Source organism: Sphingomonas sp. BL-S-28 (genome assembly GCF_055521515.1).
The window spans coordinates 1,703,771-1,761,441 of record NZ_CM145483.1 but is presented as its reverse complement, the minus strand read 5'-3'; the positions used below and the strand labels follow the sequence as shown (position 1 = coordinate 1,761,441).

Sequence of the window (57,671 nt, the reverse complement as noted above, 5' to 3'; positions counted from 1 at the left end):
ATAGGAGCCACGCGGAGGAAAGCTGAGGCGTGCTCCCGCGCAAAGCATAAAGATACCTACTTGGCGCGCATCCTTGGCTCCGGCCCGATGAATACAACTTTTTCTCCTATTCCAACCCGCCGATTCTGCCGGCGCGGCCTTTGGGCTCACCTCACTCACTGCCCGCCTGAGCATGCAGAAATCCCGATCCTGCCGCCTGGGTGCATCAGAAAGCCAGCATGGTGCACTCGAACGTATATTTCCCAAGTGCTTTTCCGGTGACAGCTTAATGGTCCAAAACTGTTTCGCGGAATAAGGGTCTTAAACTATGACCAAGCCAAATGGCGTGCATCTGACAAATTCCGAGGCCGCCGAATATTTGCGCCTTTCACCGCGTACGCTCGAAAAGCTGCGGGTTGTCGGCGGTGGCCCACCCTTTCGGAAATTCGGGCGACGTGTCGTCTATGCATTTTCCGACCTTGAAGCATGGGCGAATGATCGATCATTTGACAATACGAGCCAAGTCCACTGAAACTTCAATTCGCCGAGCGAAATCGGGCCGCGCTTCGGCCTCAGCTACACCCCGCCGTGGGGCACGATCGTAAATCGCGAGTTGCGATCAACTTTTACATCACTTCTGCTGAGCCTGCACCTGCAATGCTTGGCACTCATGGGCAGCGCTTCAACACACCTTCAGCCAAGCGAGCGTATCGCGAACAGCCTCACCAAGCGGAGTATGTGGCTCTGCTCCGAGGAAACTCGTCAAGCGGCTATTGTCCAGACGGATCGGTTGCTGCCAGAGATAGCGCATCTCGACGATTTCGCGCGGCGTCTCCTGAAACCAACCAGCCGCTCGAAGAAGTAACCAGGGAAACCGCCTGACCGCGATGTTTGGACGCCCCAGAGCAGAGATAATCGCCCTTACCATCTGGGCGCCATCGAAATCCCAGTGCCCTTCGAAATGAAAGCGCTCGAAACGATCAAGCGCATCGGTCCGATCGAGCAGCCGCGCGACGGCCTCACCAGCGTCAGGCAAATAAGCCCAGGCGTGACCGATTCCCTCGCGCCCCGGATAGGTTATGGTCCTGAGCCGCGTACCCGGCTTGACCAGTCCTTGCGAGAACCAGTTGTTTCCACTCCCTGGGCCGAAGAAATCACCAAACCGAAGGATCAGCACCGGCACCCCATTCTCAGCTGCCTTCGCGAGCCGTCGTTCAAGCTCGACACGGATAGCGCCTTTGCTCGTGAGGGGATTTTGGGGAGCGCGCTCATCGAGATCGGGAAAGGCGTCGGGACCGTAATTGTAGATCGTGCCGGGCAGGACAAGGCGTGCGCCCGCGGCCCTCGCCGCCGCAATGCTATTGTCGATCATCGGCAGGACCAGGTGCCCCCAATTGCGATAGCCCGGAGGGTTCACACCGTGGAAAACGACCTGAGCGCCTTGCGCCGCACGGAGCACGTCTGCCGCATTCATCGCATCGCCTTCGATCCAGCGGATGCCTGCGGACTGATCGCCCCCGCTTGGGCTAGCCCCGCGGCGCATCGCCTTCACCGACCAGCCATGTGCCAGCATCGCCCTCGCCACTGCCCCGCCGATGCCGCCCGTTGCGCCCAGAATCAGAACCGTCCTTGTCTTGCTCATCATGCTTCTCCTCGTGACAGGAGAGATCTGGACCGCCAGCAAATGAAAGATAATTACATAATTACTTCGATCTGCTAGTGCATAAACTATGAGCCAATCGTTAAACTGGGAAGATCAGCGCGCGTTTCTCGCGGTGCTTGAAGAGGGCAGTCTTTCCGCGGCAGCACGCCGGCTGAAGGTTACGCAGCCAACCGTCCGCGCACGGCTCGAAGCGCTCGAACGTGCGCTCGGCATCCGATTGTTCACTCGCTCTGTGCGCGGTCTCGTGCCCACTGCTCAAGCAAGAGTGTTAGGCGAGGCAGCCCGCGCCATGGCCCGCGCGTCGCAGGCCTTTGAGCGAGGCGCCAGTGCACTTCCCGGCGCAATCGCTGGCGTGGTGCGCCTGAGTGTATCCGATTTCGTGGGTGTCGCGGTCTTGCCCCCGATGCTCGCCAGGTTACGCCGACGCCATCCTGCGCTGATCCTCGAGGTCGAAACGAGCAACCTTTCCGCCAACCTGCTGGAACAGGAGGTCGATGTAGCAGTGCGTATGACGCCGCCCCGGCAGACCTCACTGGTCGCGCGCAAAGTGCCATCGATCGCACTCGGCTTCTACGCCCATGTCGATTACCTGACCGCGCGCGGGCTACCGGTTACACTCGCGGATCTGAACCAGCACGATCTGGTGGGTCCGGACAGATCCCCGCAGGATCTAGATGCGATTACGCGCTTGCTTCCGGATCTTGATCAAAGTCGGTTCATTTTGAGGATGGACAGCCATCCGGGGCAGCTTGCGGCGGTACGAGCCGGTATCGGAATCGGCGTCATACAGCGTGCCGTCGGCGATAGCGACCCAACGTTGAGCGCTGTTCTTTCGGATGTTGCTATCCGTGCGCTCGACACATGGGTGGTTATCCATGAGGATTTGCGCGATACTCCCCGCGTTCGGACGGTATTTGATCATTTGGTTGCCGAATTCGACAACTACGGGAAAGCGTAACTCCGCCGATTAAGCAGTCATTCGCGGGGCCAAGTCTGAGCTTTCAAACGCGCCCTACGTTCACCCATCAATGGGATGGACCTCAACGATCCGGGGTATGCAAACCTGCAAGTCGCGGAACTACCGTCGACGGGCACTCAAGGCGCGAACAGGCGAACTACCACTTTGGGCACAAATCTCCTATGTGGAGCAAGTTCAGCCTCGAGGCGGCTAGCAGCAAGACCTCCCCACTCCTTGAGTCTCCTGGATTGTCTCCACCCCAAAGAGCGTCCACATCACGCCGAAGTCGTTCTTAAATGGCCACCAAGGGAAATGTTGGAACGTCCGCATTTCCCTTGACGAAATCGTGAGTGCTCAGGAATCCAGCAAGACCGTCACTGTCTTGCTCTCCGTGTAGTGAAGAACGCCCTCTTCACCGACCTCTCGCCCCCAGCCAGACTCCTTCACGCCGCCAAACGGAGCGGAAGGGTCATTCATTCCGTGAGTGTTTACCCAAACGACGCCTGCCTGAAGTTGACGCGCCGTCAGGTGAGCACGTGAAATGTCCCGCGTCCAGATATTTGCCGCTAGCCCGTAACGAGTATCGTTTGCGGCCCGCACCACGTCGTCCACGTCATCGAAAGGCGTCGCGACCAGCACCGGACCGAAGATTTCCTCACGCACAATGCTGGCGTCGGGATCAGGATTGGCAAAGATCGTGGGCTCGACAAAGTAGCCGTCGCGTCCGCCTGTGGTGCCACCGCTGACCAGCTCCGCGCCAGCCTGCTTGCCCTGTTCGATGTAGCCCAGCACGCGGCTCTGCTGGGCACGAGACACGAGCGGTCCGAGCATGGCATCGGGATCCCGGCCATGGCCGAGCTTGAAACCCGCAGCCACCTTCGCCACGCCTTCGACCACCCGGTCAAATACCGACCGCTCGACATAGAGGCGAGACGCGGCGAGACAGACTTGGCCGGAATTGAAGAAGATCGCCAGCGCAGCACCCATCGCCGCGGCATCAAGATCGGCATCGGCAAAGACCAGTGAAGGAGACTTGCCGCCCAGTTCGAGAGTCACGCGCTTCAGGTCTTGCGCGGCGGTCCGGACGATTTGCTTGCCCACTCGCGTCGACCCGGTGAAGGCGATCTTGTCGATACCGGGATGCTCGACCAGCGCCTGCCCCGCTTCATGGCCATAGCCGGTGACAACATTGAGCACCCCTTCCGGCAGACCAGCTTCCAACGCCAGTTCAGCAAGCCGCAACGCAGTGAGCGGGGTCACTTCAGATGGCTTCAGAACGATGGTGCAGCCGGCAGCGAGTGCCGGGGCGATCTTCCAGGCCGCCATCGCCAGCGGATAGTTCCACGGCACGATCTGGCCGACGACCCCTATCGGTTCGCGCACGGTGTAAGAATGGTACTGCCGCCCGTCACCGGAGAACGGGTTGACCTGCCCGCCGATCTTCGAGGCCCAGCCGGCCATGTAGCGGAAGATATCTACGGCAGAGGGCACATCCACGGCCAGAGCGTGGTGGACGGTCTTTCCGTTGTCGTAGCTCTCGAGCAGGGCCAGCTCATCAGCATGGTCCTCGATCTTGCGCGCGATCGCCTCGATGATGCGCCCCCGATCGAGCGGGCGCATGCGGGACCATTCCGCACTCTCAAACGCCTTGCGCGCCCGCGTGACCGCGCGGTCGACATCCGCCGCGCCGCCGGCGGGCACGCTAGCGAAAATCTTGCCGGTAGCCGGATCTTCTACATCGATCCGCGCGCCGCCTTCCGCTTCATAGCGTTCGCCGCCGACCAACATCCGCGTGTCCGGCAGGTTAACCTCGTGACCGGGCTCGCCGTGGCGGTTCGAAGCGAAGGTCGAGGGTGCATTCATCTCTGTTTCTCCGGTAAAAACGGGAAAAAGGGACCGCGCCGCCCAATATTCCGGCGCGGTCCATGGGGAGGAGCTTCAGAAGTTGGCCGATAGGGTCAGGCCGTACGTGCGGGGTCGCCCCGCAAAGCGCACGGTCGTGTCGGTAATGCGGGTCGCGTTGGACCAGTAATATTTGTTGGTCAGGTTGCGCACGAAGGCGGTCAACTTGTACCGCTTGTCGTCAAGACTGAGACCCGCACGCAAGTCGATCAGGGTGTAATCGGCAATCGTCAAACCGCCCATACGGGTCAGTTCTTCAGACGGCGTATCGCGGGCATCGCCCAGCACCGCCTTGGTATCGCTCTGGAAGCTGAGATTGCCGCCAACGAATGCGCCGACGGTTTGGCTGAGAGTCCAATCGTACTGGCCGTCGATGACGATCTGGTATTTGGGCGTGTAAGGGAACGACGATCCACCGAAGTCGACCTGATTGCCGTAGGAATCGTAGTTGACGAAACTACCCTTGATCTTCGTATCAAGGTAGGTCGCGCCAATCGAAACGCGCAGCCCATCGGTTGGTGCAAGATCGAGCTGGATCTCTGCACCCTGCACGCGAGACTTGGGCACGTTCACCAGCGCCTCCAGCGGCCCGAAGATATCGGGATCGGCAACAACGCGCCCCTTGAACTGCTTGTTGCTGTAATCGTAGTAGAATACCGCACCGTTGACCTGCGCTGTTCTATCCAGCAACGTCAACTTGGCGCCGATTTCGTATGCCAGGACGGACTCCTGCTTGACCGGGGCGAACTGGTTGGCATCGCTGGCCGAAAGCAGCGGGAAACTGCCCGATTTGTAGCCCTTACTGACCGACGCATAGAGCAACGCGTCCCTGGAAGGCTTGAAGTCGATGCCCGCGCGCCACGACACATTGTTTTCGTCCAGACTGTCCTGCACCTCACCCGCCGTCAAAGCGGCGGCGTCAATCGTCACGCATGCATCGGGCGCAATAGAGATCGGATCGAGCCCTGCCCCGCCGCGGATTGCGTTGAGCAGGTTCTGAATGCCCTGTCCGAGCGCAAAACCGCGATCGGCCGTGCAACCGGCGAAGTCGATCTTGGTATCCGTGTAGCGAATGCCGCCATGCAAGGTGATCTTGTCACCGATGTCGTAATCGAGGTTGGCGAAGACCGCCTTGTTGACGAACTTCTGCCGGGCATACTGGCTGTAGACGAAAAACGGAACGCCCAATCCCGCATCGACAAAGTTGTAGGCCGACGTCGACTGGTCGTATGGCCCCGCATCATCCTGCTGATAGGTCTTCTCTCGCGCGTAATTGGCGCCGATGATCCAGCTCAGACCACCGGACTTGCCCTGCAACCGAAGTTCTTCGGAGAGCGCGGTAATCTTGCCTGTGGTGTTGTAGAAATAGTCTCGCAGCGCCACGCCATCCGGATCGATATCAGCATCGTTGTGGTACTTTGACCAGGCCGTGATCGAGGTCAGCGTGATATCATCGGTAAGATCAACATCGCCGCGCAGCGAAGCTTGGTAGAACCAGTCGTCGCGCTTGGGTGCCTGCTCCGGGGTCCAGTCGGCAGCCCGATTGTTGGCGGGCGCCAGCGGATATGTGGCAAGGTCGCCCAAACGCGCGGGATTGCCAAGCGGCACCACACCGATCAGTTGTGCCGCCTGCCCATCGCTCTTGTCGATGAAGCCATTGAGATTCAGCTCGAAACGGACGGTGTCTGCCGGCTGGAAGTCGATCAGCACGCGGCCGCTTGTGAAGTTGCGATCGCCAAGCTTGTCGTCACGCGTATAGCTACGTTGCCACGCACCGCCCTGCTCAGTCCGTACCGCGACACGCGCCTTTAAAGTGTCCGTGATCGGGCCGCTGACATACCCGCCGGCCGAGATTTCGCCGAAATTCTGGATTCCCGCATCGAGCCCTGCATGGAAGGTTGAAGTGGGCTTGGCGGCGATGTAGTTGATGGCGCCACCGGTCGCGTTCGATCCGAAAAGGGTGCCTTGCGGGCCTTTGAGCACTTCGACCCGCTCCAGATCGAGGGTCGCGCCGCGCGTCATAATCGAAAATGGCAGCGGCACCTGGTCCTGGTAGACGCTCACCGTCGGCTTTGCGGCAAGGCTGGTGTCGTAGAAGCCCACTCCGCGCAGCGTGTAGACGGGCGTCGCATAGGCACTTTCGGTATAGTTGAAGCCCGGCACGATCTTCACGAGATCGCCGACATCGGTGATGCCCTGATCCCGCAATTTGTCGCCCGATGCCGCCGTAATGGACAGAGGCACGTCGTTGATCGCCTCGGACCGCTTCTGTGCGGTGACGACAATTTCCTGGATGCCCGTCGCAGGTGTCGCCTCCTGAGCAAGGACCTGTGTCGACATGGCGAGCGACGATGCTCCCGCCATCAGCAAGATATTGCGGTTCATGGTATTGGCCTCTCCCTTAATGTCCGCGCTTTTGCGCCAGACTGTTCTTGCTTCGGCCCGGTCGCATGCCGGGCCCTTACTCCTCAATTTTTGGTGAAGCGGATCGGCAGCGACTTGTAGCCGCCCACGAAATTGGTCTCGACCATGCGCGGCTCGCCCGCGAGTTCGATCGATTTCAGATGCGGCAGCAGCTCCTGGAACAGCACACGCATCTCCAGCTTGGCGAGATGTTGGCCGAGGCACATGTGCGGCCCGAACCCGAAGGCGACATGCTGGTTCGGCGAGCGGGTAATGTCGAAGCGGTCGGGATCTACGAAGACATCAGTATCGCGATTGCCCGAGGGGTAACACATCATCAGGCGGTCCATCGCCTTGATCGACTGCCCGCGCAGCACGGTATCTTCCGCCGCATTGCGCATGAAGTGCTTGACCGGGCTGGTCCAGCGGATCGCCTCGTCCACCAGTCCGGGGATCAGGCCGGGATCTTCCTTCACTTTGGCGAAGTTCTCCGGGTTCACGATCATGCCGTGCAGCCCCCCCGCCGTCGAGGACGAGGTGGTGTCATGTCCGGCGGTCGCGATGGCGACGTAATATCCATTGGCCTCCGCGCGCGGGATCGGCAGACCATTGATGCGGGAATTGGCAATCAGCGAGAGCAGATCGTCAGTCGGCTCTTCTCGGCGCTTTGCACTGAGATCGTCGAAGTATTCGTAGAAATCCTCCAGCGCGGCCGCCCACATTTTCGCCCCTGCCACGGGATCGGCGACCATCTCCGGACGCTGCTCCTCCGGGTCATGGACGCCGAAGAACTCCTGCGTCAGCTTGAGCATGCGCGGCTCGTCCTCGGGGGGAACGCCGAACAGCGTCATAATGACCCGCAGCGGATAGTGCAGCGCGAAGTCGCGCACGAAATCGCATTCGCCGTCGAAACTGAGCAGGTTCTCGACCGACTGCCGCGCAAGGCGCCGCACCTGCTCCCCCAGCTGACTGACCCGGCCGGGCAGGAACCAGTTCGATGTGAGGTTGCGGTAGGAAGCGTGCTCCTTGCCGTCCATGTAGGTCAGCGACGAGATGATCTTGGTCGAGCCGCCGTTGATCGATCGGGTGAACTCATCCGAAGCCTGGTCATTCAGCACAGGGTTGAAATCGGCGTTGCGGAACAGTCTGGAATTACGCTCGGCTTCGCGAATATCTGCATGCTTGGTGACGATCCAGATCGGATCGAAGCCCGGCACATGGGCCTTGGCCAGCGGCATGTTCTCACGCAGCCAGCGGAAGGTGCCGTAGATCAACTCATCGTCGGTATAGGATTTCGGCGAAATCACGGTGCGTGCGATGTCGTCGGGAATGACGGGGCAGCTCTCGGTATCGAGCGAAACGGTCATGGTCTCTCCCTCGGGCGGTTGGATCCGCCGCAAATTGCGTGTTAGCCACACGTAACTATAGACAGCCCGATACGTCAATCGTAGTCATAGGTCCGACCATTCGAGCGATCAGATCAATGAAACGGCAGATTTCCGCCATTCCCGACCTGAATGGAACGCGTGACCGTCCCGCAAATCGAATGGCGAGGCAAAGATCGAATAGGAGAGATGCGTTATGGAAATTCGTGCTGCTGTGGTTCGCCAGCCAGGACAGGAATTTGTCGTCGAGACCCTCACGCTCTCGAAACTGCAACCCGACGAGGTACGAGTAAAGATCGTAGCGACCGGCCTGTGCCACACCGATCTCGTCGTGCGCGACCAGATCCTGCCGGTTCCTTTACCCGCTGTTCTCGGCCACGAAGGCGCCGGAATCGTAGAAGAAGTCGGATCGCAAGTGACCTCGCTCCAACCTGGCGACAGCGTGATCCTGGGCTTCGCTGCATGCCGGCAATGCCCGCAGTGCGACGCTGGCGAACCTGCCTATTGCCGCGACTTCGCCGCGCTGAACTTCGGTGGCCATCGGATGGACGGCAGCACATGCCTGCATGACGGCGAGCACGCCGTCAGCAGCCACTTCTTCGGGCAATCCTCGTTCGCAACGCACGCGATCGCCGCCGCCCGCAATCTGGTGAAAGTGCCGAAGGAAGCGCCGCTTGCCCTCCTCGGCCCGCTAGGCTGCGGGATCATGACCGGCGCCGGTGCAGTGCTCAACGCCCTTGAGGTCAAAGCAGGGGAGAGCCTGCTGGTGACGGGCGCAGGACCGGTGGGCCTAAGCGGAGTCATGGCCGCCGCATCAGTCGGGGCGAGCGCGATCATTGTCTCCGACCCGCTTGCTTCGCGCCGTGAGATGGCGCTCGACCTCGGTGCGACCCATGCTCTCGATCCCGCCGATGGCCCGCTGGGGGAACGAGTGCGCACCATAGTTCCGGGCGGGATCGCCGCCATGCTCGATACATCGGGCGTACCGGCGGTGATCGAGGATGGCCTGGGTGCCGTGGCAGTACTCGGACGCCTCGCCATGGTCGGCGTGCCGCGCAGCGCCGATGCCGCGATCTCGCTCAACCTGCTGCACATGCTCTCGCTCGGCCTGAAGGTCTGCGGCGTGACCGAAGGCAACGCGGATCCGCAGGATTTCCTGCCTAGGCTGATCGAACTCCATGCCGCCGGACATTTCCCGTTTGACCGCATGATCCGCACGTATCCGCTCGACCGGATCAACGAAGCGGTCGCGGACCAGCACGCGGGTCGCTGCGTCAAGGCCGTGCTGACGATGTAACATTCTGGCCGGGCAGCCTAACGACTGTCCGGCCTCACCCCTCGGATCGACTCCTGATCGCGTCGAAGTGGCGAAAGAATGCGCGCTGGCGCAGGACGCCGAAGAAATCGAGCATAAGCGGCAAGGCTTGCTCGACGAGATCGGCCGCCTCGCCCACTTCCACACGCCCGGTCACGCGTTCGAGGAAAGTCGTGGCCTCCCACTTGCCAACGAAGTCCGCCGCCTCGACGTAGAAGCCCAGCACTTCGGGCGTGTAGTCCAGATGCGCGTCGAAACCGGCCTTGCGCATGTCCCCCCAGATGCGGACCATCTGCGCGTCCGAAATGGACAGCGCATCGCCGTCCGGCGTCTCGATAATCGTGAGAACGCCAATCCCCGCCAGGATCCGCGCGTCCTCTGCGGCGGAGGGATAGGTTTCTAGCAGCGACGCGATCATGACCGGCCCCTGATCCTGTCCGGACCGGTGCGCCACCAATTGTTCAAGCTGATCCAGAGCGCTGGTATCGACGCGTGGCTGCGCCCCGCCGCCCTCCATCAACGCCTTGATCTGCGGCAGGGTCAGGCGGCTTTCGTGCTGGAGCTTGCGAACCGTGGCGATCGCCTGAACGTGATCCTCACGGTAGATCGCAACCGTGCGCTTGGGCCGATCGGGCTCCGGAATGACGCCGCTGCGCAGATAGAGGCGGATAACCTCCCGGTGCACCCCGGTGCGCTGTTCAAGCTCACGCATCTTCATCGGGACGTCTAGAGCATGAGACGGGCCCCTTCGCAATCCGGCGCGCCCGGCTTCCGAAAAGGCACAGCGCGGAGATCTGGCAGCCTATCAGGATCCCGATGGCCGTCATCGCTCCTTCGCGTCCGAAGCTGGGGCCCGCCGCTGCCAGCGCGCCGACGGCCATCTGGATCGCCCCATAGAGCCCCGAAGCCGACCCGAACGCCGCAGGATCGACGGAAGTGGCCAGCGCCAGCGCTGCCGGTCCCGCAAGGCCCACGCCGCATGTGAAAAGGAACATCAGGCCCGTCACCAGAAGCGGGCTGGCGAGGCCCGAAAGGAATGCTGCCAGCAGTCCGAGGGCCGCGCCCAGCGACAACCGGCATCCCAACGCCAGCATCCGAGGTGCTGCCCAGCGGTGGCTTCGCCGCGATGCGGTGAAGCTGCCGACCCACGCTCCTGCTACCACCACACCCAGATGCACGCCGCTGGCGTCAGGGGGCAGTCCGAAGCGCTGCTGATAGATGAGTGGAGCGACGCTGAGAAAGGCGTACCAACCCGTGGTGACGCAGCCGCCGCCGATCGCATAGGCCGCGAAGTGCCCTGACGTAACCAACCGCGCATAATTGCCCAGCACACCGCGCGTCGTGGAGGCGCGCGGTGTGCCGGTTTCCGGCAGGTGCGAGACGATCGCGAAAGTGTTGAGCGCCCCCATCAGCCCGAGCAGGATCAGGATGGCCTGCCAACCGGCATGGGCCACGAGAAAGCCGCCGATCATCGGTCCCAGTCCCGGTCCCACCAGGATCATCAGGTTGAGCCTGGCCAGGCTGCCGGTCGATCCTTCCTCCGTGGACACATCGCGCACGATAGTCCGGGCGATGACCATGCCCGCGCTGCCGCCCAATGCCTGCGCGAAACGGCACAAGTTGAAGAAACTCGCCGAAAAGGCCGTCGCGGCGACAAGACTCGCCAGCGTGAAGACGGCACTGCCGCCGATCAGGATCGGACGCCGCCCGAAGCGGTCCGCCAACGGTCCATGCATCAGTTGCCCAAAGGCAAGACCCCATATGTAGAGGCTGATCCCGATTTGCAGTTCGGCTGTGCCGGCACCTAAGGCGTGCGCCGCAACGACCAGCGCGGGCGCGAAAATATGAATGCCGAGCGTCCCGCTCAGCGTCATCGAGCCGAGAAGCCAGACCGGCACCCTTGCGCGGGTGCCGATCCGTGCCTCGCCAACGCTGGCCGGCATTACTCGGCAGCGACGAGTTCGCCCTGCTCCGCCTCGAACATGTTGCTGAGGACGCGTCGCGCCTGGTTGACCGCGCCATCGCTAGCAATGCCCACGAAGGGACGGCCGGGATTGTCATCGATGCGAAGCTGCTGGGCTTGCAGCGTTTCCTCGTCCTCGGTGATGGTGTCGAAGAACTGGTCGAACAGCACGTCCGGCACGCCGCTCTCCTTCGATGCGGTGGTGCAGATCGTCCAGAGGTAGTGGCTGGTCTTGTCGGTTTCCGGCGTGATGAAGTGGTTGTTGGCCAGCATGAAACCGTTGTCACGCTTGCCTTCGTAAGCGCCGGTTCCGGCATCGCAGCCGCCGGCGTTCACGCGGCAGGTCATGCCCAGGCGGGGTTCGAAACGCACCTCCTGCCAGCGATCGACCCGGCCCTTGAAGCCACCTGCATCGACGTAGGAGCGCGGCGGAACCGAGTTGGGCATCTTGCGCAGCAGGGTGACCTTGTTCCCGTCGAACTCCACCTTGGTGTCGGCCCCATAATGTTGTTCCGGGTTGCCGCCGATCGTGCGCGCATGGATGTACGGCACGTGCGTCAGGTCCATGATGTTGTCGATGATAAGCTGCCAGTCGGCCTTCACATGGAAGTTGTACGGGCGCCAGGTCCAGGCAGGATCGTTATGCTCGGGGCTGTCGATCACGGTCGACGGATCGGCCAGCGCCGCATCGCCCATCCAGATCCAGATCAGGTGATCCTTCTCGACCACCGGGTAGTGGCGCACATTTGCCGACGGCGGAATGCGGGTCTGGTTGGGAATGCGCGTGCAGGCGCCCAGCCGGTTGAACTCCACACCGTGATAGCAGCAGCGGATGATGTCGCCTTCGACATGCCCTGCGCTGAGCGGCATGGCGCGGTGGCTGCAGCGATCCTCCAGTGCGGCGATCTGGCCGTCTTCGGTGCGGAACAACACGACCGCCTCATTCAGAAACCGCCGGGCCAGCGTTTTGCCGGACTCGACCTCAGCAGCGAAGGCCGCGACATACCAGGTGTTGTGGACGAACATGCAACTCTCCTTGTCCATTCCGGTCTTGTCGCCGGTCAGAATGCTTTGTGGGCATACGCTATCCGCGCGGAAATCCCGCCTCCAATCGCATTTGAATAAAGCCATTGGAAAAGCGGGATGACCACCGAGCCACGCGTGTCAGCGCAAGTAGAGCCCGCCGTTCATATCAAGCGTGGCGCCCACGAAGAACCCGCCTCTATCCGACGCGACGAGCGCAACAGCGGCGGCGATCTCACCCACTTCCATGAACCGGCCGACCGGCACTTCCGCCTCCACGCGTGCGATCTGCTCTTCCGAAAGGCGGCCCTTGGCGGTGTCGATCGGGCCGGGTGCGATGGCATTCACGGTCACACCGGTTCCAGCGAGATAACGCGCGAAATACTTGGAAAGCATGATCGCCCCCGCTTTCGAAGCGGCGTAGTGCGGTGAGGCGACCGTGCCGCCGTTCTGGCCCGCCAGCGAGGTGACGTTGACGATGCGGCCATAACCGTTCGCCTTCATATGCTCGGAGAATATCTGGCAGCTCAGGAATACGCTGCGCATGTTGATGGCGACGATCTCGTCGAATTCATCGGGGCTGATATCCTGGGTGGGCGTCCGCCGCGCCAGGCCCGCGTTATTGACCACGATATCCACCCGCCCCCATTCACTGGCGATCCGGTCACGCGCGGCAAGGAAATCGTCCTTGCTGCGAACGTCGAGCGCGATGGCCATGGCAGTCGTGCCCGACGGGTCGAGCGAGCACGCCACCGCTTCGGCGGCGGTGAGATCCAGATCGCTGACGGCTACTTTGCCCCCGCCAGCGTGAATCTCCCGCGCGACGGCCTCACCCACCCCGCGTCCACCGCCGGTAACGAGGGCCGTGCGCCCCGCGAAGGAAAAGCTGCCGTTCTGGGGAAGCTGGGTAGGCGTGGTCATCGCGAGTTCCTTGGTTCCTGAATTTCTGTCAAAAAGGTGGGGAACGGCACGCCCGCTCCCCACCAGGCCGTCAGCGGCGCAGGGAGATCGTCACGCCATAAGTGCGCGGCGTATTGGTGAAGATCTTCCAATAGGTGGTGCCATTGCCGGGCACCGCAAGGAACGCGGTGATGTCGTCGGCATTGACGATCTGATAGTTGTTGGTGAGGTTCTTGCCCCAGATACCGACCGTCCAGCGGCCGTCCGAGGATTCGTAGTTCAAGCGTGCGTTCAGCGTGCGGCCGCGCGTGTCGTTGTAGAGGTTCTCGTAAAGCCGCAGCGTATTGGCATCGTCCGTCGAGATGCGGGACGAATAGCTGAAGTCCATCTGCGGCGTCAGCGTCGCACCGTTACCCAGCTGCGCATCATAGCTGGCGCCAATGGTAAAGGCATCGCGCGGCGCGAACTTCGCGGGATTGCCCGAGTAGTCGAGGCCGACCAGTGGATCTTCGAGCGAAGTGTACTTGCCGATCAGGTGCGTATAGTTGCCCGTCAGGCGCAGGCCGTCCATCGGACGCAGGACGGATTCGATTTCCCAGCCCTTCATCTTCAGCGTGCCGTTGTAGGTGTGGGCAATGCCGCCCGCGCCTGAGAAGTTCTGGAGATCCTTGGTCTTCTGGTGGAACAGGGCGACGTTGAAATCGAGCATGTTGTCGAACAACCGTGTCTTTGCGCCGACTTCGTAGTTTTCGGCATGTTCCGGCGCCAGCGGGATGGTGGGATTGAGGTAGGCGTTGTCTACGAAGCCGCCCGATTTGAAGCCCTTGGCGTAGGTCGCATAGAGGTTGATCTTGTCGGTGGGCTGGTACTTCAGCGTGAAACGCGGCGTGAAGGCGCCCCAGGTCTTGCCGCCCGACGCGATCACTTCGCCGGGGAACCCGAAGCCCGGGATCGCGCCGGCGTCGGTGGTCGAATAGGCGTGGTAATCGATCGTCTTGCGATCAGAGGTATAGCGACCACCCGCCACGACCGACAGCTGATCGGTCAGTTTCAACGTCGCTTCCCCGAATACGGCGATGCTGCGAACGTTGCCGTCCTGAACGCGCGTGATATTGGTGATATCCGGGTTGCGGCGGATGCTCGCGGGAACGGCAGAGCCCGGCAGCGGGCTGTAATTGAAGATGTTCTCCGTCGAAACGTCGGCCGAGAGGTAGTAGGCGCCGACGACGTAGGAAAATACGCCCGGTGCCGAGGCAAAGCGCACTTCCTGCGTAAAGCTGCGGTTGCGCACCACCTGGCGGCGGTCGAACACCGGAACCTCGGTTCCCACCGGCACGTCGTCATTGGTCGCGCGGCTGTCGTTCATGCGATAGCCGGTGATCGCGGTAAGCGTGCCGCCAAGGAGATCCAGGTCCCCGCGCAGGTAGCCACCACGCAGGCGCTGACGATAGGGCGATGCGGCGAAGTCGTTGTTCACCCATTTGCCATTGGTGAAGTCTCCGAACGTGTCCGGCACTACCTGATTGCCGCCGATCCCTAGGCCGATCGCGCCGCCATTGCCCTTGGTGTAGCTGTAGTCGCCCGAAAGCACGATCTTCAGCGTGTCGGTAGGCTGGAACAGCAGCTTGCCGCGTGCGGCGTAACCATCGGTCTTGCCGTAGCTGCCAGACTGGTTGGGCGTATCGATCTGGCCGTCCGACGTTTCGGTGCTGAACGCGAAGCGCGCGGCGATCTTGTCCTCCACCAGCGAGGTGTTCAGCATGCCTTCGCTGCGGAAGTAGCCGGCGTTCCCGCCGGTCGCCTGGAAGAAGTAGTCGTCCTTGAATTCGGGGTTCTTGCTGATGACGGCGATGGCGCCGCCCACCACGTTGCGGCCGAACAGCGTGCCCTGCGGGCCGCGCAACACTTCCACACGGTCGATATCGTAGAAGTTCGCGTTCAGGTCGTTGTTGAAGACGTAGTAGATGTCATCCATGAAATAGGCGACCGGCGTATCCAGCGTTGCCGTGCGGAACGTGGACACGTTGCCGCGAATCGCCACGATCGACAGGGACTTGTCCGCTGTATTGATCGTGATGCCCGGCATCTGCTGCGTCAGCGCCGTGGGGCTGAAGACCTGTTCCGTGCGCAATGCTTCGCCGCCGAAGGCCGCAATCGAGAAAGGCACCTCGCGCACGGTGGACGCGCGGCGCTGGGCAGTAACAATGATGTCCTGCACGCCGCTACCGCCGCCCGAGCGCGCTTCGGACGGAGAATCGGTAGGCGGTGAAGCCTCGGCTGCGCCGGCAGCATCCGGCCCGGCCGTTCCGGAGGGGTCCGCGGCCGCGGAAGTCTGTGCATGCGCGGGCATAAACGCCACGACGGAAAGCGCGCAGGCTGCAACGGAAGTCATATACTTGAATGTCATGGAAGGCTCTCCCCAAGGGTTTTGTCGCGGCTTAGCTGCCACCTTGAGACCAGGGAGAAGCCGCAAACGATATCGCTGGCAATAGTTTCATCCCGGTTTTCGAATGGTAAGACCATATTCCGATTGGGGTTGGCGGAAATCTGCGGGTAGCTCGAAAGGGCAAACGAGAACCGCCACCCCCGCACCTGAAGGACAGGCTTCAAGAGGAGGGTCGAGGCGATCGAAGACGACCAAGGAAGAGCCTGAACCATGCAGCCACAAGACAGCACCGACCTCACCCGCGTTGGCCCCGGAACGGTCATGGGATCGTTCATGCGCCAGTACTGGATGCCTGCCTGCCTCTCCTCCGAAGTGAAGGCAGATGGCGATCCCGTGCGCCTGATGATCCTGTGCGAAAAGCTGATCGCCTTCCGCGACAGCTCCGGCCGCGTCGGCATCATGGACCACCGCTGCCCGCACCGCTGCGCCTCGCTCTTCGTGGGCCGCAACGAGCAGAACGGCATCCGCTGCGTCTATCATGGCTGGAAGTTCGACGTGGACGGCAAGTGCGTGGACATGCCCTCGGTGCCCGCCCGGATGGACTTCAAGGAAAAGGTCCACGCCAAGGCCTACAAGACCCACGAGGCCAATGGCCTGATCTGGGTCTACATGGGTGAGAACCAGGCCAGCCCGCCGCCGCTTCCCGATATCGAGGCGACCATGCACCCCGATGCGGAGATCTGGTGCCTCCAGCGCGACTGCAACTGGCTTCAGGCGCTGGAAGGCGACATCGATACCAGCCACGTCGGCTTCCTCCACGTCGGCTCGATCGAGGCGGACGATCTCGACGAAGATCACCCGATGCGCCCGACCGTGCTGAACCGCGCGCCGGAGTACGAAGTGCTCCAGTCGGACTGGGGTGTCATGTACGGCGGGTATCGCCCCAACGACGATGGCCAGATGTCATGGCGTGTGGCGCACTACATGTTCCCGTTCTGGACGCAGACGCCCAATAACCGCTTCACTACGCGCGCCATCGCCCGCGCCTGGGTGCCGATGGACGACGAGCATTCGATGCTGTTCGACATCACCTGCGGCGTCGACGCCGGCAACCCGGCCTATACCTCCACGCTCAAGGACGGCACCCCGCTGTTCGGCCCGCTGGAATATGCCCCCCAGACCACCGACTGGTTCGGCCGCTGGCGCTCACCCGACAGCGAGGCCAACGACTGGGCGATCGACCGCGAATCCCAACGCAACGGCACCCAGTTCACCGGCATCGCCAATATCACGATGCAGGACCAGGCCGTGACCGAGAGCATGGGCCCGATCACCGATCACAGCTTCGAGAACCTGGCCCCGACCGACCAGATGATCGCCCGCGTCCGCCGCCGCGCCCTGATCGCCGCGCGCGCCTTCGTCAACAAGGGCGTGGTGCCGCCGGGTGTGGAAGATCCTTCGATCTTCTACCGCGCGCGCGCCGGATCGTTCCTCCACGATCCGCAGGACAGCCTGCAGAACGCGTATGAGTCCGCGCTTGCAAGGGCCGTTCGCTGGCCCGAAACCGTTGAAGCGGCAGAGTAATGGAAACCGGCGGGATAGTGCGATTTATGCACCGTCCCGCCAGAAAGAAAAGGACAGAGGGTGACGAGACGCATGAGGGTCTCCCACGGGCGCCGATCCATCGCGCATCGGGGCGACCACCGGACGCATCGTGCCTCAAGGAGAGTGTGATGCAGGCATTCATTCGGACCATCCGCTGGGAAGCGGAAGGCATCAATTCCTACGTGCTCGAACCCGTCGGCGGCGGCCTGCTGCCTGCTTTCGAACCGGGCGCGCATATCGACGTTCAACTGAAGCCGGGCCTTGCCCGCAGCTACTCGCTGGTCAACGATCCCGCCATTCGCGGCTACTACGAGATCGCCGTCCATCACGCGATCGACAGCCGCGGCGGCTCGAAGCACATCCACCAGGAATGGCGCGTGGGCGACCGCGTGGAGATCTCGGAACCAAAGAACAACTTCCCGATGGTCGAGGATGCATCGCATACCGTGCTGATCGCGGGCGGCATCGGCATCACCCCGATGCTGCCAATGATCGCCCGCCTCGAAAAGCTGGGCCGGACCTGGGAACTGCACTACGTCGCCGCCACGCCCGAACGCGCTGCCTACGTCGAGCGGATCGAGGACTACGACCGCGTCAACGTCGTCTATGACGGACTGCCCGGGGCGCAGCGGCTCGACCTTGCCGCGATCTGCGCTGCCGCACCGGCCGACGCGCATCTCTATTGCTGCGGCCCGAACGGCATGCTCGACGCTTTCGTCGCCACCAATGCCGCGCGGCCCAAGGGCCATGCCCATATCGAATACTTCTCGGCCGAGACCGAACTGGCGACCGAGGGCGGCTACACGCTGGAACTCGCGCGCAGCGGCAAGACGCTGACGGTGTGCGAAGGCGAAACCATGCTGGATGCCCTGCTCGGCGCCGGGGTCGACGTTGGCTTCGCCTGCTCGGAAGGCGTCTGCGGCACTTGCGAGGTCAAGGTTCTGGGCGGCATTCCCGACCACCGCGACCACTTTCTGAGCGAAGACGAAAAGGCCGCCAATCGCTCGATCATGGTCTGCTGCTCGGGCGCGAAGACGGCCAACCTCGTCCTCGACATCTGAACCCTCGGCCATCGACAGCGGGATTGGCCATCCCGGCGATAACAAAAGGGGCAAAGACCCCATGAAGAGGAGAAGCTGTGGCGATCATCGCGACAGACCGGGACGCGAAGGGCTTGCTGGACGACGCACCGATGTCGTCCTTCCAGGTATGGACGGTGCTGATGATAGCGGCGACCGTCGTACTGGACGGTCTCGACAACCAGATGCTGGGCCTTGCCGCCCCATCACTGCTCAAGGAGTGGGCGATCGGGCGTGACGCGCTTGGCGTGGTCTTCGCGATGGGCTTCGTGGGCATGGCGATCGGGACGTTGGCAGCGGGCTACATCGGCGACCGCTTCGGCCGCCGCGGCGCCCTGCTGGCAGGCGTCGCCCTGTTCGGTGTAGCAACGCTGCTGACCGGTACGAGTACCAGCCTCTGGCACATCGCTCTCCTCAAGACGTTGGCCGGCGTCGGCCTCGGCGGCGTGCCCGGGACGGCCAGCGCGATGATCGCCGAATTCACGCCGACCCGCTGGCGCAGCGTGGCGGTGACCTTCGGCGTCGTCTGCGTATCGATCGGCGGCATCCTCGGCGGGATTGCCGCGGCGGCGGTGCTGCCGGTGCTGGGCTGGCGCTGGCTGTTCTATCTCGCCGGCATTGCGACCATCGCCTTTACCGTGCTGCTCCACTTCATCCTGCCGGAATCGCCGCGCTTCCTCGAAAGCCGCCCCGAGCGGCGCGCCCAGTACGAGCGGCTGATGCGCCGGATCGGCCATGCGCCATTGCGGAGCGGCTCCGCCACCGTGGAAGCGGCCGAGGACGTACCGTTCGCCGCGCTTCTGCAAGGGCGGCTGCTGCGCGACAGCCTCGCCCTTTCGCTGGCGATGTTCTCCGGCATGTTCATGATCTACCTCATGTTCAACTGGTCACCGACGTTGCTGTTCTCCTCCGGCTTCAGCCTGGCCTCGGCCAGTCTGGGCCTCACCAGCTTCAACCTCGGCGGCACGCTGGGTGCGATCGGCGCTTCGGTGGCGATCATGCGCTTCGGCTCACGCCCGACCCTGATCCTGATGGCGCTGGTCGGTGTGGCGGCATGCCTCTTCCTCGCCTTCCTGAAGACCAGCGGGGGCAGCAACGAGACCGCCATGCTGGCGGGCCTCGGCGCGCTGGGCCTGTTCGCCAGTGCCGCACAGTCGGCGATGTTCGCGGTGGGCGCCCATGCTTTCCCGACAGCGGTGCGCGCGCGCGGCCTGGGCCTGATGGGCGCCGCCGGCCGCGCCGGGGCCATCGTCAGTTCGGTGGCCGGCGCCAGTCTGATCGGCGGCGGCAATTTCCTGTTCTTCGGCATTCTGGCCGCACTCATGCTGGTCAATGCCTTGGGTTTCATCGCCGTGCGCGGGCATGTCCCGCCGCTCGGCCGCCTCTCACCCGGCCGCAAGGAATTGACCGCGTGAACGACAGCTTCGACTATATCGTGATCGGCTCCGGATCGGCCGGAAGCCTGATGGCCAATCGCCTTTCCGCCGAACCCGGCAATCGCGTCGCCCTGATCGAGGCGGGACCGTCCGATCGGAAATGGCCGGTAAACCTCAAGACCGTCATGCCGGTCGGCAACATCTTCCTGCTGCCAAGCGACCAGACCAACTGGAAGCAATCCCTGAAGGGCAATGCGGCCGTCGGCAATCGGACGATCAACTTCCCGCGCGGCAAGCTGCTGGGCGGATGCAGCGCGATCAACGGCGGCGTCTACATCCGCGGCCAGAAGGAAGACTATGACGCCTGGGAGGCCGCTGGCAACGCAGGCTGGTCCTACGAGGACGTGCTGCCTGCCTTCAAAGCGGTCGAGAACTATGCCGGGCCGGACAAGCCGTGGCACGGCAAGGGCGGCGAACTCGATGTACAGAAGCCGCGTTCGTACAATCCGGTCACCGGCGCAATACTCGACGCCGCCGAACAGGCCGGACACTATCGCAACGACGACTTCGCCGGAGAGCGCAAGGACGGCTTCGGCCGCTACGACCTCAACCAGCGCAAGGGCACCCGCCTTTCCAGCGCACGCGCTTTCCTGCACCCTGCGCTGGGGCGCCCCAATCTGACCGTGCTCGACGAGACCCTCGTGCGCCGCATCGTGTTCGACCGGGGCCGCGCAACCGGGATCGAGATCGAGCGCGAAGGTATTCGCAGCGTGCTCCATGCCCGGCGTGAGATTGTGCTCTGCGCGGGCGCGACCAATTCGCCGCAATTGCTGATGCTCTCCGGCATCGGCCCGGCGGACCATCTGCGCGAAGTGGGCATCGAACCGCTCCACGACCTTCCCGGCGTCGGCGCGCATCTTCAGGACCATCCCACGGTCCATGTCGCGATGGAGAACCCAAGCGGGGAATCCTACGCTGTCTCGGCGAAGTCGCTGCCCCGCATCCTCGCCAGTCCGTTGCAATATCTCGTCAGCCGCACCGGCATGCTTGCCTCGAACGTGGCGGAATGCGGGGGCTTTCTCTGTACCGATGGCAGCGGCCGGCCGGACATCCAGATCACTTTCCTGGTCGGCCTGAAGCTCGACGCCCGCGCCATTCCGCGCCGCCATGGCTACATGGGGCTCGTCCAATTGCTGCGCCCGCGCAGTGCCGGATCTGTCCGCCTTGCCAGCAACCGGGCCGAGGACAAGCCGGTGATCGATCCCAACTTCTTCGCCGATCCCTACGACATGAAGACGTTGATCGCGGGCTTCCGCGAGGCACGGCGCATCTTCGCCCAACCCGCGCTTGCGCCGCTCACCGGCGCGGAGATCGAGCCCGGCGCGCAGCATCAGAGCGATGCCGAGATCGATGCGGTGCTGCGCAAGATCGTCAACACGGCCTATCATCCCACCGGCACCTGCGAGATGGGCCCGGACTCCGATCCGATGGCGGTAGTCGACGGCCGTCTGCGCGTGCGCGGAGTCTCCGGCCTGCGCGTGGTGGATGCCTCGGTCATGCCAGAGATCATCAGCGGCAACACCAGCGCCCCAACCATGATGATCGCCGAGCGCGCCGCACGCTTCATCCTTGAGGACGCCGCCGCCTCGAACATCGCCGCCTGACCGGCGCCCCCCATTTCCAAGGAGTTCGACATGGAACTGACCTCTATAGCCCGCCCTGCCCTGCTCGAAACGATGGAGCAGGACATGCTGATCGGTGGCCAGCGCGTAGCCGCCGCCTCGGGCAAACGCTTCGAAACCCGCAATCCCGCGACCGGCGACCTGCTCGCCATGGTCGCGCAAGGCGATGCCGAGGATGTCGACCGCGCCGTCAAGGCGGCGCGCGCGGCGCTGGAAGGGCCATGGCGGCGCATGAAGCCCACCGAACGCCAGCGGATCATGCTGCGCCTCGCCGATCTCGTGGAAGAGCATTACGAAGAACTGGCGATGCTCGACACGCTCGACTTGGGCGCGCCGCTGTCCCGCACCGTGCTGGGCAAGACCCGCGCCGCCGCGCTGCTGCGCTACTATGCGGGCCAGGCGACACTGATCGCGGGCGATACGCTGAACAACTCCGCGCCGGGCGATGTGCTGTCGCACACGCTGAAGGAGCCGGTCGGGGTGGTCGCCGCGATCAATCCTTGGAACGGCCCTGTCGGCATGGCCGTGTGGAAGACCGGCCCGGTCCTGGCGAGCGGCTGCACTTTGGTGATGAAACCCGCCGAGCAGACGCCGCTTTCGGCGCTGCGCTTTGCCGAACTGTGCCTGGAAGCGGGTCTGCCTAAGGGCGTCATCAACGTCGTGACCGGCCTCGGTGATGCAGGCGCGGCGCTCTCCGCACATCCGGGCGTAGACAAGATCGCTTTCACCGGATCGACCGGGGTAGGCGAGAAGATCATCAAGGCCGCGGCGCCGACAATGAAGCGCGTAACCGTCGAACTCGGGGGCAAGTCGCCCAACATCGTCTTCGCCGATGCCGATCTGGACAAGGCGATCCCGGCTGCCGCCATGGCGGTCTTCGCGAACTCCGGCCAGATCTGCAGCGCGGGCACGCGGCTTTTCGTTCAGTCCTCGATCCGCGAGGAGTTCATGGAGCGCCTTGCCGCCTTCACCCGCACGATCCGGGTCGGCGATCCGCTTGATCCGCAGACGCAGATCGGCCCGGTCGTCTCGGCGCCGCAGATGGACAAGATCCTCGGCTATATCGAGGGCGCTCGGAGCGAGGGCGCACAGGCACTTGTCGGCGGCGCACGTCTTGCGGGTCCCGGCTATGATGATGGCTTCTTCGTGGCGCCGACGATCTTCACCGACGTTCAGGACGGCATGACCATCGCGCAGGAGGAAGTGTTCGGCCCGGTGCTCTCGGCCTTCTCCTTCGACACCATCGACGAAGTGCTGGAGCGCGCCAACGCCACGCCCTTCGGCCTCGGCAGCGGCGTCTGGACGCGCGATCTCTCGACGGCGCATCGCATGGCTCGGGGCATCCGCGCCGGTTCGGTCTGGGTGAACTGCTACCAGATGCTCGACCCCGGCGTGCCGTTCGGCGGCTTCGGCGTCAGCGGATTCGGACGCGAATCCGGCCCGCATCACATCGAGGAATATCTCGAAACCAAAGCCGTCTGGATCAGCCTCGACTGATCGGGGCTATACCCAGCCCGACGCGCGCAGATCGGGCTGGGTGAAGTCCGAGCGGATTTGCCCGGCGCTTTCCTTGAGCAGATCGAGGAAGCGCCGCTGGATCGCGGTAGGTCGCCAACTGCGCCGCGTGGTGATGCCGACGACACGGCGACTGTGTTCGAGCGGCGCACCGATCTGGGTGAGAAGCCCACTGCGGATCTGCAGCGCGACCTGGTCGGGCGACAGCAGGGTCAGGAAATCGCCGTCGGTCAGCAGGCGGCCGATGATCATGACCGAACCGCATTCGATGGGAGTAGGCGGCAGCGCACGCCCTTCGAACAATTCCTGCCACTGTTCGCGCAAGGGCGAATTGGCCGGTGCAACGATCCAGGGAAAGGCCGAAAGCTGCTCCATCGTCGGTCGCTCCACGCCCGCGAGCGGATGCTGGCTTCCTGCCGCGATCACCAGACGGTCCTCCACCAGCGGCATCTGGTAAAGGTCGGCGATCTCATAAGGCCGCAGTGCCCCCACGACCATATCGATCACCCCGTCGCGCAGCGGCTCCACCAGTTCGCGCCAACTGCCTTCCAGCACCTTGAATGCCGCGCGCGGTTCTTCACGGGCGAGCCCGGCCATGGCGGCTGGGGCGAGATAGGGCCGCGCCAGCGGCAGCGCGCCGAATGCGATCAATTCGCTGCCGCTGCGGCTGTCCAGGCCCAGATCGGCAATGGCGGCGGCAATTTCGGCACTGGCAAGGCGGGCTCCGCGCGCCAGCTTCTTTCCCGCCGGATTGAGCCAGACCACCCGCCCCCTGCGTTCAAGCAGCTTGCCGCCGATCATATGTTCCAGATCGCCGACCGCGCGATGCACGGCCGTCTGCGACAGGCCGGTGGTCTGTGCGGCCGCAGAAAAACTCCCCGCTTCGGCAAGGGCCATGAAAGCGCGCAACTGCGTCATCGTCATCAGCCGTTCGGGATGCGCGAAAACCGCAGAAAGCCCCTTGGCCGCCGTGGAAAGGTGATCGAGCGCCAGAGTGGCACGCTCGATAACGATCTCGCCCATCGGCGTGACGACCATGCCACCCGAGCGGCGCTCGAACAGCGTGTACCCGAACTGCTGCTCCAACTTGGCAAGGCCCTGAGTCAACGCCGGTTGCGAAAGGCTGACAACATCGGCCGCAGCAGTGATGCTGCCGTGTTCGCGGATCGCGAGAAGGGCTCGCAGATGCCGCAGGTTCAGGTCGAACGGATCGGTCGTCATGGACTTCCTTGCTCTACGCCATGGGGGCTCCGGCACCAAGCCCGGAAAAATCGCATGGACGGCCTATATATTGAATGGTACGACCATTAGGTCAATGACTCGTGACGGGTATTGCCCGTTCATGCCAAGAGGAGAGGCTTTCCGTGGATTTCGAACTTCCCGAAGACGTCCGGAATATCTGTGACGTCACCCGCGACATCGTTCGCGACCTGTTGCCGCTGGAACAGCAGTTCGTGGAGACCGGCGAAGTTCCGCCGATCGTGCGCCAGACGCTGGTCGATAACGGCTATTTCGGCATGGCCCTGCCGGAAGAATACGGCGGCCTCGGCCTTGGCGCTCTGGCGCAGGCGGCAGTGCAGATCGAGCTGGCGCACCTGCCTCCCCAGTTCTGGACCGAACTGCGCCCGCTGATGGGCCCGGGCGCCAAGAACATCATCTATCACGCCAGTGAAGCGCAGCGCGAACACCTCCTGCCCGGCATGGCCACCGGCGAAATCGGCATCGCCTTTGCGCTGACCGAGCCGAACTCCGGCTCCGACCCGGGCTCCATGCGAACGACCGCCGTCCGCAATGCCGACGGTTGGGTGATCAACGGCAGCAAGACTTTCATCTCGAACGGAAAGAAGGCCAAGTACGTTATCGTCTATGCCTATACCGACAAGTCCGCAGGTTCGCGCGGCGGTATCTCGGCCTTCCTCATGCCCGCCGATACGCCCGGCTTCTCGGTAACCGGCACGATCGAACTGATGGGCACGGCCACGCCCGGCGTGTTCGAACTGAGCTTCGACAATTGCCAGGTCCCCGCCGATGCCTTGCTCGGCGAAGAGGGCCAGGGCTTCCGCTATGCACTGGAAGGTCTCAACGAAGGCCGCATGAACGTCGGCGCGACGGCGGTGGGCATGGGCGAATTCGCGCTCCAACTCGCCATCGAGGAATCGAAGCAGCGCCCTGCCTTTGGCGGCGTGATCTCGGACTTCCAGGCGATCCGCCACTACATCGCGACCATGGCGACCGACATGCGCGCCGCGCGGCTGATCCTGCTCGATGCCGCTTGGCGCTATGACCAGGGCGACAAGCGCCGTGAACTCGCCTCGATGGCCAAGCTGTTCGCGACCGAGGCGGGCAGCCGCACGGTCGATACGGCCGTCCAGATCTTCGGCGGCACCGGCTACTGCCGCGGCTTCGCGGTGGAGCGCCTCTACCGCGACATTCGCATTACGCGGATCTACGAGGGGTCTTCGGAAATTCAGCGCAATACCATCGCGAAGGAACTGCTTCGCTGACAAGTCAAAGGGCAGGGAACCGGTCCCTGCCCTTCCTCCATCTCGTCCTAAATGATCTGGCCGTTGGCCCGCAAAGCGGCAATCGCCTGTTGGTCCAACCCAAGCTCCCCACATAGCACCGCTTCGCCGTGCTCCCCCAATCCGGAAACCAGTGAACGCGCCTGCGCCCGGCTTGCACTCATAGTGAAGGGCGGATTGGGAACGAGGTAGCTACCGGCCGCATCTTCAACCCTCGACATGGCACCGCGCGCAGCAAGTTGAGGATCGGCAAGAACTTCGTCCATCTCGCGATATCGCCCGCAAGGCACTCCGTGGCGCGAGAGAACGTCCTCCGCCTCCGCCGACGAGCGCCCGGTGGTCCATTCCTCCACGAGCGAAAGCATGGTTGTCCAGTTCGCATTGCGATCGGCATTGGTCAGGAAGCGCGGATCTTCGCGCCATTCCGGGTGGCCCACCGCCTCGGTCAATTGCTCGAAGTTCTTGGGGCTGGTCGGCGCCACCATAACGAAGCCATCTTGCGTTCTGAGCGGCGTGTAGAGCGGTCGTCGGGGACCGCCCGGAAATTGCGCTTCCTGCGTCTCGAATACGAGCATGCCCACCATTGCTTCCAGCATGGAAAGGTCGATGTACTGGCCCACACCGGTGCGTTCGCGTTGATAGAGCGCTGTCTGTATCGCGCCGAACGCATGCGTTCCGCCCAAAACGTCAGCCACGAAAATGCCCGATGTGGCGGGCCGGTTGGCATCGTCCTGATAGTGCAGATTGACCATGTCGAAGCCGCTGGCGGCATGGATCACCGGCGCATAGGCGGGAAAGTGCGCCTTGGGGCCCTGCTGGCCATACCCGGAGATCGAGCAATAGATCAGGCGCGGATTGATCTGCGCAAGCGTCTCGTAATCGAGCCCGAACCGCTTCATCACGCCGGGCCGGAAATTCTCGACCACCACGTCGTAATCTGCCGCCAGACGGTGGATGAGATCGCGGATTTCCGGCGATTTGAGATTACACGCCAGACTGCGCTTGCCGGCATTGAGATGCCCGAAATAGGCGGAGCGACCGTCGCGCAGCGGTGGCCGGGCGCGGACCTGATCCCCTTCCAGCGACTCGATCTTGAGCACATCCGCGCCCAGATCAGCCAGCATCCGCGTGGCGAACGGCCCTGCCATAACCGATGTGAAATCCAGTACACGCACGCCCGCAAGCGCGTCGCCACCCTCCTGCTTCGGGTTTCGATCCATCCTCGCCACTCCAATAGGACATAATATTTAATGGTCCTACCTTTTGCACTGGAGTCGAGACGGGGTCAATCATTCGCTGGATGACGCGCCTTTGGCTCGCTTTCGCGGAGCGCTCCCCTGCGCCTTGATGTTCTTGCGGACGTGTCGATAGACGCGCTCCAGATGCTTGCGCATTTCCTCCGCCGCAGCTTCGGCATCGCGAGCCCGCAGGAAGCGGATCAGCTTGAAGCGGGATTCGATCAGGGTTTCCTGCAAGGTTTCGTAACCGGGCCCGCGCACGAATTCGTGTAGGATGCCGGAAAGGGAATCGACGAAGATCCCGAACATGCGATTGCCCGTCGCGCGGGCAAGCACGTCGTAATAGGCAGCAGCACATTCGTAGCGCGCCTCCACCGAGGTTTCCTCTCGCGTACGCTCCGCGATCGCTTCCAGTTCGGCAAAATGCTCCTCGGTTCCCCGCTCGCAGGCAAGGCGCACGACGATATCCTGGATGGCGATGCGCGCCTCGGTCAACTCATCGAGTGAGATATCGCCCAAGTGGACGTAATCCTGCATGGCCTGGACAATTCGGTCAGGTTCGGCCGACTGAATAACTGCCCCGCCCTTCACGCCTTTGAGGTTGCGAATAATCCCTGCAACTTCCAAACTGCGAAGAGCCTCACGCAGGGCACCTCGGCTGACCTGGAATTGGGCTGCCAATTCACGCTCGGAGGGGAGCTTGTCTCCCGCCTTAAGCGTTCCGGCCGCAAGCTGGGCACGGATCTGCTCGCAGATCACTTCGAACGCGCGCTGCGTCTTGATCGGCGCGAACGCAGGCTTTTCGGTACTTGCTGTGGCCACTGCTCTTCTCTCTTCGGCGATGAATAAGCGTACTCCGATCATCGCCAATTGCGCAATGCCCGGACCACTTGGTTGACAGACAGATACAAAACATTAATGGTCCAACCATTATACAAGGAGCGGAGAGATGAAGATCCTCGTGCCCGTAAAGCGGGTGATCGACTATAACGTAAAGCCGCGCGTGAAGGCGGATGGCACGGGTGTTGACCTGGCCAACGTCAAGATGAGCATGAACCCGTTCGACGAGATCGCGGTCGAAGAAGCCATCCGCATCAAGGAAGCGGGCAAGGCTGAAGAGATCGTCGCCGTCTCGGTCGGCCCGGCCAAGGCGCAGGACACGCTGCGCACGGCGCTCGCGATGGGCGCCGATCGTGCGATCCTGATCGAGACCGACGCAGAGGTTGAGCCGCTGGCCGTCGCCAAGATCCTCAGGGCGATCGTCGCCGCAGAGAATCCCGGCCTCGTGATCTTGGGCAAGCAGGCGATCGACGACGATTCGAACCAGACCGGCCAGATGCTCGCTGCCCTCACCGGCCGGCCGCAGGGCACCTTCGCCAGCAAGGTCGAGTTGGGTGGTGATTTGGGGGGCGACCACGTCGCCGTGACCCGCGAAGTCGATGGCGGTCTGGAGACCGTGAAGCTGTCGCTGCCCGCGATCGTCACCACCGACCTGCGCCTCAACGAGCCGCGCTACGCTTCGCTGCCGAACATCATGAAGGCGAAGAAGAAGCCGCTCGATGTGAAGACCGCCGCCGATTACGGCGTCGACATCGCCCCGCGCCTCAAGACCCTCAAGGTCTCTGAACCGCCGGTCCGTGTCGCAGGCGTCAAGGTTGCCGACGTCGATGCGCTCGTCGTCAAGCTCAAGGAACTGGGTGTAGCCTGAGGGCACAGCCCGGGAAGGATTAGAACGATGAAGACGCTCGTTTGGGTCGAACACGACAACGCGTCGGTCAAGGACGCGACGCTCCACACCGTCACCGCTGCCGCCAAGCTGGGTGAAGTTCACCTGCTGGTCGCAGGGGCAGGCTGCCGCGCCGCTGCCGAAGCCGCCGCGAAGATCGCCGGTGTCGCCAAGGTCCATGTGGCCCACAACGCCGCCTACGAACACGCGCTGGCCGAAAACGTCGCCCCGCTGATCGTGGAGCTGATGGGCCACCACGACGCGTTCCTGGCGCCCGCCACCACCACCGGCAAGAACGTCGCCCCGCGCGTCGCCGCGCTGCTCGACGTGATGCAGCTGTCGGACATCCTTTCGGTTGAGGGCGAGAAGACCTTCACCCGTCCGATCTACGCCGGCAACGCCATCGCCACCGTCGAATCGAGCGATGCCAAGCTGGTGATCACCGTGCGCGGCACGGCCTTCGAAAAGGCCGCTACCGAGGGTGGTTCGGCTGCCATTGAAGACGTCGCCGGGGCCGGTGACGCGGGCCTCTCCAGCTTCGTGGGCGCCGAACTCGCCAAGTCGGAACGTCCGGAACTGACCAGCGCCAAGGTGATCGTCTCGGGCGGCCGCGCGCTGAAGGACTCGGAAACCTTCGAACAGGTCATCATGCCGCTTGCCGACAAGCTCGGCGCCGCCGTCGGTGCCTCGCGCGCGGCGGTCGACGCGGGCTACGTGCCAAACGACTACCAGATCGGCCAGACCGGCAAGATCGTGGCTCCCGAAGTCTACATCGCGGTCGGCATCTCGGGCGCGATCCAGCACCTTGCGGGCATGAAGGACTCCAAAACCATCATCGCCATCAACAAGGACGAGGACGCGCCGATTTTCCAGGTCGCCGATGTCGGCCTCGTGGCGGATCTGTTCAGCGCCGTGCCGGAACTGACCGGCAAGCTCTGAGCTATATTGCTCCGATCCCTTTTCGAGACACAGCAGCATGATTGAACGTGAAGAGATGCCTTACGACGTGGTGATCGTCGGCGGTGGGCCTGCCGGCCTGTCCACGGCGATCCGGCTCAAGCAGGTCGATCCCGAACTGGCTGTCTGCGTGCTGGAAAAGGGCTCGGAGATTGGCGCGCACATCCTTTCGGGTGCGACCATCGATCCCAAGGCGCTCGATGAGCTGCTGCCTTCCTGGCGCGAAGACGGCTGCCCGCTGGCCGAAACGCCGGTGACGGACAACCTGCACTGGCATCTGACGAAGAAGAAGAAGTTCGCGCTGCCGCACTTCATCCAGCCGCCTTTCATGTCGAACGACGGCAATTACACCGGATCGCTGGGCAATCTCTGCCGCTGGTTGGCCGAACAGGCCGAGGCGCTGGAGATCGAAATCTTCCCCGGCTTCCCGGCGGCCGAAATCCTTTACGACGACAACGGCGCCGTGATCGGGGTGCAGACCGGCGACATGGGCGTCGACCGTGAAGGCAATCCGAAGGGTGACTTCCAGCCGGGCATGAACCTGCTGGGCAAGTACACCGTGTTCTGCGAAGGCGCACGCGGCCACCTGACCAAGCGGCTCAAGGAAAAGTACGACCTGGAGGCGAATTGCCAGCCGCAGATCTACGGCCTGGGCATCAAGGAACTGTGGGACATCGATCCCGCCAAGCACGTTCCCGGCCGCGTGATCCACACGCAGGGCTGGCCGCTCAGCGAGAACAACGCCTGGGGTGGCGGTTTCCTCTACCATCAGGCGAACAATCAGGTCGCGCTCGGCTTCGTCACCGCGCTCGATTACAAGAATCCCTACATCTATCCGTTCGAGGAATTCCAGCGCTGGAAGCAGCACCCGGAAATCCGCGCGATCCTCGAAGGCGGCAAGCGCGTCGCTTACGGTGCGCGCGCGATCAACGAGGGTGGCTGGCAGTCGGTGCCGCAACTGGCCTTCCCCGGCGGCGTGCTGGCGGGCTGCTCGGCCGGTTTCGTCAACGTGCCGCGCATCAAGGGCACGCATACCGCGATGAAGAGCGGTATGCTGGCAGCAGAGGCGATTGCCGCCGCGATCAAGGCCGGCCGTGAGCAGGACGCGCTGACCGAATACGATACGGCCGTGCGCGAAAGCTGGATCGCCAAGGAACTGAAGCTCGTCCAGAATGCCGAGCCGATGGTGGCCAAGTGGGGCGGCGAGCTGGGCACGATCCTGGCCGGCACGGACATGTGGCTGCGCACCCTGTTCGGTTTCGGCCTTACCAAGCCGATGAAGCATCATACCGATGCCTCGTGCACGCAGCGCGCCGATCTCTACCAGCCGATCGCCTATCCCAAGCCGGACGGCGTGATCAGCTTCGATCGTCTGACCAGCGTGTCCTACTCGTTCACCAATCACGAGGAAGACCAGCCTTGCCATCTGCGGCTCAAGGATCCGACGGTCCCCACGCGGGTCAACCTGCCAGTCTATGCCGGGCCTGAGGCGCGATATTGCCCGGCAGGCGTTTACGAATTCGTCGATCCGGACGGTTCGGGTGCCAAGCTCCAGATCAACGCGCAGAACTGCGTCCACTGCAAGACTTGCGACATCAAGGACCCGACCCAGAATATCGAATGGGTCACGCCTGAAGGCGGCGGAGGTCCGAACTATCCCAATATGTAGCCATCTTCACTACGCACCGCCGATAACAGTTCCGAACTCGCATACCCCCCTCTGTTGCACAATTCTGGCTGTGGATCACAGGCCTCGATCGCCGGCATTGAAGCCATTCAGGACTAGCCAGCCATTTCGCCATTTGCGACCTTTCGTTAGGCTGCTTCGTTCCAAGCTGATTGTCTGGATTCGGGATCGGCAATTCGGCCTTTGGGCGTCCGGAATGCAGCGCGTCGCTGCCGCCGCCTGCCCTGCGTTCCCGATCCAAAATCGCCGACAAACCAGACGTTCGCAGTTGATGAGACGCCTCTCGAAACCTGCCATCCGTTCACCAAAGCCTTTTGGCGGTGAGCCGCCCAGCATCCAGGGAGTCCGGCGCTATACGCGAGCAGCTATTCTTCGATCGATCAGGCGGGAAGAACCTGCACCGCGCCGCTGTCCATCATCGCCTGCGCTTCGGCGACAATGTCCTTGCGCTCGGCCATCGCAGCGATCTCCCCGAAAGCAATTAAGCCCATGATGCCTGCGAACTGAATGACCTCCAACAATGACTCATCTTCAAATGCTGGCTCGATGAAATCGCCGACGAGCCGGCGGCTTACCTGGTGGATGCCGCCGTGTGTATAGCCGTTCATCGGGGTCCACGCCTTTTCCTTGACGTTCGACAGGAGCTTGTCTTCGAACGGCGGATGTTGCTCTAGCGCCTCGATAAGCTGCCACATCTTAGGTTTGATCTCGTCCTTCCCGACGAATTGCTCGATCTCGTCGTCGGTCGCGCGGTGATGAATCCACGCCCCTCGAACGAAGCATTCAAATTCGCAACGCACCAACGCAAAAGCACTGGCGTATCGACACACGGCAATGAGGTGGAGAATGCTCGCCGCATGCTCGAGCGCTAGATCGTAAAGCTGAGCCGGAATGCGATGGCGGTGATCGCCCTTGATTTCCACGTCTAGGAGCTTGCTGTCGATCCACTCGAGGACGCCGCGAATTTTCGCCAGCCCGGCTTTCACGTCATCCGACACCGTTTGCGTTGGCATAATCTTGCAAATCTCCGACCACGTTCACCGCGCACCATGCGCACGGCTTATCCCCGATGAATGGCGCGATTGTTCAACGCCGTGCGATAACCTTACCGGCCGCTCAGCGCTCTGATAAGGAGGCTCTGTGAAGGTCGAGGATATCTGGGCCTGCACATGTCGTTCGGCGAAGCGTTGGTCTATTTCTGTATGCTCGTCCCGACCCGCCAAATGATCCGGCTTAAGCCCAAATCCGAGCTTTATCAGAACATCAAAGCCCTAGGCGATCGAATTCGCGTGCGCATGCCTTAAGGAATAGTCCTTTGTCGCGCGCCTGGATGCCCAGGTTAACGCGGTCAGCTATCCAGCAGATCTAGCGTCGGCTAGGCCTGATTGCTTCGTTGTCGGCGGCTCACGGGGCGATTGGGAGCACTATGGTGGCATAACCGTCCGGGACGACGGAGCATGGAATCACATATAGAAGCTGTAGCTGACCTGGGGCTTCTCGCTGACGCTCACATACTTCATGATGTCACCGATCTTCTTGGCGCATTCGAGCGTGATCGGCAGCCGTCCATCCAGCTGGGTGTTGTTCCAGTTCATCTTGGTGAGTCCCAAAATCTCGTCGCAGATGCTCTCAAGCGATGAATCCTGCTCGTACACCGTGATCTTCAAGGGGCTCGGAACATACTGCCCGGGATAGGTCTTGTAGAAATCGACCGTACCGCGCGTGTAAAGGACGCCCTCCGTTTCCGAAATAGTGAGGAGCGTTCCGCGCTTCGGAGGATATTTCTTGTCGCTGAAGAGACGAACATCGGTGTCCGTGATCGCGACGAAATCCTTGGACCGAATGCCCTTCTCTTCGAGCGCGCGAAGGAAGCCCTTGCGTTCACCATCGCGGAAGCGGCTCGACTTGTGGATCACAATCCTCGCAGGCATGTGCTCAAGTGCGCGGTCGTATTCGTCCAGTGCATCGCGCAGTAGTTCGTAGGCCTGATCCTCGCTGAGGTAGGGGTGGCGGTTCTTCTTGTCGATCGACACGGGCGTGCCGCGCAGGATGATCCCGTGCCCGAATTCATCGAAAACCTGCGCCAAGCTAGACGACACGGTCTCGCCGTCCCGGCTTTTGTAGAAGCCGATGCCGATGTAGCACGACCGCAGCTTGGCCGTGTCCTCCACAAGCCGCCATGGGATGGTGCGGTTGCCCTTGTAGTAGAGGGCGGTACAGAAGTTCCATGCCTTAGTTGCGGGATCCTGCTGATCCCCCGAGACCTTGGTGATCAGGATCGTCTTCTCGCGCACCAGCTGCAGAGGCGTGCCGAGATGCATGCACTTCGCCTTCAGAAGCCGCCGGAAGTTGTGTTCGAGTTCGCCTTCATCCTTCTCGTCGTCATTGGCGGCCGTGGTTATGGAATCAAACATCTCGTTCGGCATTACGCAGACGATGACGTCCACCGACCTGTTCTCCGCCAAGAACCTGATCTGTTCGTAGTAGAGTTCCACAGCCCTCTCCACTCGGCCAGCGCGGGATGCGAGCTTCACGATCCCAGTGATGTCCGACTTCTTCAACGTCCGGGTATATTGGGGCGAATTGATCAGCCGCGTTAGAAAGCCATAGCTCTGATTTACCCCTCCAAAGCCGCGAAACAGATTGAGGAGCTGCGACTCCTTCTTGCGCTCCACGCCATCGCGGCATCTCTCAAGCCAGTCATCGAGCAAGTCGATGCCCTCACCCCGGCCCACGATCCCGATCCGGAGTTCCGTCCGGCGCAATTCATCGCGCTTGTCGTACACCCCCATGTGCTCGATGCCGGTACGGGGGCATATGTGTGTGCCGGTGCCGAATTCGAGCAGAGGCTCTGCGAGAGTTGTCAGTTTCATGCCGCCTCCTCCTCGTCGGTCGCATCGTGGTCGTAGTCAGCGAGAGAAACGTCGCCCTCGTCGAGGGTTTCATCGACTTCCTCATCAACGTCGAACTCAAGCAGCGTCCCGAATTCGAGTGACGTCTCGTTGGCCTCTTCGCCGCTGGTGTTCGCGAGGAAGTAGGCGACGAAGCGGACCGCGTTCCTGACGCTGAGATTCAGCTCGAGGCGCTTTTGCTTCGAAAGATACTTCTCATGCCAGTTGGATCGCTTGAAGCCATCATAGGAGTAGTACCAGCTCGGTACGATCTGCGCGAACCACTCCCCGCCTAGGTTCGAGAAGGTCACATCGAAGGAGAAGTGCTGATGATACAGGACCTTTTCCGAGTCTTTCTTCTGATACTTGACCGCGTAGACGGTCCGGATTGCGCTGGCCTTACCGACCCAGGCCTCCTTGCGCATCTCCTGCCCATCCTCGGTCGGCACGAAGAAGAAGAATCCTTCCTTCGGATGCGATCGGACATCGCGCCCCTTCAGCATTTGTCGCGTTTCTGCCCACAGAAGCTGCTTGAGAATGTTCACGTTGTCCGGCTCGTCGGAGTCGGCCAGGTCAGCCACGTCCAGTCGCTCGATCGTGCCCTCGTCCACTATGCTGATCAGGCCGCTGGCCTCAATGTCGGCGAACGAGAACAACTTATTGTCGTGATAGACCCACGCGTCCGACCGCACATCGTTTAGGAGAAGAGCCATCTTGACGACCGACCTGCGGCTCTTGGCATATCCCCGGTAGTTCAACTCCTGTTTGGCCCGGGCAATGACCGCCTTGTCGTCGATCGTCAGCTCCGCGACAAAGAGCGCGTCTGGGAGCGTGATCTTCTGGAGGTTCGTGGTGATCGCCGTGGGGGCTTCAATAGTCTCCGCCCTGATGCTGTTGAAAGCGTCCACCTCCCCGAGGATGTGTTTGAACTCCGTGAGCACCCTTTCCTGCGCGGTCAAACGCAATCCGCCCACCATGCGGAGGATATCGCCGAGGTCGATGATGTGCTTCTTGCAATCAAAGGAGAAATCCGACGTCAACAGCGCGTCCACGGCATTCTGACTGTACGTTGCCTGCTTTCTTCCGAGCATGAGGACGTAAAGCTCGTCGAACGTGTTGTAATAGGACCGGCTCATGAACTGGGTGACGGTGAACTTCACCTTCTCCAAGGCTGTCGTGGACGTCACCTGGAAGGCGATGCGATCGTAGTCGTCGCCCAGATCGATGCCGGGAAAATTCTTCTGCTTCCGATTGAGATTGATGAGATGCGGGAGGTTGAACACCGATTTCAGGATTGGAATGAAGGCGTCCTCAAGGGCGAGGTTGATATCCGTGCGTCCTTGTGCAGTCGCCAACTCCACCTGCACGACGATCCGACTGACAACGTCGCGGAGTTGGTTCTCAAGTTCGAGCTGTCTCACCCCTCACTCCCCTTTCGGTAAACCTGCCCCCATATGCGAACGCACCGGGAACATTTCAAGATGTGCGCTGCACTGCCGATGGCTGAAACCACTAACGGCAAAGAACCAATTATGGAGGAAAATTCACGGGTTGGAACACCCTGGTCAGCACCATTTGGGCGCCTATTCACCATGTCTCGTCGGTTTACCGAACATTCCGCCATCGGCCAGTCTTGGGGGGCCAAATTGGAAAAGCGGAAAGGCCGCATTTGGTGCCGAATAGTCTGTGGCTGAGAGTCCTAATATGGGTCGGTTTTGCTAGTCGACGATCGCCGGGGGACTGGGACATTCCTGCAGTTCGGCACCACGACAGGGAACGTCCGGTTACGCTGAAAGCCATCACACACCCGTGAACTGGGAAATCCTTATGTTGATCGGGAGCACAAGTCTGCGAAGCGTATGGCATCTGGCTCCAAATGAGCGATGTCGGCGTAGCAGAGTGCCTGCGATGAAAAGTAGGTTCGGCTTCACACGGGCCTGATCTCAATTTGGCTCCCGTTCGCACCCTTGTGGACGGTAAATCCGTTCGGGACAGCCTGCTGGACCAGCGGCACGTGTGAAATCAGGCCCACGGCACGCCGCTCACCGACAATATTCTGAAGCACCTGCAGAACCTGATCGAGCGTGCCGGCGTCGTTATCCGTATCGAGGCTGCCGAAGCCCTCATCAATGAAAATGGTATCGAGCCTGATTGCCCCGTTTGTCATTTCGACGATGTCGGACAGGCCGAGTGCGAGGGACAAGGCTGCGATGAAGGTCTCGCCCCCCGAAAGCGTGATGATCTCGCGGGCGCGGCCGGTCTCAATGTCGTGGACGCGAACGTCCAGCCCTCGCTTTGAGCGCCCTCCGATGCTCTCGGTGTCGCGCTCGAAGCGATATCGTCCGCTGGTCATCGGATCGAGGCGGAGGTTTGCTGCTTCAAGAACCTGATCGAACATTGCACCGATGGCGAATGTTTCAAGACTGGTCCGCATTTCGTTCTGACCATCGAAAGCTTCCGCGATACCGCGCAGCGCTCCTGAGGACTGCTCAAGGGTCCGAAGGTTTTCAAGTTGGTCGGCCAAGCTGGCTTGCAGGTCGACGAGTGATTGGTGCCGCTGCTGGGCGGAAGCGCTCTGCTTCACCGCATCACCTGCCGCCGCCTGCGCTTGAGCGCAACTTAGACGGTAGGGCTCCAAGCTTTGGCGCTGGGCGTTGCTCACGGCGTTTTTTGCTATCGTATCGCGCGCGCGCGCTTCAACAATGGCCGTGTCAAAGCCCGCGATTGCTTTTTCCAATTCCGCGATCGCGGCAATATCGGGGATGGCGGCGCGATAGTCTTCCTCGGTCATCCCAAGCTCGATAAGGCGGGCTTCGAATGCGGATTGCTTTGCTGCGAGGTCGTTCTTGCCTTCGCTGACCGTGGCGGCGGCGCTCTGGAGTTCGGCTGCGGTCTTGATAGCGATGGCATCGAGTTCCCGCTGCTTTGCGTCGGCATCAGCGAGTGCCTGCTTTCGGCCGCCCAGGTCTGCGGTGGTGGCATCGATTGTGGCCTGCAAAACGTCGTGTTGGCGCAGACTTTCGGGGACCGATGTAATCCGCTCCTCGTAAGCTTGACGGGCCAAGGCCTCTGCAGTCGTTGCCGTTCCAAACGCGTCGCGGGCCTGCTGGAGGGCTTCCGCTGTTGCCAGCTTGCGCTTGCGTGCTTCATCCAGAACCTGGGTGAGAACAACGATATCGATTGCGGCGCCCAAAGCATCGATCTGCGCGACGACCCGCTGCAAGTCGCCTTCTATTTCGCTTACTCTGCGCTTTGGCTCCACAAGGCCGGCAAGAACCGTTCTCCTTGCGTCAAAGGTCGCTTTAGCAGAGCTGGCACTCGATTGGGCCTCGCGATCTACTTTGGATGCGGCAATCGCTGCGCCTTGTGCGTCGCGCCATGCCTTTTCAAGTGCGCCCGCATCGCCTGATCCCTTTGCCGGTTCGGGGTGGTCGCTAGCGCCGCATACGGGGCAAGGTTGTCCAACCTGCAGACGCTCTGCGAGAACACTTGCCTGAGCGGAAATGAAGGCGGCTTCATGTGTCTCAGCCGCCGCGACTGCCTCGGCATGATGGGCCTGCGCGTCGCGGGCGATTACCGCTGCTTTGTTGTAGGCGTCTTGCGACACGGCGAAAGCCTGGGTGGCTTGAACAAAGGCTTGCGCAGCGTCGAGCTCGCCTTTCAAGCCGTCATGTGTTCCGGTCAGCCTCTGGCGCTCAAGAGCATTGGCTTGGGCTGCCGCAAGCGCGCTTTCATTTTCATCGCAAACCTCTGCGGCCTGCGTCTCGGCGGCCGTGGCTTGCGAAAGAGCCTGTTTGGCGCGGTCCAGGACTGCCACGGCAGCCTCATGGCCAGCCTGACGTTCGGCAGCATCGACCAAAACCTGCCTGTGCCGGCTCAACTGGTCAATCTTGCGCGCGAGATCCTCGATTTCATGCTCGCGGGAACGAAGATCGGTCAGTGCAGCGCTCGCCGCTGATACAGCTTCACTTGCTTCTCGTGCTGCGTTCTCGGCTTTGGCATGTGCTGCGACCACGGTGGCATAGCGATTTCGAGCATCGGCAACGGCGGTGTCGAGATCCGACATGCGCCGTGCTAGGTCTCCTCGTGATTTGCGCGACCGCATCGCGTCGAAGGCTGGGGCTTGGGCCTCAAGCTGTTTGAGGGCACCTGCCGCAGCTTCGACCTCGACAAACCGCTTTTCCTGTTCCTCGGCGGCCACGTACGCTTTGTTTGCCAAGGCGAGCACAGTCGCCGTCTCAGAAACCGCAAGCTTGGAAAATTCATATCGCCCAAGTGCCGAGGCTATTCCGTCGGTAAGCTCGTCCGAGCTGGCGAAACCCTCGGTTTGAAGACGGTGTCCATGCAGTCGATAGCCATCTTCAATTTCACGCCTGATGTTCGCAGCATCGGCTTTGAGCTTTTCTGTGAGCCGGCGGTAGAGCGAGACGTCGAACAACTCCCGCAATATCTCGAGCCGGTCCTTGCTATTCGACAAAAGGAACCGTTCGAACCTGCCTTGCGGCAGCAGGACGATCTGGCGGAACTGCTGCGCGCCATAGCCGAGAAGACCCTCGAGATGGCTGAGTACAGCACCGACCTTCCGTTCTGCCAGCGGAGACCCGCAGCAGTCCGGACCGACGTCATCAATCGCTACTTCCGATACATCGAACAGCCAGGCAGCATGTGACTGCATCGTGTGGCCTTCGCCTCGCGCTTTCGGCCGTGCCTGATCTGGTTGACGCCTAACATAGAAGCGCTTTGCGCCAAGTTCGAATTGCAGGCTGACCTCGGTTAGAAGGTCTTCAGGCGCGAAATCAGACCGCATTGTCCCGATGCCCTGTTCCTCTTTGGCGCCCTCGCCAAATAGGGCAAAGGAGATCGCGCTGAAGATCGATGACTTGCCTGATCCCGTGGGGCCGTAGATCCCGAAAAGACCGGCGGCGGTCGCTTCGCGAAAGTCGATGGTCTCGGTGCCGCCATAAGGACCGAATGCACTGAGGGTGAGCTTGATAGGTCTCATTGGCCTTCCTCCATCGTGGCGAAGGATCGCAGCGCAGACGCCACAATCTGTCCCTCTGCTTCGGAAAGCGGCTCACCGCGGATGAAGTCGAGGAATGAAGATGACAGCGTCTGCGGCTCATTGATGGCGGCGCGCTGTTCCTCGAGGCGCTGCGCTACGGGGCGCTCGCTGCGCTCGTAGGAGAGTTGCACAGCATTGGGATAGTAGGCTCTGATCCTCTTCATCGGGTCGATTTGCGGGGTGTCGTCCGTGAGCACTACGCGGACGATGTCGTTGGAAACTTCGGTGCCAGCGAGCAGCTCCAGAAGTTTACCGCGAATGGTTCTGACCTGACGTAGCGGTTGCAGCGACACTTCTGTCACTGTGGCGGTGCCGTCGGCCGAGAGATCGATCAGGGTGACGGACTTTTGCTGCCCCTCTTCATCGAAGCCGAATGCCAAAGGCGCGCCGGAATAGCGGATGTGATCCTGCCCCGCAGGTTGCGGGCGGTGGAGGTGCCCAAGGGCCACATAGTGTGCTCCGTCGAAGGCCGCAGCCGGTACCGTTTCGATCCCGCCCACCATGCGCGTGAGTGGACGTTCGCTTTCGCTGGTCGCGGCGCCGTCGACAAAGGCATGGGCGACGACAACCCAACGCATTCCGTCGGTCACATGCCGGCGAGCGCTGGCAAGCTGCGCCCGGATCACATCTGCAGGACAGGTAATGGCGTCGTTTTCGAAACACAGTCGGGCGGCATATTCGAAAGCAAATGGCAGCGCGGAGATGGCCACTTGGCCATCGGCATCGGAAATCACGAGCGGCCGTTCATTCTCATCCAGTGGCCCACGCACAATCGCTGCGCCGCCATCAGCGAGAACGCCCATGGCACCAATCTGCGCAGCGGAATCGTGGTTGCCTGCGATCATAACGATCGCTGCATCGGATGCTTCCCGCGCGGTTGTGAGGAACTGCGATAAGCGGGTGATCGCGCTTTGGGGCGGGTTTGCCCGGTCAAAAATGTCGCCAGCGATGATCACGACGTCGGGACGCTCATCATCGATCATCGCGAGGATCTGGCCGAGGATGTGCCCGTGGTCATCATCTAAAGACAAGCCATGGAATTGGCGGCCCAAATGCCAGTCGCTAGTATGCAAGATGCGCATTAACCGATCCCCGAATCCAAGTACGTATAAAATTTATATAGACCTGCGGTATTGCGTCAAGTAGAGTTCGGTCATGGACGATCCTTCACTCAAGCCGGCAATGCTTGCTCGCCTGGTCTATCTCGACCGGTGCCTCATGTGGCGCGGGCAGGTGAACCGCAAGGACCTGATCGAGCGTTTCGGCATCTCATCTCCGCAGGCGGCAATCGATCTCAGGGAATATCTCGAGCGGGTCGCCGAGCCGAAGCCTCACTATGACACAGTACGAAAATGCTATGTTGCCGACCCCCGTCATTGTGGCCTGCCGTTTGCAGAGGATGCAGGTTCGCCGGATGAATTTGTCGCCCATTCCCCATCGGACCGTCTTTCTGTTCTGCCGTCACTTGCTCGGCGGTGCCCGCCGTTTGTGATCCGGCATCTCTGGCAGGCCATCGAGCAGCGGCAGAAGATCGAGATCGGTTATGTGTCGATGTCGAGTGGGTTGCGTCAGAATCAATGGATTGCACCCGCGCATTTTGCTTCCGATGGTGAGCGCCTGCACGTCCGTGCTTGGAGTTTCCACCATCAGGAATGGCGTGACTACGTTCCTGTGCGGGTTCTGCCCGAGAGTACCTTTGCTGTGGCCCCAGTCGGAGAAGACCTTCCACGAGATGCCGATTGGGACGAGTTCGTCGAAGTCCGGCTTCAGCCATTGAGCAGCCTCACAGAAGAGCAGCAGGCGGCCGTCCGGCTAGAATATGGGTTCACGCAGAAGGTTCTGAACTTCGAGATCCGCAGGTCGCTCGAATTCTACGTCGAGCGACGTTGGGGGCTCAACCGACCGGGGGCACGACTGGAACGCTGCTAGGCTTGCCGGGCGAATGCAGCTTCCTGGTTCAAGGAAAGGAGATGACCATGGTTGGAAACACGACAGTCGATCCGCTGGCATGGGCAGAGCCGGTGATAAGGCCAGAAATCGACACGGTCAGGAACCCGAGAACCGGCCATCTGCTCAATGTCCGTCGTCTGATTCGAGCATTCCGGTATGAGCACGCGATCCTGCTGCGCCAGAAACTTAAAGCGCTCGTCAAACGTGACGGAGCACGCCTGGTCTGCGCGACGTGCGGTGTTCCGGTTTATCTGGCCTGCAGCACGACCAAGCGGTTCTTCTTCCGGCATCGCCAGGAAGACGGCTCGTGTCCGGCTGTCACGCGGACGGAGCTGAGCGAAGCCGATATCAGAGCCATGAAGTACCGCGGCGCTCAGGAGAGCGCCGCGCACAAGCGGGTCAAAGCACTTCTTCTGCGCAGCCTCTCGGCCGACCCCCAGTTTAAGGACGTGGTGCAAGAAAAGACCTGGAAAGCGAGCGAGGGGCTGAGCGGGCTGCGCCGACCTGACGTTTCGGCGCGCACGGACATCGAGAGATTGGCCTTTGAAGTACAGCTGAGCACCACCTTCATGGACGTCGTGCTGAGCCGGAAGGAGTTCTATCGGGCCGAAGGGGCGGCGCTTGTATGGGTTTTGCCGAGTTTTCACCCGAGCTATCGGCGCATGACCGATGACGACATCCTTTTCGGGAACAACTCCAACGTTTTCGTTGTCGACGATAAAAGTGCTGCCGCGTCCGAATTGGCAGGAACCTTCATCATGACTTGCTGGTATCGCAAGCCGCTGATTCAGGGCGATGTGATCGTCGACGAATGGGTCGAGCGCCAGGTCTGCTGGGATGAGGTCACGGTCGATGTGGGCCGCCAGAACATTATCGCATTCGACTATGCGAGGGAGGCTGCAATACTCCGTGAGGAGCTCCGGAGGGCCCGCTTGGAACGGATAGAAGTTGCCAAGGCCGCCGAAAAGCAGGCCCGGGAAGACCGAGAGAATGAGCTACGCGAGCAAGTGCTTCGGTTCGTTCGCGATCCCTCGCGCGATGACGACCACCTGCCACGGCACAAGGCATGGCTGCTCCTCAATGATCGCCTTCGTTCCATCGGACACGGCCTTGACGGGGAATACCCTGATCTGCTGACCGCTACTCGCATCGTCCATCTCATCGAGAGCGCAATGGCAGGAAAGCCGGTTGGTTTCGGCTACAAGAGCTTTGCCGAACTTGGGCATCATCTTATCCACCAGCACCCCGAATTGCTTCTCGCCTTCGGCCATATGCTAAGGAGGTTCGGAACGAAGAAGGCTTTGTATCAAGACGATCGAACTGGGAAACTGAAGTCAAAGCTTGAGGCGGCACGGGCTCATCTTCTCCATGACCCGAGATACAGGATGCCAGAGGATGAGGAGCGCTTGTGCGCATTCCTATCGGAGGGGGCCTCTCGGAAGGCAAGGTCGGAGAACGATAATCTTGATCGCACCGGTCGCGCGGCGGCGTAACCGGGCAGAAGTCCCCAGAAGAGCTCCATCAATGTGGTTTCTCGCGCGCGGCACCGCTGTAGCCGTTTTCTTAGGCACGGCAATCGAAGTGGTATGGCGGCGTCGGGAACAACCAGACGATCGATTCCGCGGTCTTGAACGACCGGCTCTGGTCGACACCTGCCGGGTTAGCGGACGGTCTGCACGTGGGGAGCGAGATTTGATCACTCAGCGTCGCATAAGGGTCGGGACCCGCCGGTAGCGCGCCCTGCTATAGCTCCCGTCGACGAAGGGAATGTACCCCATCTCACCTCGGCTCCTCGAACGCAGCCTTCCGTTCGCTAAGGCATCGAGAAGCGATCCGGATGACGACAACGCGCTCGACCTGCCTTGCCGTTTATCCTTTCCTGATGTTTGCGGCTACGCCGGAGAGAAAACCGCCGATCCCCGGAAGACCGCAGGCTGTCAGAACGGCAAGGATCGTAGCCGAGAGTGCGTAAGGGAGGGGGTCATCCTTTAGAGCCCGGGCCGCGCGTTTCGCATACAGAGCCACTTCCGTCGCCATGCCTTCATTGAAAGCCTGCATGAGCTTACCGTTATCCGCAGCCTTTAGAAGCAAGCCGAGGGCCTGGTGCAGCTTCCTTAGGTGGCCTAGCGCCTCCTCAGTTTCATCCAAAGGCGGGCCACCGTTGTGATTTGGTGTCTCCAGCGCTCTTACCAGTTGGGCGACAGCTTCTTGAGCGACAGGAATTAACGTTCGCACAGCTGCCAATCTCTCGCTCGGAGTTGTTGCACCGGTCCAAGCCGAAGGATCATAATCAGGGCGGCGCGTGTAGCGATCTTCTGTCTCGGAGGCACCGGCGCTGGCGAGAAGCTCCAGTCTTTCGGCCTCTGCCAGAAGCGGCTCGAATTGGTTTCTCACCTCATCTCGCCGGGGCTGCCATTGCGGAGACATGCTTTTGAACGCTGGCCACATGCTCTCCAAATCACGGTGCCTGCGCACAAGACTCGGTATCAGCGGCTGGTAGGCATTTTCAGCCAGCAATGCGCGTCGAAGGGCTTTGTATTCTGCGTCGGCTTCCGGGCCGCGACCTCCCTCCGCGGCCCCAAGCAATACCGTTTGGAGGCGAAGTACGGCGTCCAAATCATTTTCGGGGATTTCGTATTCCCCCGGCTCAATTTTCATCGGCATTGTCTCTGGCTACGCTTCGAATCACAGGCCCTAATTTGAGGCCGCCGGAATGATCTGGCCACCTGCTGCCACGGTGGCGAGATGGGTACTGAAGCACAACCCCGTGCGAAATGTTGACTCACAACGCTGCCCATCAGCCGAGCGCTTCCGATTTTATGCTACGGAGTTAAAGGGATTTTGTGGCTTCATTCAGCGAGACAGGATTCCAACCCCACGTCCTTCCCCAGCAAGTCGGCAACTGCCTGAACGAATGGCTGCTTGGGGACCGCCTCGTCCTGAGAGGAGACATTCCGGACTGTCCAACTTAGTAGTCATCAGCATGGTGCAGCGCACGCGGTATCCGCCTTGACGTGATAAGATCACGGAGGCTTGAAGCGATGACAACGGTCGATCGACCGACCTTTGCCACTTCCAGATCGCCACAGGAAATCATTTGGTAGATTCTTGTTCGGCTCAGTCCCGTTAACCGTACGGCGTCGGAAATTCGCACGCTGATCTGCTCCATCCCGCCGGAAGGTGCGCGGGAATCGAACGCTTTATCCATCGTCACTTCCCCTTCCGTTGCTGCTGAAATCCACGATCCGCTTCCAGAAACGCATTCAGGATAGCCGGGACCAATTCCGCGACCGGCACCTCAATCCCATATGTGGCTGCATAAGCGGCCGCGTAGTCCTGCAAGCTCAGATGGAGGTCAGGCGTCACTGTTATCGCCAGCTTCACCGGCGTCTTGTCCGGAAGCTTCCCCAGCTTGATCGTGCTCATCGGCCACCCTCCGTCTTCCATGGCGCCAGCACCAAATCCTGCCGCACCACAAGTCGCACCGGCGCGCCCGGCCTGATATCGATGGTGGGCTGAACATCGAGATTGCGCTGGGTGATCTGATCCCCCGCGCGAGTAACGCTGGTCTGGGCGGACTCCCGGATCGCCTGAACCAGATCGCTCTCGCCGGTTATCGAGAGTTCGGTGCCGACACCCAGAAGTGTTGCGATCGCCACGCCCTTGAGCAGCCGTCCAGTATGGTAGTTCACGTGGTCCGAGAGGCCGGAGTAGCCCGACGGATCAGTCGCCGGCATGTTATCAAGCCGAACCGACTTGCCATCGGGCATCACAAGGCGTTGCCAGATGACCAGTGCCCGGCTCTGCCCATAGGCCACGACGCTGTCATACTTGCCGACCAGCCTTGCACCCTGCGGAATGAGCAAGGTCTGTCCCGTCGCGCTGTCGAAGACGTTCTGCGTGACTTGCGCAATTACCATCCCAGGCACGTCAGAATTCACGCCGGTGACGAGGCTGGCCGCAATGACGCTGCCCGCCATCACCATGTAGGGCGAACCAGGAGCCGCCAGACTGTGCGGGTTCACATCGCCGCGCTCGTCGAGCTTCTCGGCAAACTGGGTTTTGCGGTCCGGAGCCGCCGAACTCGATGCATCGCCAATCGCAGCCTGTCCGGAACCTATCGAAGCTTCCGGTGCAGTCGCAGCAGCGACGGCCGGTGTGCTCGTTACCCTGCGTGCGCCCTGAACTAGCAGCGACGACTGTCTTGCTGCCTTGAGTTCCTCAGCCTGTCGTTGCCATGCTTGGTCAACGTCAGCGGTGGCCGGCGCCGCCATTCCAGCGCCAGCCAACTGCCGCTGCTGCGCCTTCAGGATCGGCCGCCCAAGATCTCCGGGCAGCGGAGGCCCCAGCTTCGGCACATCGCCATAGCTCTTGGGGAGACCTGCCAGCGCGTCGTCCGAAGGCTTCCGATCCGGCTGGGACATTCCGCTATCGGCAGCGGTGCGGCTCATAACCCGCGGCTTCAGCGCAATCCACGCCACACCGACAATTGCGACCGCAGCCAGAACGCTTCCGCCGATAATCACTTCCTTGCGGAAGCGGGTAACACGCGGCGTGCGGACCCGGATCGCAAGCGTCTCGGGATCGAGCTTACGCGCCGACGTCGCCTCCTCGACATTCTCGGCAGGCACCTTGGGCGGAGCCGATTGGGCGACAAGGGTCGGTTCGGCCTTCCCTATGTCCAGTTCCTCGCTCATCGCCGCGCCCTCCCCTCGCCGCCTCGAGTGATGCGCACTATCTGTTGCTTCTTCGTTCCAAGCCGAAGCTCGGCGACGTTGAAGATGCGATCCACCACATAAAAGCGTCCCTTCATGCGGTAGTTGACCAGTTCGGCCGTACCGTCGGCGGCAATCAGGAACAGCGGCGGAGCTTCGTCGACACCGATCGACGACGGAAACTCAATGAACGTCTGCCGCCCATCATCGAAAGCCCTTAGCGGCCGCCAGGTCGGCGTATCGCCGGTGATCACGTAGCCAAAGTAGAGCTGCTCGACGCCCAGCCCGGCGGCGACCGGCTTCGCCGCCTCGGCTGCGGCTTGCGCGGTTTTCACCGCGACGAGTTCATCGAGCGGATAATTCCAGGACAGTGCGGACATGCCCGCGCTCGGCCGACTGGTCAGCAGCAGATGGTACGTGCGCCGATCTGTAGTGATGACGATGTTGGTCGCGAGGCCGGTGCTGAAGGGCTTCACCAGCACGTGCGTGCGCTTGTCCTCGCCGCTTCCGCTGGAGGTGTCACCGATCACCCAGCGCGCGGTGTCACCGGCCGCAACCGCGATCAGCCCCTCACCCGGCTGCAACGCGATGTCGGTGATCATGCCGGGCTGCGTATAGGCGTGGTACACAGTGCCATCGGACCATAGGTAAACCTGCCGAGCATTAACCCAGGCATTCGGCAACGGCTCGACACTGGAGCGGCTCATGCCGCTGGTCGGCAGCTTCCCTCGGGCCGGCAAATCCGCCGGATGAACGCCCACGGCAAAGGCAGCCGCAGCCAGTAGCGAAGTCTTCATGGCAGTACCTCCTTGGCTTGTTCGGAATTGGGAAGTGCGGGCGCTTCTGACGCGAGCGTGTTGCCCGTAGGACTTGCCGGCCGACCTTCGGCGGCCGGAGCCGACGTTTCGAGTTCTCGGCTCCAGTCGATGGCATCGACGTAAATGCCGAGCGGGTTCTTCCGCAGCGTCTCGCTGTCTCGCGGTGCCTGCTGGACGACGGTGAGGATCGCGGTCCAATGGCTGGTGCCGGCCGCGCTGCCGCGCTCGAACGCATTCTCGATCCATTTGACCTGGAAGCTCTTGTCCGAGGCCCGAACCACGCTGGTGACCTGGACCGAGACTGTCCGCTCGCCGAGCCCCGTTAGCGCGCCTGAGCCCCTCGCGTATTCGCTGAGGAACCGACTGCCGCGCTGGGTCGAGAAGTCATAGGCTTCAAGCCAGCCATCGCGCATGATCACCGGATCGAGCGAGAGCCCGCGCACATGTCCGATGAACTTGGACAAGGCCCAGGCTATCTGCGGATCGGTCGGCTGATAACCAGCCTCGGCTTCACTGACAGCGCGGGGCTCGCCAAGCCGGTCGACCGCGACAACATAAGGCACGACGTGGCTCTGGAGTGACTGCCAGATGAGGCCTCCCGCCATGGCGCAGGACAGGCCGAGGCAACCGAAGGCCATGATCCGCCAGTTACGGGCCTGGACACGGGCGGAGCCGATGCGTTCGTCCCAAAGCTGCGCGGCGCGCTGGAAGGGCGTTTCGGGAAGCGGGGTTCGCCCATAGAGCTGGACGCTGCGTTTGAAGCGCATGGGTCAGTCATTCCTTTCGCTGATGTCGGGAGTGGTTGAGCCGCCGCCACGATCGCCTTGCTGGACAGCGTGGACGGCGACGTCGCGGCGATGACGAGCCGTCTGCTCGGCGCGCATGGCCTTGGCCCAGGCAGGCACCCCTTCTCCCCCTTCGGCGGACGCGTCCGGCGCGGAAGATGAAGGCGGCGAGGTATCGGATTGTGAGGAGGGTGCGCCTCCGCCGGAAGTAGCTGGCGAGGCGGAGCGCCCAGACGCCGAAGGACCGGCGTGATTGCCGGCCGAGGCCGATGCCGCCGAATGGCTTACCGTCGAGCCTGCATGAGCCCCGCCGCCATGGCTGGCCGAACTGGGGGCCGCCGCGCTGCTGCCCATCGAAGTTCCTGCGCGAATGCCGCCCAGTGCCGTGCCCGCAAGGCGCGCGCCGGCGACGGCGCCTCCCCCTGCCAGCATGGCGATGCCACCGGCGCCAAGGGCAGTGCCGGCTGCAGCGCCGGCGCCAAGCTGCGGCGCACCCGAAGCAAGGCCGCTGGCCACCGACGGCGCGAAGATGCCGAGACCGAATAGCGCGAGGCTCGCCAGCACCAGGCTCATGGCCTGCCCAATGTCAGGTTCCTGCCCCTGGAGCGCCTGGGTGAACTGATCGAAGAAGTTCGAGCCGATGCCGACAATCACGGCGAGTACCATGACCTTGATGCCAGAGCTCACCACATGTCCCAGCACGCGCTCGGCGAGGAAACTCGTGCGGTTCCACAGCGCGAAAGGAACCAGTATGAACCCGGCAAGCCCCACCAGCTTGAACTCGATGATGCAGACGAACATCTGCACCGCGAGGATGAAGAAGGCGAGAATGACCAGCAGCCAGGCGATCAGCAGCACGGCGATCGTCAGGAAATTCTTGAAGAAGCTGGTGAAACCGAGGAGCTTTGAGGCTTGCTCAAGGAGCGGCCACGCTGCCGAGAAACCGGTGCCGGCCAGGCGCCCGGGGCGAAGCAGATCGTCCGCAGTGAGCGAGCCGCCGCCGGCCGTGATCCCGGCCTGCGCGAAGGAATGGAAGATGATGTCGGCGAGCGTCGAGAAGCTGTTGATGATGAAGGCGAAGGCGCCGACGTAGAGCACCTTGCGGATGAACTTGGCGAGCACATTGTCCTCGCCGCCAAGCGACCAGAACAAGCCGGCCAGCGTCACATCGATCGCGATCAGCGTTGCGGTCAGGAACCGCACATCGCCGCCCAGCAGGCCGAAGCCGCTATCGATATAGCGGATGAAGGCAGTCATGAACTGATCGATGATGTTGAGGTCGTCCACGTGCGGTCATCCTGTCTGGGCAAGCGTGCCAAGCGCGCGATATCGCGCTCAGCGCAGCGCTGAGGTGGAGGGTGCCCGCAGGGCACGGCCGGGGATGGAGCACGTGCCCCGCGGGCGCGGCGGCAGGAGAGGCGATCCGCCGCCGCTGTCGGGTTGGGGTTGCGGTCTAGTTCGGCGTGTAGGCTGAACCGGTACCCAGGAACTTTCTGGTCGCCGCGTCGGCTTCGCTCTCGGACTGGGCGCTATTGGCGTCGCTCACGGCCTGCGCACGGAACTGGGCGGCCAGCATCTGCTGGATCTGGAACTGCTGCTTGGCCGTCAGCGCGAGAAGCTGGTTGGTGACCTGCAGCGCCTGCAAGGTGCCCTCGGCGCCCTGGCTGCGCTGGACTAGCGCATTCATGGTCGTCGCATCGGCCTCGACGTTCTCGGCGATCTGCGCCTGCATCGTCACTGACTGGCGATAGGCAGAGACTTGGGTATCGAGCCGCGAGCGCGCAGCCGTCACCTGATCATCGAGTTTCAGCGACTGGCTGAAGGCATCGGGATAGAGCTTGCTGAACTGCTGGTCGACGCTCGCAACCTTGAACTGGATGTTCTGCGCCTGCCCCATCAGCGTATCGATCTTCTGGAGCGTCTGGGTCAGCGCCTGGAGCTCGGGAAAGCTCACGGTCGAGAGGTTCTTCGCCTCATTCGCGAGGCTCTGTGCCTCGTTCTGCAGCGACTTGATCTGGTTGTTGACCTGCTGGAGCGCGCGCGCTGCGGTTAGCACGTTCTGCGCGTAGTTGGTCGGATCATAGACCACCAGCGCATGGGCTGGCGGACTGGCGATCATGGCATCGAAGACGATGCCGCCAGCGGCCACCAAAGCTAGCCCCCCAATGCCAGCCCCCAGCTTTCGGGGCGACTTTGGAGCATGCGGGCGAGACGAGATTTTCATCACCATTCTCCTTCACGTTCGTGTCACGAGAGTTCATTTCGCTCGGGTCAGGTCAGCTCCCCGGACCTGGGTAGGTGCCGATCAAATCGGCCGCCCAGGCGGCGTGGGTGCCGGCGAGAAAGCGGGCAAAGAACTCGCCCTGACCGTGCTCGGCGAGCACAGCATCAATCCGCGCCTGTGTCGTCGGATCGGAGCTGCCACATAGCGCCAGCGCCACATCGCCCAGCCCGAGCTCAAACAGCCGGTTCCCGCGGGCCGATTGCAGGTAGTAGTGCCGCTTGGGCGTCGAGCGCGCTATCAGCTCGATCTGCCGTTCACTGAGGCCGAAGCGCTCGTAGATCTCGCGGCTCTGCGGTTCGACCGCCCGGTCATTCGGTAGCAGAATGCGCTGCGGGCAGCTTTCGATCAGGGCTGGCGCGGTCGGTGATCCGGCGATGTCGGCGAGGCTTTGCGTGGCGAACAGCACCGAGACATTGCGCTTGCGCAGGACCTTCAGCCACTCGCGAATACGCGCAGCGAACAATGGATGGTCCAGAAAAATCCAGGCTTCGTCGAGCACCAGCAAGGTCGGCCGTCCGTCAAACCGTTCCTCGAGCCGGTGGAACAGATAGGTCAGCACCGGACCGACGACGGAGCCGTGTCCCATCAGCGCCTCGGTCTCGAAGCACTGGAGGTCGGCGAGATGCAGCGAACTTTCCGAGGCATCGAGCAAGCCGCCGTAGGGTCCGTCGATCGTGTAAGGCCCGAGCGCGGTGCGCAGCGCCTTCGATTGCAGCAGAAGGGTTAGACCCGTGATCGTCCGTTCGGCCGGAGGCGCACTCGCAAGGCTTCCAAGCGCCAGCCAGACCTGATCCTTCACCTCCGGGGTGACGGTCACATTCTCCTGCGCCAGGATCGCTGCGATCCACTCCGCCGCCCAGGCACGCTGCGCGGGATCCTCAATGCCACGCAGTGGCTGGAACGCCAGCGAGCCAGTCTCCCCGCCAAGCCCAAGCGCATGGTGCGCGCCGCCGCTAGCCAGCACCGCCGCGCGCGCCGACAGCCCCTTGTCGAAGACATAGACCTGCGCGCCCGGATAGCGGCGGAACTGCAGGATCATCAGCGCCAAGAGCACCGACTTGCCCGCGCCGGTCGGACCCGCGACGAACATGTGCCCGACGTCACCGACATGCGTCGACAGCCGGAACGGTGTCGATCCCGAGGTCTTGGCATGAAGCAGGACCGAGCCAGCGAGATGATCGTTGCTCGCCGGACCTGCCCAGACAGCCGAGAGCGGCATCAGGTGTACAAGGTTCAGGGTGTGGACGAGCGGCTGACGGACATTGGCGTAGACGTGTCCCGGTATTGACGAAAGCCAGGCTTCTACGGCGTTGACGCGCTCGCGGATCGTGGTGAAGCCGAGCCCGCCCAGCACGCGTTCGACCTGCCGCATCTTGGCGTCGACCGCGCTGCGTGTCGTGTCGCTGACGGTGATCGTCGTCGTCAGGTAGCCGAAGGCAACATGATCGCCGCCCAAGGCCTGAAGCGCTAGATCGGCATCGGCCACCTTGTTGTCGGCATCGCTGTCGAGAAGCTGCGCCGGCGTGTTGTACATCACCTCGCGCAGCATGGCGGTCAGCGATTTGCGTTTGTTGAACCACTGCCGGCGCAGGCTGGTCAGGACCTTGGTCGCCTCGGACTTGTCGAGCGCGATGAAGCGCGTGACCCAGCGGTAGGCAAAGTCCTGATGGTTGAGCGCATCGAGGATGCCGGGGCGGCTGACGTTCGGAAATCCGAGCACCGAGATTGTCCGGATGTGGCGGTCGCCCAGCATCGGTTCGAGCCCGCCGACCAGCGGCGTGTCGACGAGGAGGCCATCGAGATACATCGGCGTCTCTGGGACCCGCACCGGATGGCGGCGATCCGAGATCGTCGTGTGCAGATAGGTCAGCAGTTCCCTGCTACCCAGCGCACGGATCTCGGGCATGAACCCGTCGAAGAGATCAAGCGCACGATCGGTCTCGGCAATGAAGCCGCCAAGCGAAGCCCGCCAGTCACGCCCCTTCTCGTCGTCTGCGCGCTCGACCAGCTTGCGCCCGGCGGCATCCTCGCTGTCGGCAGGCGGCAGCCAGGTCAGCGTCAGGTAATAGGCGCTTTCGTAATGTTTGTGCTCGGCAAGGAATGCAGCGCGGCGCTCGCGGTCGACGAGCCAGCTGGCGGCATCGGGAAACGCATCGTCTGGATAGCTGGCAGCTTCGCGCCGCTCGGCCTCGAAGAACAGGGCCCAGCCCGAGCCGAACCGGCGAAGGACATTGTTGGCGCGCGCCGAGATCGAGACCAGTTCGGCCTCGGTCGCCGATTCCAGATCGGGCCCGCGGAATTCAAGAACCCGCAGGAAGCTGCCGTCCTTGTTGAGGACGACGCCCGGCGCGACCAGCGCGGCCCAGGGCAGATGATCGGCAAGGCGCCCTGCCTTGCTGTGATATTCGGCGAGGTTCAGCACGCGAGGTATCCTTTCTGGCGCAAGTGGCGCAGCAACACAGGCGCAAAATCGGGATCGCGCCGTGCAGCGAGCACGGCGAGGCTGTGTCCCGCCGCCCAGATGAAGAGGCCGGCCAGCCACTGCTGGAGTCCGAGGCCGACGGCCATGGCGAGCGTGCCGTTGAGGATCGCGATCCCGCGCGGCGCGCCGCCGAGGAGGATCGGAGCGCCAAGGCTCACATGGATCGGGACCTCGAAGCCCTCGATGTGCTGGCCGGCCGCATTCATGCGATCAGCGCTCCGCCGCCGAAGCTGAAGAACGAGAGGAAGAAGCTCGATGCGGCAAAGGCGATCGAGAGGCCGAAGACAATCTGGATCAGCCGGCGAAAGCCGCCCGAGGTCTCGCCAAAGGCCAAGGTTAAGCCAGTGACGATAATGATGATGACCGCGACGATCTTGGCGACCGGACCCTGCACGGATTCGAGGATCTGTTCGAGCGGCTCCTCCCAGGGCATTCCGGAACCAGCAGCCCAGCTCTGCGCGGTGACGGTGAGCGACGCTGCCATTGCAGCGGCCGCGAGCACGGCGGTCCGTGGATCGGGGCGCATGCCGAAGCGCTGAAGTCGTGACGTCTTCATGGGGTCATTCTCCTTGCTTGGTGGAAGGGAAGCGGACGGACGGGAAGCAGAGCTCGTGCAGGCGGTATTCGCCGCTAACGGGATCGAAGCCGTCGAGGCTAGCGATGGCCGATATCCGGCGCGCCAGGCCCCGGCCCGAGATGACAACGATGAGATCGATGGCCTCGGCAATGAGGTGGCGTGGCACGGTGACGACCGCCTCCTGCACCAAGCCCTCGAGGCGGTGCAGTGCAGCCCACGCGCCGTTGGCATGGATCGTCGCGATCCCGCCGGGATGGCCGGTGTTCCAGGCCTTGAGCATATCGAGCGCCTCGGGCCCGCGCACTTCGCCGACGATGATGCGGTCTGGGCGCAGCCGCAGGGTGGAACGGACGAGATCGGCAATCGTCGCGACACCCTGCCGGGTGCGCAGGGCGACCGTATCGGGCGCCGGGCATTGCAACTCACGCGTATCCTCGATCAGCACTACGCGCTCGTCGAGCGCGGCCATCTCGGCAAGCAGGGCATTGGCGAGCGTGGTCTTGCCCGAACTGGTGCCGCCGACGACCAGCACATTGCGGCGCTCCAGCACCGCAGTACGCAGCATCTCCGCAGCTTCGATCGACATGATGCCGTCCGCCACGTAGTCGGTGAGCGTGTGGATGCGCGCAGCCGGCTTGCGGATGGAGAAACATGGCGCCAGCGAGACCGGTGGCAGCACGCCTTCGAAGCGCTCGCCGGCGCCTTCACCGTGCGGCGGAAGTTCCGCCGATACGATCGGACTGTCGGCATGGACCTCGGCGCGAGCATGGCTGGCGACAAGGCGGATGATACGTTCGACCTGTTCGGGCGCGATGCGCACATCGGTGTCCACCCTGCCCTCACCGAGTACATCAACCCGGAGCGCGCCGTCGGGATTGACCATGATCTCGATGACGCGCGGATCGCCGAGCGCCGCCTCGATCGCGGGGCCCATGGCCGTACGCAGCATCGCGCGGCGGCGCGCGACGGTTTCTTCGCCGCTCATCGCCCGCCCTCCTGGTCAAGCGTGCGCTTGCCCCGCCCTACTTCCCGCGCAACCTGGGACAGGAAAGCGTCAAATCGCAGCGAAGCCGCTGCGCGGCCGGCGGCATCGTTTTCCGCGAGCGGTGGATTGATCGCGAGCTCATAGCGGATGAAAAGTGCCAGCGTTTCAAGTTCGATGTGACTGTCGCGCAAGAGGCGCTCGAGCAGTTCGGCGATGCGATCGAGACGCCGGCCGAAACGATCGTCGAGTTCTTTCGTCCCCCGCTTGTCGAACCACACCGTCAGAGCGTGGACCAGAATAGCCGACTTGGTGACACCCGGCCGGTTTGCTTCCTCGACGAGACGGGCACTGAGCGGCTCGGGCAGGAACAGTTGATAGCGGACCTTGTTCGTCATGTTCGGAGCTCCAGGTCGAACTGGTCGGCGCGTTCGGCGGAGCCAAACGCATAAGTGACGCGTACGAGCCGCTGCTGGGCAGCCTGGTCGAGGACACGCTTGTCCGAAGCGGGATCATCGTCATCGGCGGTCAGGCCCAGCGGGTCGGTGACGACTTGCAATTCCTGAGAAGGACCGTCGATTTCCGGGCCGGCTTCAACGGCGGGCGCCTGGTCAATCGTCCCATGGACAGCCTTCTCGCCTTGCGGCTCTTGATCCGCAAACTCGCTGGCAGGCGGCGACAGTCGCTCATCAATGTCGCGAACCTGTCCGGACCAGTCGTCCTTTCGTGCAGGCGGGGTATCGGCATAGCCCTTGGTGCTGAGCTGCGGTGGGGCAATGACCCGCCGCGCAAAGGCGGGTTCCTCGAAATAGCGCAGCTTGCTGGCCCGGATCGGCGGCGTGCCGGAGGCAAGCACGAGTTCCTCGCGCGGATCGAGCTGCATGACTTCGCCCGGCGTCAGCAGTGCACGTGCCGTTTCCTGGCGACTGACCATGACATGCGAGAGCCAGGGCGCGAGGCGGTGGCCAGCGTAGTTGCGCATGGCGCGCTGCTCGGTCGCGGTCCCGAGGGCATCGGAAAGACGCTTGGCGGTACGCTCGTCGTTGGTCGCGAACGCGACCCGCACATGGCAGTTGTCCAAGATGGAGTTGTGCTCGCCGTAGGCCTTCTCGATCTGGTTGAGGCTCTGCGCGATCAGGAAGGCGCGAACGCCATAGCCGGCAAGGAATGCGAGGCTGGTTTCGAAGAAGTCGAGGCGGCCGAGCGCGGGAAACTCGTCGAGCATCATGAGCAGCCGGTGCCGGCGGCCGCCCTTATGGTCCGCCCCATGCTCGAAGCGCAGTTCCTCGGTAAGCCGACGACCGATCTGGTTGAGGATCAGCCGGATCAGCGGCTTGGTGCGGCTGATGTCCGAAGGCGGAACGACCAGATAGAGCGAGGCCGGGTTTTCCCATCGACGAGGTCGGCGATGCGCCAGTCGGAAGCTGCCGTCACTGCCGAGACCGTAGGGTCGCGATACAAGCCCAGGAACGACATGGCCGTCGAGAGCACGCCGGAGCGTTCGTTTACCGACTTGTTGAGCACTTCACGCGCCGCCGACGCCACGACCGGATGGACCTGCGGTGCCTTCTCGGTACCGAGATGGTTCGTCGACATCATCGCATGAAGCGTGTTGGCAAAGCTGCGTGCTGGATCGGACAGGAAGGTGGCGACGCGCGCGAGCGTCTTCTCTTCCTCGGCGTAGAGAACGTGGAGGATCGCGCCGACCAAGAGGGAATGGCTGGTCTTCTCCCAGTGGCTACGCCGTTCGAGGGCACCTTCGGGATCGACGAGGATGTCGGCGATGTTCTGCACATCGCGCACTTCGTGGATGCCGCGGCGCACTTCGAGCAACGGATTGTAGCGGGCCGAGCGGGCATCGGTGGGATTGAACAGCAGGCAATGCGAAAAGCGCGCGCGCCAGCCAGCAGTCAGTTGCCAATTCTCGCCCTTGATGTCGTGGATGACGGCGGAACCCGACCAGCCCAGGAGCGTCGGAATGACGAGACCAATGCCTTTGCCTGAACGCGTGGGCGCAAAGGCCATGACATGCTCAGGGCCATCGTGACGCAGATAGTCGGCACCGACCCGCCCAAGGAACACGCCCTGGTCGGCCATGAGACCGGCCTTGCGGATATCCTTGCGATTGGCCCAGCGTGCCGACCCGTAGGTGGTGACATTGCTGCGCTGCCGTGCTCGCCATACCGAACCGGCGATGGCAGCTGCGCAGCCAACGAGCCCGCTCGATGCCGCAATGCCACCGGCCTCGTCGAACACGACCGGCGCGTAGGCATCGAACTCGAACCACCAGATGAAGATCGCCCAGGGCGCATAGATACGGCGGCCCAGTAGCACGAACCAGGGGCTCCCCAGCTCAGGCTGATAAGCGAGCTGCGCCGCTGCCCACTGGGTTGCCAGCCAGACACCGGCCAGGACGATCGCGAACACGACCATCATCTGTCCGATGAGGAGTTTCGTCGGTGTCATGTAAGCCTCCGCACGCCGCGGATCGCATCCGTTGGCGTGGGTGCAATACTCCCGGAAATCCCCGAGAGAGCACAGTGCCTGTCTGGTGCACCCAGGTGCCTTTCGAGTGCATTTCAGAACCGACAAGCGTTGTTTTGACCTGCCGCCGCGATGAGCGGGGCGATAAAGGCGCCCAATTCTGCGCCGTATTGGATGATTGAATGATCCGCCGGTTGATTACTCGACATTAATCATGACAATGCCGGCCCACGAAGGCATGCGGCACATTATGACGAGCGAAACTCAGAAGGTTACCAAGTACTGGCGCAATTCGCTGGCCGACGCAGAATTGGGCCGAGGCACGTTCACCCAGAAGGACGCGGACGATTTTCTAATCGCCGACCACGCCAGCCTCAACGCCGGCCGCCTGCCTGCAAATCTGGTTGCCTCCCTGTTCAGTGCCAACGCCTCGCCGGATGAAACCTGCGCGATCATCCTGCGCCCCTTCGTCTTTGCCTCCCGGACCGAGCGCGGCCAGAAGCGTGGCAGCCTCCCGGAAATCGTCACGCCGATTGCAACGCGGATGGTGGTAACCCGCGATGGGCGCCTCATTCGTCCGGTCAGCAGCGTTGTCCCGCGCGAAATTCTCGAGCCCTTGCATCGCACGGCCTTTACGGTGGGCACGATCGATGCGCTCGACACGTTTGTCACCGCGCACCCACTATCCGAAGACTGCCAATGGCAGGACTATGTCGAACACGCGGAAGGCCTCATGGAGGCGGTCGCATCCGCGATCGAGGAAGACCGACGCTTCGAACTGGTACCGCACGGATATGTCCAGCGCTCGGATGGGCATGGCAGCATGTCCGCCAATGTTCTTGCGCTCTACGACCAGATCGAACTGGACGGCGCGTACGGCCCGCTCCTGGCTACATTCGCCGGTCAGAAAGAGCAGCGTACCGAGCCATGCCTCCCCGAAAACTCGCGTTTTACGGAGCGGCTCGGCCACTCCAGCGATACTTATGCGCTGGCCCCCGCGCAGCGTGAGGCGCTCGCCCACCTTACGGCTTCGAAGGACGGCGAAGTCCTCGCGGTCAACGGCCCGCCCGGCACCGGCAAGACGACGATGCTGCTCTCGGTAATCGCCACGCTCTGGGCCAAGGCAGCGCTCGAACAGGGCGAGGCCCCACTGATCGTGGCGACCTCGACGAACAACCAGGCCGTGACGAATATTCTCGATGCCTTCGGCGCCGACTATGCCAAGGGAGCCGGGCCTTTCGCCGGGCGATGGCTTCCTGCGCTTCGCAGCTTCGGGTCCTACTTCCCATCCAAGCGCCGCGAGAGCGAAGCCGCCAAAACCTATCAGATCGCGGCGTTCTTCAACCGTCTGGAGGAAGCCGATCAGGTCGAGCAATG

45 protein-coding genes and 1 pseudogene (1 of these 46 cut by a window edge) are annotated in these 57,671 nt (G+C 62.3%); 15 read left to right on the top strand and 31 right to left on the bottom strand.

What is annotated here, in order from left to right; translation table 11 throughout:
• Window positions 1–307: 307 nt before the first annotated feature.
• A complete protein-coding gene (locus ACZ1JC_RS07475) occupies window positions 308–511 on the top strand; it encodes a helix-turn-helix domain-containing protein (protein WP_465140174.1) in 204 nt (67 codons plus the stop codon).
• A gap of 150 nt (window positions 512–661) precedes the next feature.
• Here ACZ1JC_RS07475 and ACZ1JC_RS07470 read toward each other — a convergent pair whose 3' ends face one another.
• Window positions 662–1,624 (bottom strand): NAD-dependent epimerase/dehydratase family protein, encoded by a 963-nt coding sequence (locus ACZ1JC_RS07470; RefSeq protein ID WP_465140175.1) that lies wholly within the window; start codon window positions 1,622–1,624, stop codon window positions 662–664.
• Window positions 1,625–1,709: 85 nt separating this feature from the next.
• Between ACZ1JC_RS07470 and ACZ1JC_RS07465 the strand changes: the two genes are divergently transcribed.
• Window positions 1,710–2,600 (top strand): LysR family transcriptional regulator, encoded by an 891-nt coding sequence (locus ACZ1JC_RS07465; protein WP_465140176.1) that lies wholly within the window; start codon window positions 1,710–1,712, stop codon window positions 2,598–2,600.
• 354 nt (window positions 2,601–2,954) lie between these two features.
• Here ACZ1JC_RS07465 and ACZ1JC_RS07460 read toward each other — a convergent pair whose 3' ends face one another.
• From ACZ1JC_RS07460 to ACZ1JC_RS07450, 3 genes are all read right to left on the bottom strand, one after another.
• A complete protein-coding gene (locus ACZ1JC_RS07460; RefSeq protein WP_465140271.1) occupies window positions 2,955–4,388 on the bottom strand; it encodes an aldehyde dehydrogenase family protein in 1,434 nt (477 codons plus the stop codon).
• A 150-nt stretch (window positions 4,389–4,538) separates the two neighbouring features.
• Window positions 4,539–6,887, bottom strand: coding sequence for a TonB-dependent receptor (locus tag ACZ1JC_RS07455; protein ID WP_465140177.1), 2,349 nt, complete (start codon window positions 6,885–6,887; stop codon window positions 4,539–4,541).
• Window positions 6,888–6,970: 83 nt separating this feature from the next.
• Window positions 6,971–8,272: a cytochrome P450 gene (locus ACZ1JC_RS07450; protein WP_465140178.1), complete on the bottom strand. Its 1,302-nt coding sequence runs from the start codon at window positions 8,270–8,272 to the stop codon at window positions 6,971–6,973.
• A 214-nt stretch (window positions 8,273–8,486) separates the two neighbouring features.
• Between ACZ1JC_RS07450 and ACZ1JC_RS07445 the strand changes: the two genes are divergently transcribed.
• Entirely contained in the window at window positions 8,487–9,587 is a 1,101-nt protein-coding gene (locus tag ACZ1JC_RS07445) for an NAD(P)-dependent alcohol dehydrogenase (RefSeq protein ID WP_465140179.1), read from the top strand.
• Window positions 9,588–9,621: 34 nt separating this feature from the next.
• Here ACZ1JC_RS07445 and ACZ1JC_RS07440 read toward each other — a convergent pair whose 3' ends face one another.
• From ACZ1JC_RS07440 to ACZ1JC_RS07420, 5 genes are all read right to left on the bottom strand, one after another.
• Complete coding sequence (locus tag ACZ1JC_RS07440; RefSeq protein ID WP_465140180.1) at window positions 9,622–10,323, bottom strand: MerR family transcriptional regulator; 702 nt, start codon at window positions 10,321–10,323, stop codon at window positions 9,622–9,624.
• Window positions 10,310–11,548 carry a Bcr/CflA family efflux MFS transporter gene (locus tag ACZ1JC_RS07435; protein ID WP_465140181.1) on the bottom strand — a complete coding sequence of 413 codons (1,239 nt, stop codon included), beginning with the start codon at window positions 11,546–11,548 and terminating at the stop codon, window positions 10,310–10,312. The genes ACZ1JC_RS07440 and ACZ1JC_RS07435 overlap by 14 nt, the downstream gene beginning before the upstream one ends.
• Window positions 11,548–12,594 carry a Rieske 2Fe-2S domain-containing protein gene (locus tag ACZ1JC_RS07430; protein WP_465140182.1) on the bottom strand — a complete coding sequence of 349 codons (1,047 nt, stop codon included), beginning with the start codon at window positions 12,592–12,594 and terminating at the stop codon, window positions 11,548–11,550. The genes ACZ1JC_RS07435 and ACZ1JC_RS07430 overlap by 1 nt, the downstream gene beginning before the upstream one ends.
• 138 nt (window positions 12,595–12,732) lie before the next feature.
• Window positions 12,733–13,512 carry an SDR family NAD(P)-dependent oxidoreductase gene (locus ACZ1JC_RS07425; RefSeq protein ID WP_465140183.1) on the bottom strand — a complete coding sequence of 260 codons (780 nt, stop codon included), beginning with the start codon at window positions 13,510–13,512 and terminating at the stop codon, window positions 12,733–12,735.
• Between the two features lie 70 nt (window positions 13,513–13,582).
• Window positions 13,583–15,898 (bottom strand): TonB-dependent receptor, encoded by a 2,316-nt coding sequence (locus ACZ1JC_RS07420; RefSeq protein ID WP_465140184.1) that lies wholly within the window; start codon window positions 15,896–15,898, stop codon window positions 13,583–13,585.
• 249 nt (window positions 15,899–16,147) lie between these two features.
• On the opposite strand from ACZ1JC_RS07420, the gene ACZ1JC_RS07415 reads away from it, so the two are divergent.
• The 5 genes from ACZ1JC_RS07415 (at window position 16,148) to ACZ1JC_RS07395 (ending at window position 23,116) form a co-directional block, all read left to right on the top strand.
• Window positions 16,148–17,461, top strand: a complete 1,314-nt coding sequence (locus ACZ1JC_RS07415) for a Rieske 2Fe-2S domain-containing protein (protein WP_465140185.1) — start codon at window positions 16,148–16,150, stop codon at window positions 17,459–17,461.
• Between the two features lie 149 nt (window positions 17,462–17,610).
• Complete coding sequence (locus ACZ1JC_RS07410; protein WP_465140186.1) at window positions 17,611–18,543, top strand: PDR/VanB family oxidoreductase; 933 nt, start codon at window positions 17,611–17,613, stop codon at window positions 18,541–18,543.
• A gap of 77 nt (window positions 18,544–18,620) precedes the next feature.
• A complete protein-coding gene (locus ACZ1JC_RS07405; protein WP_465140187.1) occupies window positions 18,621–19,976 on the top strand; it encodes an MFS transporter in 1,356 nt (451 codons plus the stop codon).
• Window positions 19,973–21,601 carry a GMC family oxidoreductase gene (locus tag ACZ1JC_RS07400; protein WP_465140188.1) on the top strand — a complete coding sequence of 543 codons (1,629 nt, stop codon included), beginning with the start codon at window positions 19,973–19,975 and terminating at the stop codon, window positions 21,599–21,601. Before ACZ1JC_RS07405 ends, ACZ1JC_RS07400 begins: the two co-directional genes overlap by 4 nt.
• A gap of 30 nt (window positions 21,602–21,631) precedes the next feature.
• Entirely contained in the window at window positions 21,632–23,116 is a 1,485-nt protein-coding gene (locus tag ACZ1JC_RS07395; protein WP_465140189.1) for an aldehyde dehydrogenase family protein, read from the top strand.
• A 6-nt stretch (window positions 23,117–23,122) separates the two neighbouring features.
• Here the strand turns inward: ACZ1JC_RS07395 and ACZ1JC_RS07390 are convergent, their stop codons facing one another.
• A complete protein-coding gene (locus ACZ1JC_RS07390) occupies window positions 23,123–24,355 on the bottom strand; it encodes a LysR family transcriptional regulator (protein ID WP_465140190.1) in 1,233 nt (410 codons plus the stop codon).
• 143 nt (window positions 24,356–24,498) lie between these two features.
• Here ACZ1JC_RS07390 and ACZ1JC_RS07385 point away from each other — a divergent pair, with 143 nt between their 5' ends.
• Window positions 24,499–25,638, top strand: coding sequence for an acyl-CoA dehydrogenase family protein (locus tag ACZ1JC_RS07385; RefSeq protein ID WP_465140191.1), 1,140 nt, complete (start codon window positions 24,499–24,501; stop codon window positions 25,636–25,638).
• Window positions 25,639–25,685: 47 nt separating this feature from the next.
• On the opposite strand, the gene ACZ1JC_RS07380 is transcribed toward ACZ1JC_RS07385, so the two are convergent.
• Both ACZ1JC_RS07380 and ACZ1JC_RS07375 read right to left on the bottom strand, forming a co-directional pair.
• Window positions 25,686–26,876 (bottom strand): CaiB/BaiF CoA transferase family protein, encoded by a 1,191-nt coding sequence (locus ACZ1JC_RS07380; protein ID WP_465140192.1) that lies wholly within the window; start codon window positions 26,874–26,876, stop codon window positions 25,686–25,688.
• Window positions 26,877–26,945: 69 nt separating this feature from the next.
• Window positions 26,946–27,758, bottom strand: a complete 813-nt coding sequence (locus ACZ1JC_RS07375) for a FadR/GntR family transcriptional regulator (protein WP_465140272.1) — start codon at window positions 27,756–27,758, stop codon at window positions 26,946–26,948.
• Between the two features lie 85 nt (window positions 27,759–27,843).
• On the opposite strand from ACZ1JC_RS07375, the gene ACZ1JC_RS07370 reads away from it, so the two are divergent.
• Genes ACZ1JC_RS07370 through ACZ1JC_RS07360 form a run of 3 tightly spaced genes read left to right on the top strand, consistent with a single transcriptional unit; the run spans window position 27,844 to window position 31,246 of the window.
• Entirely contained in the window at window positions 27,844–28,602 is a 759-nt protein-coding gene (locus ACZ1JC_RS07370) for an electron transfer flavoprotein subunit beta/FixA family protein (protein WP_465140193.1), read from the top strand.
• A gap of 27 nt (window positions 28,603–28,629) precedes the next feature.
• Window positions 28,630–29,559 (top strand): electron transfer flavoprotein subunit alpha/FixB family protein, encoded by a 930-nt coding sequence (locus ACZ1JC_RS07365; RefSeq protein WP_465140194.1) that lies wholly within the window; start codon window positions 28,630–28,632, stop codon window positions 29,557–29,559.
• A gap of 37 nt (window positions 29,560–29,596) precedes the next feature.
• A complete protein-coding gene (locus ACZ1JC_RS07360) occupies window positions 29,597–31,246 on the top strand; it encodes an electron transfer flavoprotein-ubiquinone oxidoreductase (protein ID WP_465140195.1) in 1,650 nt (549 codons plus the stop codon).
• Between the two features lie 398 nt (window positions 31,247–31,644).
• Here ACZ1JC_RS07360 and ACZ1JC_RS07355 read toward each other — a convergent pair whose 3' ends face one another.
• From ACZ1JC_RS07355 to ACZ1JC_RS07335, 5 genes are all read right to left on the bottom strand, one after another.
• A complete protein-coding gene (locus ACZ1JC_RS07355; protein WP_465140196.1) occupies window positions 31,645–32,277 on the bottom strand; it encodes a DUF6988 family protein in 633 nt (210 codons plus the stop codon).
• A 450-nt stretch (window positions 32,278–32,727) separates the two neighbouring features.
• Entirely contained in the window at window positions 32,728–34,137 is a 1,410-nt protein-coding gene (locus ACZ1JC_RS07350; protein WP_465140197.1) for an argonaute/piwi family protein, read from the bottom strand.
• Window positions 34,134–35,576, bottom strand: coding sequence for an SMEK domain-containing protein (locus tag ACZ1JC_RS07345; RefSeq protein WP_465140198.1), 1,443 nt, complete (start codon window positions 35,574–35,576; stop codon window positions 34,134–34,136). Before ACZ1JC_RS07345 ends, ACZ1JC_RS07350 begins: the two co-directional genes overlap by 4 nt.
• 506 nt (window positions 35,577–36,082) lie before the next feature.
• Entirely contained in the window at window positions 36,083–39,157 is a 3,075-nt protein-coding gene (locus ACZ1JC_RS07340) for an AAA family ATPase (RefSeq protein WP_465140199.1), read from the bottom strand.
• Window positions 39,154–40,299, bottom strand: a complete 1,146-nt coding sequence (locus ACZ1JC_RS07335) for an exonuclease SbcCD subunit D (protein ID WP_465140200.1) — start codon at window positions 40,297–40,299, stop codon at window positions 39,154–39,156. Before ACZ1JC_RS07335 ends, ACZ1JC_RS07340 begins: the two co-directional genes overlap by 4 nt.
• 73 nt (window positions 40,300–40,372) lie before the next feature.
• Here ACZ1JC_RS07335 and ACZ1JC_RS07330 point away from each other — a divergent pair, with 73 nt between their 5' ends.
• Both ACZ1JC_RS07330 and ACZ1JC_RS07325 read left to right on the top strand, forming a co-directional pair.
• Window positions 40,373–41,146, top strand: coding sequence for a WYL domain-containing protein (locus ACZ1JC_RS07330; RefSeq protein ID WP_465140201.1), 774 nt, complete (start codon window positions 40,373–40,375; stop codon window positions 41,144–41,146).
• A gap of 41 nt (window positions 41,147–41,187) precedes the next feature.
• The gene (locus ACZ1JC_RS07325) at window positions 41,188–42,660 is read left to right on the top strand and encodes a DUF6035 family protein (protein WP_465140202.1); all 1,473 of its coding nucleotides are present in this window, start codon (window positions 41,188–41,190) and stop codon (window positions 42,658–42,660) included.
• Window positions 42,661–43,036: 376 nt separating this feature from the next.
• Here the strand turns inward: ACZ1JC_RS07325 and ACZ1JC_RS07320 are convergent, their stop codons facing one another.
• From ACZ1JC_RS07320 to ACZ1JC_RS07255, 14 genes and pseudogenes are all read right to left on the bottom strand, one after another.
• Window positions 43,037–43,825 (bottom strand): hypothetical protein, encoded by a 789-nt coding sequence (locus ACZ1JC_RS07320; protein WP_465140203.1) that lies wholly within the window; start codon window positions 43,823–43,825, stop codon window positions 43,037–43,039.
• A 310-nt stretch (window positions 43,826–44,135) separates the two neighbouring features.
• Window positions 44,136–44,375 (bottom strand): helix-turn-helix domain-containing protein, encoded by a 240-nt coding sequence (locus ACZ1JC_RS07315; protein WP_465140204.1) that lies wholly within the window; start codon window positions 44,373–44,375, stop codon window positions 44,136–44,138.
• A 2-nt stretch (window positions 44,376–44,377) separates the two neighbouring features.
• Window positions 44,378–44,593, bottom strand: coding sequence for a DUF2274 domain-containing protein (locus tag ACZ1JC_RS07310; protein ID WP_465140205.1), 216 nt, complete (start codon window positions 44,591–44,593; stop codon window positions 44,378–44,380).
• Window positions 44,590–45,864, bottom strand: a complete 1,275-nt coding sequence (locus ACZ1JC_RS07305) for a TraB/TrbI/VirB10 family type IV secretion system protein (RefSeq protein WP_465140206.1) — start codon at window positions 45,862–45,864, stop codon at window positions 44,590–44,592. Before ACZ1JC_RS07305 ends, ACZ1JC_RS07310 begins: the two co-directional genes overlap by 4 nt.
• Complete coding sequence (gene trbG / locus ACZ1JC_RS07300; RefSeq protein ID WP_465140207.1) at window positions 45,861–46,679, bottom strand: P-type conjugative transfer protein TrbG; 819 nt, start codon at window positions 46,677–46,679, stop codon at window positions 45,861–45,863. Before trbG ends, ACZ1JC_RS07305 begins: the two co-directional genes overlap by 4 nt.
• The gene (gene trbF, locus ACZ1JC_RS07295; protein WP_465140208.1) at window positions 46,676–47,467 is read right to left on the bottom strand and encodes a conjugal transfer protein TrbF; all 792 of its coding nucleotides are present in this window, start codon (window positions 47,465–47,467) and stop codon (window positions 46,676–46,678) included. Before trbF ends, trbG begins: the two co-directional genes overlap by 4 nt.
• Window positions 47,468–47,470: 3 nt before the next feature.
• A complete protein-coding gene (trbL, locus tag ACZ1JC_RS07290) occupies window positions 47,471–48,772 on the bottom strand; it encodes a P-type conjugative transfer protein TrbL (protein WP_465140209.1) in 1,302 nt (433 codons plus the stop codon).
• Between the two features lie 166 nt (window positions 48,773–48,938).
• Complete coding sequence (gene trbJ, locus ACZ1JC_RS07285) at window positions 48,939–49,634, bottom strand: P-type conjugative transfer protein TrbJ (protein WP_465169053.1); 696 nt, start codon at window positions 49,632–49,634, stop codon at window positions 48,939–48,941.
• Window positions 49,635–49,761: 127 nt separating this feature from the next.
• Window positions 49,762–52,191: a conjugal transfer protein TrbE gene (trbE, locus tag ACZ1JC_RS07280; RefSeq protein WP_465148493.1), complete on the bottom strand. Its 2,430-nt coding sequence runs from the start codon at window positions 52,189–52,191 to the stop codon at window positions 49,762–49,764.
• On the bottom strand, window positions 52,185–52,457 hold the full coding sequence (locus ACZ1JC_RS07275; RefSeq protein WP_465138133.1) for a VirB3 family type IV secretion system protein: 273 nt from the start codon (window positions 52,455–52,457) through the stop codon (window positions 52,185–52,187). The genes trbE and ACZ1JC_RS07275 overlap by 7 nt, the downstream gene beginning before the upstream one ends.
• Complete coding sequence (locus ACZ1JC_RS07270; RefSeq protein WP_465140211.1) at window positions 52,454–52,807, bottom strand: TrbC/VirB2 family type IV secretion system protein; 354 nt, start codon at window positions 52,805–52,807, stop codon at window positions 52,454–52,456. The genes ACZ1JC_RS07275 and ACZ1JC_RS07270 overlap by 4 nt, the downstream gene beginning before the upstream one ends.
• 4 nt (window positions 52,808–52,811) lie before the next feature.
• A complete protein-coding gene (gene trbB, locus ACZ1JC_RS07265; RefSeq protein ID WP_465140212.1) occupies window positions 52,812–53,813 on the bottom strand; it encodes a P-type conjugative transfer ATPase TrbB in 1,002 nt (333 codons plus the stop codon).
• Entirely contained in the window at window positions 53,810–54,208 is a 399-nt protein-coding gene (locus tag ACZ1JC_RS07260; protein WP_465140213.1) for a CopG family transcriptional regulator, read from the bottom strand. The genes trbB and ACZ1JC_RS07260 overlap by 4 nt, the downstream gene beginning before the upstream one ends.
• Window positions 54,205–56,276: pseudogene (locus ACZ1JC_RS07255) on the bottom strand (conjugal transfer protein TraG). Before ACZ1JC_RS07255 ends, ACZ1JC_RS07260 begins: the two are co-directional and overlap by 4 nt.
• A 196-nt stretch (window positions 56,277–56,472) precedes the next feature.
• Here ACZ1JC_RS07255 and ACZ1JC_RS07250 point away from each other — a divergent pair.
• A protein-coding gene (locus ACZ1JC_RS07250) for an AAA domain-containing protein (RefSeq protein WP_465140214.1) crosses the window boundary here: on the top strand, window positions 56,473–57,671 show its start. It continues 2,308 nt past the right edge of the window; only the first 1,199 of its 3,507 coding nucleotides appear in the window; its start codon is at window positions 56,473–56,475; the stop codon falls past the right edge of the window.

Bases quoted from the DNA above. Each gene is read 5' to 3' on its own strand.
- ACZ1JC_RS07475 (WP_465140174.1), top strand. From the start codon at position 308: ATGACCAAGCCAAATGGCGTGCATCTGACAAATTCCGAGGCCGCCGAA.
- ACZ1JC_RS07470 (WP_465140175.1), bottom strand. From the start codon at position 1,624: ATGATGAGCAAGACAAGGACGGTTCTGATTCTGGGCGCAACGGGCGGC.
- ACZ1JC_RS07465 (WP_465140176.1), top strand. From the start codon at position 1,710: ATGAGCCAATCGTTAAACTGGGAAGATCAGCGCGCGTTTCTCGCGGTG.
- ACZ1JC_RS07460 (WP_465140271.1), bottom strand. From the start codon at position 4,388: ATGTTGGTCGGCGGCGAACGCTATGAAGCGGAAGGCGGCGCGCGGATC.
- ACZ1JC_RS07455 (WP_465140177.1), bottom strand. From the start codon at position 6,887: ATGAACCGCAATATCTTGCTGATGGCGGGAGCATCGTCGCTCGCCATG.
- ACZ1JC_RS07450 (WP_465140178.1), bottom strand. From the start codon at position 8,272: ATGACCGTTTCGCTCGATACCGAGAGCTGCCCCGTCATTCCCGACGAC.
- ACZ1JC_RS07445 (WP_465140179.1), top strand. From the start codon at position 8,487: ATGGAAATTCGTGCTGCTGTGGTTCGCCAGCCAGGACAGGAATTTGTC.
- ACZ1JC_RS07440 (WP_465140180.1), bottom strand. From the start codon at position 10,323: ATGAAGATGCGTGAGCTTGAACAGCGCACCGGGGTGCACCGGGAGGTT.
- ACZ1JC_RS07435 (WP_465140181.1), bottom strand. From the start codon at position 11,548: ATGCCGGCCAGCGTTGGCGAGGCACGGATCGGCACCCGCGCAAGGGTG.
- ACZ1JC_RS07430 (WP_465140182.1), bottom strand. From the start codon at position 12,594: ATGTTCGTCCACAACACCTGGTATGTCGCGGCCTTCGCTGCTGAGGTC.
- ACZ1JC_RS07425 (WP_465140183.1), bottom strand. From the start codon at position 13,512: ATGACCACGCCTACCCAGCTTCCCCAGAACGGCAGCTTTTCCTTCGCG.
- ACZ1JC_RS07420 (WP_465140184.1), bottom strand. From the start codon at position 15,898: ATGACATTCAAGTATATGACTTCCGTTGCAGCCTGCGCGCTTTCCGTC.
- ACZ1JC_RS07415 (WP_465140185.1), top strand. From the start codon at position 16,148: ATGCAGCCACAAGACAGCACCGACCTCACCCGCGTTGGCCCCGGAACG.
- ACZ1JC_RS07410 (WP_465140186.1), top strand. From the start codon at position 17,611: ATGCAGGCATTCATTCGGACCATCCGCTGGGAAGCGGAAGGCATCAAT.
- ACZ1JC_RS07395 (WP_465140189.1), top strand. From the start codon at position 21,632: ATGGAACTGACCTCTATAGCCCGCCCTGCCCTGCTCGAAACGATGGAG.
- ACZ1JC_RS07390 (WP_465140190.1), bottom strand. From the start codon at position 24,355: ATGACGACCGATCCGTTCGACCTGAACCTGCGGCATCTGCGAGCCCTT.
- ACZ1JC_RS07380 (WP_465140192.1), bottom strand. From the start codon at position 26,876: ATGGATCGAAACCCGAAGCAGGAGGGTGGCGACGCGCTTGCGGGCGTG.
- ACZ1JC_RS07375 (WP_465140272.1), bottom strand. From the start codon at position 27,758: ATGATCGGAGTACGCTTATTCATCGCCGAAGAGAGAAGAGCAGTGGCC.
- ACZ1JC_RS07370 (WP_465140193.1), top strand. From the start codon at position 27,844: ATGAAGATCCTCGTGCCCGTAAAGCGGGTGATCGACTATAACGTAAAG.
- ACZ1JC_RS07365 (WP_465140194.1), top strand. From the start codon at position 28,630: ATGAAGACGCTCGTTTGGGTCGAACACGACAACGCGTCGGTCAAGGAC.
- ACZ1JC_RS07360 (WP_465140195.1), top strand. From the start codon at position 29,597: ATGATTGAACGTGAAGAGATGCCTTACGACGTGGTGATCGTCGGCGGT.
- ACZ1JC_RS07355 (WP_465140196.1), bottom strand. From the start codon at position 32,277: ATGCCAACGCAAACGGTGTCGGATGACGTGAAAGCCGGGCTGGCGAAA.
- ACZ1JC_RS07350 (WP_465140197.1), bottom strand. From the start codon at position 34,137: ATGAAACTGACAACTCTCGCAGAGCCTCTGCTCGAATTCGGCACCGGC.
- ACZ1JC_RS07340 (WP_465140199.1), bottom strand. From the start codon at position 39,157: ATGAGACCTATCAAGCTCACCCTCAGTGCATTCGGTCCTTATGGCGGC.
- ACZ1JC_RS07335 (WP_465140200.1), bottom strand. From the start codon at position 40,299: ATGCGCATCTTGCATACTAGCGACTGGCATTTGGGCCGCCAATTCCAT.
- ACZ1JC_RS07330 (WP_465140201.1), top strand. From the start codon at position 40,373: ATGGACGATCCTTCACTCAAGCCGGCAATGCTTGCTCGCCTGGTCTAT.
- ACZ1JC_RS07325 (WP_465140202.1), top strand. From the start codon at position 41,188: ATGACCATGGTTGGAAACACGACAGTCGATCCGCTGGCATGGGCAGAG.
- ACZ1JC_RS07320 (WP_465140203.1), bottom strand. From the start codon at position 43,825: ATGAAAATTGAGCCGGGGGAATACGAAATCCCCGAAAATGATTTGGAC.
- ACZ1JC_RS07315 (WP_465140204.1), bottom strand. From the start codon at position 44,375: ATGGATAAAGCGTTCGATTCCCGCGCACCTTCCGGCGGGATGGAGCAG.
- ACZ1JC_RS07310 (WP_465140205.1), bottom strand. From the start codon at position 44,593: ATGAGCACGATCAAGCTGGGGAAGCTTCCGGACAAGACGCCGGTGAAG.
- ACZ1JC_RS07305 (WP_465140206.1), bottom strand. From the start codon at position 45,864: ATGAGCGAGGAACTGGACATAGGGAAGGCCGAACCGACCCTTGTCGCC.
- trbG (WP_465140207.1), bottom strand. From the start codon at position 46,679: ATGAAGACTTCGCTACTGGCTGCGGCTGCCTTTGCCGTGGGCGTTCAT.
- trbF (WP_465140208.1), bottom strand. From the start codon at position 47,467: ATGCGCTTCAAACGCAGCGTCCAGCTCTATGGGCGAACCCCGCTTCCC.
- ACZ1JC_RS07275 (WP_465138133.1), bottom strand. From the start codon at position 52,457: ATGAATGCGGCCGGCCAGCACATCGAGGGCTTCGAGGTCCCGATCCAT.
- ACZ1JC_RS07270 (WP_465140211.1), bottom strand. From the start codon at position 52,807: ATGAAGACGTCACGACTTCAGCGCTTCGGCATGCGCCCCGATCCACGG.
- trbB (WP_465140212.1), bottom strand. From the start codon at position 53,813: ATGAGCGGCGAAGAAACCGTCGCGCGCCGCCGCGCGATGCTGCGTACG.
- ACZ1JC_RS07260 (WP_465140213.1), bottom strand. From the start codon at position 54,208: ATGACGAACAAGGTCCGCTATCAACTGTTCCTGCCCGAGCCGCTCAGT.